The sequence below is a fragment of the Trichocoleus sp. DQ-A3 genome, from assembly GCF_039961975.1.
Lineage (GTDB): Bacteria > Cyanobacteriota > Cyanobacteriia > Cyanobacteriales > FACHB-T130 > FACHB-T130.
The window spans coordinates 230,687-285,667 of sequence record NZ_JAMPKC010000002.1; the positions used below are offsets into that span (position 1 = coordinate 230,687).

A 54,981-nucleotide genomic window follows, 5' to 3' on the forward strand; every position below is an offset into this window, starting at 1 on the left:
CAAGGTGGCGCGGGCTTCATTCAGTTGCTGTTGGCGAGAATTCCGAGTGCGATCGCGGGCGGCTTGCGCTTCTTGCAGTTGCTTTTGGGCAGTTGTCAGTGTCAGTCGCTTACTATCGCGTTGGGATGCCGAAACCGCTCCGTTCTGGTAAAGCAATGCGTAGCGCTGGTACTCCACCTGTGCATTTTGCACTTCCGCTTCCAGACGGGCAACGGTAGCGGCTTGCGCGTTCAAGTCCCCAACCCGTTCAGCTTCTAGTTGGGCTATCTGGGAGCGTTGCGCCTGGATTTCGCCCGTCTTCGCCCCTGCACGCACCTGATCCAGTTTGGCTTGGGCAACTCGCACCTGTTCTTGTGCCTGCATCACAGATGCCTGGAGGCGATCGCGACTGTTGAGTACCGCAATTGCTTGTCCCTTGCGAACGCGATCGCCTTCTTTGACTAACAGTTGATCCACTCGATTCCCCTCCGCAGATGTGGGTGCAGAAAGCGCGATCGCTTCCCCTTCTGGCTCTAGCCGTCCCAACGCCGTCACGGTTTTGATTTGGGGCGTACTGATCGCTGTGGATGGGGTCGTACTGGATTGCTGGATACGCCCCGCCCAAACGGTATATGCCATCACTCCACCTGTTGCCAAGGTTGCAGCGATCGCCAGCAGAGTCAGTGGTCGAGAAAGACGTTTAGAGGATGGATTACCTGCTGCCACTTCTTGCATCATCTGTCAGATTCCCCAGTTCTAGGAAGGGACTAAACTAAACGGTTTAGTTTTCATACAACTAAACTAAACGGTTTAGTACAATAACGTCAAGGGAGTCCTGAAAATTCTCTAGAACTCCTCAAAGCGAATACCCCTAGAATGACTGTGACAATCAGATCAGGAATGAATGAGACGGACGAAGATGACGGAACCGAAGCAGGATGGGTTAGCAGAGAAAGCCGAACAGATATTGACAGGCGCAATGCAAGAGTTTCTGGTGCATGGCTATGCCGCGACTAGCATGGATCGGGTGGCGAAGACGGCTGGCGTATCCAAACCAACGGTTTACACCTACTTTCAAGATAAAGAAGGACTGTTCACTGCCCTCGTCCAACGGTTTGCTCAAAGAAAGTTTTCCATCATCCAACGTTTTCTGCCGTCGGAAGGAGATGCTTTCGTGGTGCTGCGGCAGCTATTAACGAAGGCACTGAATGAGATCATTTGCGATGGTGAAGAAATTGCCCTGTTGCGGCTAATTATTGGCGAGTCTGGACGCTTTCCCGAACTGGCGCAAATCTTTGTTCGCACGTTGGTAAAACCGGGCGTTGAAACATTGAGCCAGTATCTGGCATCGAGTCCAAACTTAAAGATTGCCGATCCCGAAGCAACCGCACGTATTTTTTTAGGTGCATTAGTTCATTTCATGATGGTACAGAAAATGCTTCACGGTCAGGATATTCTGCCGATGGAGAGCGATCGCCTGATCGATAGCTTAATGAATCTTCTCAAGGAATCCGAAGCTTGAGCGGAGTTGATATTAGCAACGGTTTGCACATCCTTGTCACCCCGAACAGTTGATGACAGTTCGGGGACTACCGATTGAGTTGTGGGCAAATATCTAGATATGCGATCGCCACAAATTTACCAAATGGAAAATCGGGCATTGCAATCTGCCTTAGCGATCGTTCAACCCGAAATTACTTTCACTACCACAACGATCGACCCTTGAATGGCATTCCTCTGATTCCATTTTCAACCTTGATTTATTGCACTAGGTTCCATGTAGACAAGTTCCCAAATGTGGCTATCTAAATCTTGAAACCCATGTGCGTACATAAAACCGTGGTCTTGTGGTTCATTGTAAGTTGATCCACCAGCGGCGACTGCCTTGCGAACCATTTCATCGACTTTTTCTCGGCTGTCAGAAGATAAGCAAACCAGGACTTCTGTGCTTTTGGTTGCATCACAAATTTCTTTCGGAGTAAACGTCTTAAATTTGTCGTGAGTTAATAGCATCACGAAGATGTCATCGCTGACAATCATGCAAGTCGCCGTTTCATCAGTAAATTGAGCGTTAAAACTGAAGCCAAGTTTCGTAAAAAACTCAACAGACTGATTCAGGTCTTTTACGGGCAGATTCACGAAAATTTTAGTAGTCATCTTTTCTCCTTTTGAGAGTTCATTGCATATATGGAAGTATCGGCAAGGCGACACTAATGTTCCGCTTGAGTCGTTTCACAAAAGACCACCAGTTGACCGTCTCATGGGTGGTAAAGGAGACTCAAGCCGTCGCCAAGAACTCATCAAGGCAGTCAAAGCTGGAGTTCCACCCACCAATAACCCCCATCTCCTCATGCTTCCGGCGGTCTTCGGCAGACTCATGCACAATGCGGAGTGTGAGCTTGGTCTTGCCGTCCAAATCCTCGAAAAGCACCGTCATCACCATTCCTTTTGGCAGATCGGCGTTCACGACCTTTTCAAAGCCTTCATCAAATTCATCAGTGGTAACAATCCGTTCAAGAGGCACAACTTCGCGGAAGACACCTTTGCCTGGGTACTCTGTGCCGTCTGGGCCAATCATGACGTAGCGCGATTTACCGCCTGGACGCAGATCCAGCTCAGTCACCTTGGTCGTGAAACCTTTCGGCCCCCACCACTGCGCTACGTGTTCCGGGTCAGTCCACGCCTTGAATACGAGTTCGCGCGGCGCGTTGAAGACGCGGGTGATGACGATCTCGCGTTGACCGGAGGTCGGTCGTAGACCCTCGCTTTGAGCATCAATGGAATCATTTTTATTGCCCATCTTGTTTCTCCTGGGTTTGTAACTCGTGCAGGTAATCATCCAGCCGATCAAGTCTCTCTTCCCAAAATTGGCGATATTGCTCGATCCAATCCATTGCGTCCTTGAGTGGCTCCGCTTTGATCTGGCAGGGTCGCCATTGAGCCTCTCGACCCCGCGCGATCAGTCCCGCACGCTCCAGCACCTTGAGATGCTTGGAGATGGCAGGAAGGCTCATCTCAAAGGGTTCTGCTAACTCCGTGACCGATGCCTCACCCTTGGCTAGGTGAGCTAGGATTGCACGCCGGGTAGGATCGGCAAGGGCGGCAAAGGTGACGCTCAGTTGATCGGAAGACACTTGTATTTAACCGTAAAGTTAATTAACTATAAAGTTAAATAAACTATCCAAGAATGTCAAGTGCTGATTTAAGCGATCGCTTGTTGTGTCGTGTTAGGTGTACTGTGCCAGATATTTAAGAACAATTCTCTGGATCTTCATAGGGTCCAAGAAATCTCTCCCCGTTGAAATGAATCATGTGATCTGGTTGATCTGCTACCCAAACTTCTGTTTCCCAAGAAATCTCAGCAAGATACCGAGTCATTTCCTTACGGCTTGGGAAAGCCGTAACAAAAACCAATCCTTTACGACTCGACTGAAAGAGCCGCTTTAATTCATTGTGACGTTTCAAGTTGACTGGACCATGACTAATCACAGCCTCTATCAATACAAGCCAATCTTGCTGCTCATAGTGAACTACAATGTCTGGCATTTTACCGTGAGGATCTAATTCAATCCCTATTTCTCGGAATTTCTGAGTTTCATTGATGATGAACTTATTTCCGGCATCGCCAACATACAGAACTAAACCTCCAGGTGTAAATCTAGGACAGAAGCTTTCCAAAATATCTTTTATCAAAATATTTTGTCCACCTGATGATAGCTGAATGGCTTGACCATTAGGCAAACTTACGGGAATTGTCGGGATATTTCGCTTCCTAGACTGCAATAGATTTGTGACTGAAACAGCATAATTTCGACGGGCTTCTTCCCATTGCTCAGATCCATAGGCTTTAAGAAGTGACAATGCTTGTTGATGAAGTTGATAACACCATTTGGGGCTGTTAATTGGTCGATCAGGTCGATCTGGATTCTCAACAACTATCCCCATCTGCACAAACTGGTGCATTGTCTGCCGTCGAACTGTTTCGCGTGTATTTGGTGCATATTGTTTTCCGTAGTAATCACGGAACCAATCCATCATTTCTGTAATTCCGCGTCTTGGTGTTGTCGCTTGATTCCAAGATGTTTCAGGCCGAATGTCTGCTAATGCAAGTAAGCAAAGTGCTGATCGTTCGTTCTGCTGCTCTCTGGGAGCAGAAATATCTTTGAGAATTGCAAGTGCTTCCTCAATGCGTTTGCCAGCCTGAACTGCATTTATTGCTTCGCTCATAATTGACAGAGTTTTGTGTACAACCGTATCAAGTTGCTCTTGATCAAAGTGAGAATCACTAATTTGTTTTCCAAGTCGCATTAGATCATCTTTGCAAGGATATTTAATTTTACGCAAATCCGTTGCGTTGACTTGTGTGTGTCCACTGAACTGCCGGAAGTAACTGTCAAATAAAGTTGAATTGAGGAATGCAGATAATCCTCGTGCAAGGTCGGGATTCATTCCCTTACCTCTAGCATGGTAGTAATTAAGATGATTCTCTATGCCTAGTGCTGGCGCATTTACGGGAGGACACACAGCAGCAACAATACGACGCTTTTCCTCTTTAGCAGAAAAACGCTTTGTTAAAACGTACCAACCCGATTGAACTAACCATTTTCCTGTTTCTTGGTTTTGTTCAATTGCGATCGACTTGCGAGGATTGTTGGGTGGAAATAAAACTTTCCCTGCTTTCATAGCTTCTGGGTAAAGTAGTGGAACACTTTGCTCATCCAAGTAATTTCTCAAAGCTGAGCTGAGACGAAAATCAACAACTGGGCCTGTTGAAATTTCCAACCCAATTTCATCCAAAGTGGATGGAAATTTATCCATTTGCACTTTTAAAGCATCTTCAAGAGGGTTTGTGACAATATGAATAAAGCTTTCCGAGTCATTTGTTTCAACAACTTGGTTATAAGGAATGACTCGTAATTCTAAAAAATCATTTGCATTGGTTCCAGAACTACTACTTATTTCTACATGATTAGGCTTTTCTCCGGACTTTAAAGCATGAAAGATGATATTTTCTTGCAATACGCCATCCTCGCAAAAGGCGGTCGAGCGGCTCTCAAAAACATGAACTTTTTTAAGTTTGATTTTTTCAAGAAAAGCTTTACGGAAAGGACGATAATAAGCACCATTACAGAAACTTCTAGGCGTAATTGCAACTATCTCTCCGTTCTCGGCAAGCTGTAATACAGTAAGCCAAACAAACGCACTATATAAATTTACAGTTTCAATCCCAAAGTTTGAAAGAGTTTTATTTTCAATTGATTGCTTGTTAATTTTCTTATAAGGTGGATTCAGAATCGCGTGAGTAAAACGAATAGAGGACTTACTAAAAAGCGGCAAATTTATTTCAGTAAAGGACTTTATAAAGCTTTCTTCATGTAAACAGTAATTTGCTTGAATCCCTCTGCTTTCTAAAGCTACACAACACTTTATGAGGCATTCTTTCAAAGATGATAAAAAAGTTGATTCAACTTCATATGCTGTTATGAAACAGCTCTCAACCTTGTTAGGATTTGCCAATAGTCGCTCTACAAAGGCAGCCGTTAATGCCCCAACTCCGGCTCCGGGATCTAGAAGGTTGACGTGACCGGATAGACTGCTAAATTGTCTCGCCATAAAACGAGCAACCGGAGCAGGAGTCATAAACTGTCCCAATTCACTACGCTGCTTCAAATTCAGCTTTGAAGAGAAATGAATCCTGGCGATGTCAGCTGAGTCTGTAAGGAACGTCGTCATGCTCTCAATTTAGGGATCGATATGAAGACATACCATATATTTATCTTGTAGTACACCTAACTCGTGATTTGGCAGCTCCTGTCTAATTCTCCAAATTGGGATGTTGTATAGATTCTGGCCATATAGCATTCCAACCGCCTGGACAGTATATGTGTGTTGTTACAAATTTTGAGTCTTATTCAACTCGTAAAAAAGACAATCTCTTCTGGTATGCCTACAATAGGCTACAGACGTATTTGCAAGCCTTTTCCTTGCCCTTCGCCTTTATGATTTTTCCTCCCTGGTAAGCTTCTAGAACTCAATCCAACGCGCGATTCGCCTTACAACTAAGGCGGAGAGTCTGTTCGTGGATTCCCCCTCCCCTCGCCAACGCCCTTGAAGATGTTGCGCTGGTGTTCAAATTTTGAGGATGGGAGAATTTCACGATGTCATTGGATGGTAAAAACAAAACGACCAGGACTGTGATTCTATTAACGATTATCTTCCTGGTGATTGAATTATTAGACGAGCTGGTGGATGGAGTGCGGGGTGCTGCTTATCCGTTGATTCGGAATGATCTGCATCTTTCCTATGTGCAAGTGGGGCTGTTGCTGACGATACCCAACACGGTCAGCAGCCTGATAGAGCCAATTTTGGGAATCTGGGGAGATATTGGTCAACGACGGCAATTGATTTTGGGGGGAGGTGTTGGGTTTGCGATCGCATTACTCCTCATCTCTCTTAGCGATAACTTTTCGTGGTTATTAGTCGCCTTTGTGCTGTTTTATCCGGCATCTGGGGCCTTTGTCAGTCTTTCCCAGGCGACACTGATGGACATGGAACCGACGCGCCACGAACAAAACATGGCACGGTGGGCATTGGCGGGTTCGCTTGGCAATGTCCTTGGACCTTTGGCTTTAGCGGGTGCGATCGCATTCCATCAAAGTTGGCGGAGTGTATTTTTAATATTGGCGCTACTGACGGTATTACTTGTAGGAATGTTGTGGCAGTATCCAATCGCAACTCCAACGGCATCCTCTGATATTGATCAACCCACGCACAGCTTCAAAGATGGCATCCGTTATGCCATCCAAAGCTTAAAACGAGGTAACGTGTTGCGTTGGTTAACGTTGTTGCAATTTTCCGATTTAATGCTGGATATTTTGAGTGGCTTTTTGGCACTATATTTCGTTGATGTCGTGGGTGTAAACAACACGCAGGCGAGTTTCGCTCTCACAGCCTGGTTGGGGTTTGGCTTATTGGGAGATTTTCTCCTGATTCCCTTACTCGAACGAGTGCAAGGACTTGCTTATTTGAAGGTTAGCGCTATCCTTGTTTTGTGTCTTTATCCAGCTTTTTTGCTTGTACCCAATATCAATCTCAAGCTGGTCATTCTTTGCTTTCTGGGCCTCCTTAATTCCGGATGGTACTCTATTCTCCAGGGGCAATTGTACACAGCGATGCCGGGGCAGAGCGGAACCGTCATGACGCTCAACAACCTGGCAGGTTTTGTGGGGGGGTTAGCTCCGTTTGCACTGGGTTTGGTTGCTCAACAGTATGGTTTGCAGCCGACGATGTGGATATTACTTGCAGCACCCATTGCCTTACTAATTGCGCTTTTTTAAATCCTTTACCACTGGCAGGCGTTGCATCCATTTCGCACTCTTGCCACTGGTAAAGAATAGGATTGTACCAACGGGCGTGTATTTGCAATTTAGGGGATGTTCCCGTTACCCACAGCTCAACTGGTTAACACGATCGTTGATCGGGCGATCGCTATCCAAGAACTACAAGCTGCTCTCAAAATTATTGCCACCTTACAGCAGCAGTTTCACTAATAATTTTACAGTCAAAACTAGAGCTGATTGAGGGATTGATTCATCTAATCTAGTTTTAAAGACTAGATTACACAATCGGAAGCGTTACCACAAACTCTGTGCCTCGTCCCCATTCAGAATTGACTTCGAGCGTTCCTCCGTGCTTTTCAACAATAATTTGATGAGCAATCGTTAATCCTAAACCTGTTCCTTTTCCAACAGGTTTAGTCGTGAATAGATGGTCAAAAATGCGTTGCTTGATATCTTTCGTCATCCCCATGCCATTATCTGCAATTCGGACTGCAACCTGATGTTCATCTTTCATTTCGGTTTGAACAATAATATGGTTGGGATTTTCTTTAATCGCTTCATAGGTGTGACCCAAGTTCGCTTCTTCCACTGCGTCGATTGCATTTGCCAAAATATTCATAAATACCTGATTGAGTTGTCCTAAATAACACTCAACTTTAGGAATTTCACCATAATTTTTAATGATTTGAATTGCTGGACGATAATTCTGAGCTTTCAAACGATGTTGCAGAATCATCAAGGTACTCTCAAGTCCCTCATGGATGTCAACTGATACCTTGTAATCTACATCAGCACGGGAGAATGTTCTAAGGGATGTACTAATATTGCGAATTCTATCGATTCCTGTATGCATAGATAAGAACATTTTTGGTAAATCTTCTAGAAGATATTCAAGATCAATCTCTTCCGCTTTTTGTTCAATTTCTATGCCAGGATTTGGAAACTTGGCTTGATAAAGACGTATATAATCAACCGCATCTTTAACAGCAAGACTCGCTTGCTCTAAATTGCCATAAATACAACCAACTGGATTATTAATCTCATGAGCAATGCCAGAAACCAACTGACCAATTGTAGACAGTTTTTCATTTTGAATTAATTGCAATTGTGTTTTTTTTAGTTCTTGTAGCGTGCAGGTTAGTTCGGCTGTGCGTTTTTGAACAATTTCCTCAAGTTCTTGTTTTTGTTGTTCAAGTTCTAAGCTCAAGCGGCGAATTTTTAAATGGGTTTGAATCCGAGCAAGTGCTTCTTCATGACGGAAGGGTTTTGTAATATAATCTACTGCTCCTAAGTGTAATCCCTTCACTTTGTCTGTGGTATCTGTTAGCGCCGTCATAAAAATTACTGGAATGTTTTTTGTAGACGGATCAAGCTGCAATTTACGGCAGGTTTCAAACCCATCAATTCCTGGCATCTGGACATCTAGCAAAATCAAGTCTGGCGGATAGTTCTTAGCTTGCTCAATTCCACTAAAACCATCCATTTCTACCAAAACTTCATAGCCAGATGAACCCAAAGCGTTATATAATAATTCTAGATTAGTTGGATTATCATCAACTACTAAAATGATTTCGCGATCGAAATTAAATAACATTTTATGACTGCTCCTTTGTTGACTATTGGTTTATTCATGAAGATGAAATATGGGGCAATTAACCCACAGTTTCTTGAAAAAATTTGCGAATTTTGTGAATATTAAATTCTTTCACTAACAAACTTAATTTGTTGGCAAACGGCTGATAACTTTCATCTAGTTGGGCAAGTCTTTCCAGTTCTTGTTGGATGCCTTTGATTTGTCCTCGCTTGGCATATTCCAGCAGGCTCGACAGTTCAGATAGGGGTGGCACAGCGAGTTCGGTTGGGGTTGCATTTGCGAAGGGCGTTGCGATCGCACGTTCAATAGGTTTTGCATCGGCATAGATCCAGTCCAGGTGCAGATGTTTTGCCAAGAGGCGATATAGTTCCTCGACTTGCACGGGTTTAGCCAGAAAATCGTTGCCGCCTGCTGCAAGGCTTTTACGGCGATCGGCATCATACACGCTTGCCGATGACACAAGGACTGGCAAATCTTTTAACGTTTCTGACTGGCGCAGCAGCGCGAGCAAATCCCAACCATTCAGGGTAGGCATGATTAGGTCAGTAATGATTAAATCTGGTTGAACTTGATGCGCCTTCTCCAACCCTTCCCGTCCGTTGCTGGCTTCAATGACGGTGAATCCCAACGGTTGCAGCAAGTTAACCATGACCGAGCGATTTTCCCATCGATCGTCCACAATCAAAATGCTTTTGCGATCGCCCGAATAACCAGAAATTCGCCCCCTGGAAATGTTGCTTACTATTGAGTTCGTCGAGAAAGCACACTCGATCTCAAACTCAAAGGTACTACCGACCTTCGGTAAGCTCTTAACGTAGATGTCCCCTCCCATGAGTTCGACAATTTTTTTGGCGATCGCAAGTCCCAATCCAGTCCCCTCCGCTTGTCGCTTGATATCGCCAACCTGCTCGAAGGGGAGAAAAATTTGCTCTAGTTGTTCGGGTAACATCCCAATACCCGTGTCTTCAACCGCAAAGCGAAGCTTCGCGAACGCTGGTTGCTGCGGATTTTCAGTCACCTCCACTCGGAATGTCACGCTACCGGCATCGGTGAATTTAATCGCATTGCCCAAGAGGTTCAGCAACACTTGCCGCAAGCGTTTCTCGTCAGTTGCGATCGCTGTGGGCAAATTATCGGGTGGCTGATAAATGAACTCAATGCCTTTTTGCTCGGCGCGGATGCGGCAAATTTCCTCGACTCCTTGCAGAAAGCCAGGTAGATGTAAATCGCTCAAATGCAGTTCCATCTTACGCGCTTCGATTTTGGAGAGATCGAGTACGTCTTCGATCAGCGTTAACAAATGAGAGCCGCAATTATAGATAATGTCGATGCCGTGTTGTTGCTGTTCGGTAAGATTGGGGGCAGCAGAAAGAACTTGAGCATATCCCAGGACACCGTTGAGGGGGGTGCGTAGTTCGTGGCTCATGTTGGCAAGAAATTCACTTTTAGCTTGGTTGGCAACTTCGGCAGAATTCTTCGCCTCATTGAGTTCAGTCGTCCGTTCTTCAACTCTTTGCTCTAATTCATCATTCGCTTGCCGAAGTTTTCTTTCTGCCTTGCGGTTTTCATTCGTCACCGCAGAGATGACAAATGTGGTGATAGCAATGACACAAATAAACGATTGCAGCAGGATCAGCGATTCGTTGGGAGTGGCTTGTTTGGCGAACGAGCCGAAGCCGCGAACGGTTCCAAAAACTGCAATCGCTGACACAATTAGCACGAGTAGCGTTGATACCCGCGCTTCAAACCGAAATGCCGCCCAAATCAGGGGGGGAATTACCATGTATTCGATTGGGTATCCTCCCGAAAAGGCAATATGATCGAGCGCGATTACCCAGACCAATACAAATACAAATTCGAGAATCTGTTGCTTGTCAAATTTTCTGAAACGTTCAGATTTTTGCAACCATGCTAGTAATAGAGGTGTGACAACCAAAATTCCCGTGGTGTCTGATGCCAACCAGGTTCGACACACTTCTGCAAATGCTGTCCAGGGCGCAATCCCACTGGTGCAAAGCGTGACGGCAGCCAAGAGGGAACTAATCAGGGGGGTGGGGATGGTCAGGATGATAAATTTAAAAACATCTTGCGATCGCTCTAAAAAATTGTGGCGTTTGATATAACGATTAATTAAAAAAGTCCCGCTGAATGGAGTAATCAGGTTGACAGCGGGAATAATCAGACTGATTAAAAGATTGTTTGGGAAAAAAAGAATATGACTAACAATGAAATCACTCACAAATAAAATAGGCCAGACGCGATAGCCTAGTAGCAGCATCGCTGCCAAAAAGACACCGAGTGAAGGCCAAAATACGGAGGCACCATTTACAAAGGTCGTGGATAATCCTACGTATCCTAAATAGAGGTGAACAATCGGAATTACCAGCGCTGCTATCAAAAAAGTGCGATCGAGTTTAACCGGGAATTTCTGCGTTATCGCCATCGGCTGCATTTCCTGTCTCCGCGCACAGAGCATAAAAGCAGCAAACTTCTAGGAAGGCTGCTACCCTTATAGTTCCCAAATTGAATTTGAAGTTAACAGCGGGTGAGATTGAGTTGGTGCCCGTGCGATCGCAAATTAACTGGCGTTATGGTGACAAAGTATGTCCATCTGAATATTGACCCCTGCAAGGTCTAGGGCTAGTATATCCATAGTTTATTGTCTCAATCTCATGCTTCCACAGCAGCAATCTCTACACCACTCCACTAGCCGACTACTAGGGCTAGGGCTGCTGCTGCGCCTTGGGCGCAACTAATTTTTTACCACTTAAACCAAGTTTTTCCCTTTCAAGCCTCAACCTCCTTGCCTACGCGGGCAAGTGCGGCATTGCCATTCATTCACCAATTTTTTGGAGATTTTTATGCGACTTCATACAGCACTTGAGATGTTACTGCGACTGTTGGTGGGTTGTCAGGATTGGTCTGCGTCGCAACCTGGCAACTCTTGGTTTAATTCGATTGCGATCGCCACAGCATCTCACAAACACCAAAAATATAGGAAACATCGATCGTGTTGAAGCATCCCGGAACCAAATATCGTTCATTTGCCCCCATTAACTTACCCGACCGCACTTGGCCCTCGAAAACAATTACCAATCCTCCCATCTGGCTCAGTACCGATTTGCGCGATGGCAACCAGGCACTAATCGAGCCGATGCACGTTGAACGCAAGTTACGTCTGTTCAAGCTTTTAGTCGAAATTGGGTTTCAAGAAATCGAAGTTGCATTTCCCTCCGCTTCACAAACTGACTTTGATTTCGTCCGCCGCCTGATCGAGCAGCAATTAATACCCGATAACGTCACAATTCAGGTTTTAACCCCTGCCCGCGAACATCTAATTCGTCGTACCTTTGAAGCATTGCAAGGTGCAAAACGAGCGATCGTGCATCTTTACAACGCCACCTCTCCAGTCTTCCGCCGCACCGTTTTTAATCTCGATTGCGCGGGCACTATCGAGATGGCAACATCCGCAGCGCAACTGATGAACGAACTTGCCGCAGCGCAACCGGAGACTGATTGGTATTTCCAATATTCGCCGGAAACCTTTACCGCAACGGAACTGGATTTTGCTAAAGATATTTGCGATGCCGTTCTGGATGTTTGGCAACCCACACCGCAGCACAAAGCCATTATCAATTTGCCAGCAACTGTTGAAGTTGCAACGCCTAATGTATTCGCAGATCAAGTCGAGTGGATGCATCGTAACTTGGCGCGACGGGATAGCGTAATTTTGTGCGTCCATCCCCATAACGATCGCGGTTGTGGGGTTGCAGCAGCAGAACTGGCGCAGATGGCAGGTGCGGATCGAGTTGAAGGCTGTCTATTTGGCAATGGCGAACGCACGGGAAATGTGGATCTGGTGACGCTGGCGCTGAACCTCTACACCCAAGGCATCCATCCCGGTTTGGATTTTTCTGACATCAACATGGTGGCGAGAACGGTGGAGGATTGCACGCAATTGCCAATTCATCCCCGCCATCCGTATGTTGGGGATTTGGTATTTACTGCCTTTTCTGGTTCTCACCAAGATGCGATCAAGAAAGGCTTGGCGGTACAGGAATCGGATGGAATCTGGGAAGTTCCCTATCTGCCACTCGATCCAACCGATGTGGGACGCAGCTACGAATCTGTGATTCGGGTGAATAGCCAATCGGGTAAGGGTGGCATTACCTTCTTGCTGGAACGTGATTACAGCCTGGTATTGCCTCGGAGGTTGCAAATCGAGTTTAGCCAAGTGGTGCAAAGGGCAATGGATGCTTCCGGGCAGGAAATGTCTGCAACGGATCTGTGGCAACTATTCGAGCAAGAGTATTTGCAGGCAGTATCGCCGTTTAAGTACCTCTCTCACGACTTGTCGGAAACAGACGGCGATGAACAAGCGATCGCAGTATCGCTAGAGATGAACGGGAAACGTATTTCGCTTGCTGGAAAAGGCAACGGCCCTATTGATGCATTTCTGAAGGCGCTAAATCTTGGCATTCGCATCGATCGTTATGACGAACACTCACTCAGCCAGGGTAGCAATGCGTCTGCGATCGCTTATGTTGAGGTGGCTGGCGATCGCTTCCCAGGTTCTTTCTACGGCGTTGGTATCCATTCCAATATTGTCACGGCATCCTTACTCGCTGTTCTGAGTGCGGTTAACCGTGCTTGGCAGCAATTTGATTCAGAAACTCAAACTCAGGTATTACAAGGCTTTGAATCGGTTTAAGCCTGATTCTTGAGTAAGAGCGATCGCCGATCCACTTCAATATATGTCAGAAGGTGTATAGCAAAATTATGTCCTTAGCAACATGATGTAAGTGTGAGGAGTGAAAGTTATAGCGAAAAGCCCTTGGAGTCGAAACACGGAAAGACGCCCTTGGGCTTTTTAGCGTTTTTTGGCTAAAACTTGCCCCGCACGGCTACGAATTACACATCGTATTATCGAAAACTGGGTATAAAGTCCCGCCCCGATCGGGCGGCTTTTTGTATGATGCTGTATGCGATCGCAATGATACGATGAAGGCGACTGCCTACGGCAGGCTACGCGATCGCACTCTACTCGGATATGTATCGAACCTTCATCCCTGGCATTGCTCCACCTCCAGTACAATCTGAACCTGCGTGGTGGTTCGCTTTTGTCGGGAATCAGCTGTTGGTTCGACGGGAAGGGCCGCTCACCACAATTCCCATCTTTATCAGTTTGGCAGAGATTGGCTTGGTGCCCGTGCGATCGCAATTTCTCGGCACGTTGGACGATAGACCTTGTTACTCGGCGGAACTGTCGAAAGATGCGGTGATAGCCGATGGCATGACTTTGCAAGGACTGCGCGAATTGTATGGCACTTTAGATGAAGACTTGTATGCGCTCAGCAGTCGTGCGATTCAGATTATGGAATGGGATCGCACCCATCAGTATTGCGGACAGTGTGCAGCACCCACAACCCAATTACCCAACGAACGTGCCAAGCGTTGTCCTAAGTGTGGGTTAGTCAATTATCCTCGCCTCTCGCCTGCGGTGATTGTACTCATCTCCCGTGGTGAAGAGATATTGTTAGCTCGCGCTTCTCGGTTTCCAGCCGGAATGTACGGTTTGATCGCTGGATTTGTCGAACCGGGAGAATCACTCGAAGAAACAATCGTGCGCGAAGTCCGAGAGGAAGTTGGGATAGAAGTCAAGGATATTCGCTATTTTGGTTCGCAACCTTGGCCTTTTCCCAACTCGCTGATGATTGGATTCACCGCTATCTATGCCAGTGGCGACATTATCATCGACCCGCAAGAATTGGAGGATGCTGCTTGGTTTAGGAAAGACAGTCTACCGTTGATTCCTCCTAAACTGAGCATCGCCCGAAAACTTCTCGACTGGTTTGTTTCTACTGATTAAGCAATTCGAGTCTGTAATAAAAGAAGCGCTCTCACTGTTCATTCTCTACATCCAGAGCGTGCGATCGCTATTTTTAAAAATAAAACATTGAAATAAGTTTAGCAATAATTAACTTCAGGTGCTTACTTCTCCTGACTCAAACTCAACCTTGTCATATATATCTGCAAGCGTTATTTGGAATGAAAGGGAATTTAGAGATACTATTTCATTGGCATCGTCATACTCAGTAAATGTCCAGCGTTTTTGCTCCGTTTTGAAGTATTGCTCAATGTGCATAGTGTATTGGTCAATTAAGATATATTCTTGAAAACTAGGAATGGTACGATAGGCGGTAAATTTTGCGTCTTTGTCATAACTTCTAGTAGATGCTGACAACACTTCAGCAATCATCAAAGGGTTAGTAATGGTGTCTCGCCGTCCTTCTTGTAATTGCAATTCACCCTGAACTACCATGACATCTGGATAAGTATAGATACGTTTTCTAGGAATCCAGAGACGCTGATCGGTGACGAATACTCGATAAGTTTGACGCTTGAGTGCAAAATTGAGCGCGCCACTTAGGTTAAGCGCAATTTGATTGTGATTAGGGGTTCCGCCAGTCATCAGGGCAATTTCACCATTGATATATTCATGCCGTTCTTCTGAGTTAACCTCAAACTCAAGATATTCTTCAACTGTGTAAACTTTTTTATCTTCAGCTTGCATAATCATTGTTTCTAGGTTCGCAAATTACACTATTGGGATAGACCTTTTGGCTAAGTCGGTAAATAAATTATGACAAACTGAATGTTTGGTTATTGTCCCAGTTTCAATCTTGAGCGATCGCACTGTTCATCCTCTACATCTAGAGTGTGCGATCGCATTGAGCATGATTCTTGGTCAAAGCAGCGATCGCATCCTGTGTCAGCATATCTAGTGGTAGTTGCATCATCTTGTTCTCCCTGTTCTGGGGATAAATGGGAGGCGATCGCTCTTACGTTAAGATGTGAGAAATCGGTAGCCAATCATGGTTGTTATGAGCCAACTACAAGCGAAACTACCAACCGATACCTGGGTGAATGCAACTTGGGACGAATACCTTCTGGCAATTAGCGATCCTAGCTACGAAAAAGCTAGAGGCTACTACTATGACGGACGCATGAGGTTGGAGATGTCTGCGCTTGGTAATCCTCATTCCCGCGACCATTTCATTGTTATTGCTGCGATTGCTCTCTTCGCGGGTGTTCAAGACATTGACTTCGATGGTCATGACAACTGCACCTACCGCAAAAGGGACTGTGCAGAAGCGCAACCCGATGTTTCGTTTTATCTGGGTGCGAATGCGGAAATAGTGCCTTGGGAAGCAACTATCATCGACCTCGATACCTACCCACCACCTGACCTGGTGATCGAAGTTGCCTATTCAAGTCTTGCAGATGACAAAGGTGAGAAACGTCTACTCTACGAATCACTTGGAGTTCGCGAGTATTGGATTATTGATGTTCAAAATGCTCAAATAATTGCCTTTGAGATCCAGAATCGAGGTAGTCGCAGAATTTACCAGTCCCAGGTACTTCCAGGTTTGGACATGGCGCTACTAGAAGAAGCATTACGGCGTAGTCGGCAAATGAATCATGGTAAGGTAAGTGCCTGGTTATTGTCCCAGTTTCAAGGTTGAGAGAGATCGCACCAACGAATGTAGAGGATGAACGTGCGATCGCTTTCACGTCCCCAGCCCTGATAAACTATGGAGCGGTTTACTCAGATGGAGTCTAATGATTCTCATCATCCGCGATCGCGTTATTCAGGCGCAAATTGATGAAATGCTGGAGGCTCATGGTTTCTATATTAAACTAGCAGTAGATATCGAGCATGGCATTCTTGCAGGTGGTGGGGAGCTTCATGCAGATTGTGAAGCGGTGTTGCTGGAAGATGGGAGCAGGCAGGAAAATATATAGGGAGCGAGTTGGAACCCACTGACGCAGGAAGTGTTCTATGAATCGCTGATTAATATTCGCCCTCGTCAAAATAATCGCTCGATGGAGATTCTTGACTCAGCACTTCGAGAGCAAGTTGCCCAAATTACTCAGGAGTTATTAGGAGGCTTATGAAAGATTGGACGACAAAGCAAGAGCGTTATTTGCGTGAATCTGTACCCACTCGCTTAGGAGAACTCGCTGCAAATTTAGCTCGAATTCGGTCATTTTCTAATAACGACCTGAACCGCGATGCAGTTGCCCATTTAATAGAGGAAAGCAAGTTTTTCATCGAGTGGACAGCAATCGATGCTGGAATAGACATTGCAGCAGAGTTAGTTGAATTACAAGTGCAATTGGCTCGTTGGCAACTAGGTTGGGCAAACATTTGGGCAGATGATGCACAACGAACGAAAGTTGCCCAACAAGCTAAAGTTTTGTCAGACCGTGTATTAGAAATGTCAGGATTGCTGTCTGAGCCAGTGACATCAGCGAGTCAAAGCTGAAATTTCATGTGATGAGTATTAAACTACCTTAGAAAATCTGCGATCGCACCGTTCATCCTCTACATTTGTTAGTGCAATCCCATTGAACATGGTTCTTGGTCAAAGCCGCGATCGCATCCTGTGCCAGCATATCCAGTGGTAGTTGCGTCATTTTGTTATCCCTGTTCTGGGGATAACGGGAGGCGAGCGCTCTGTTTGTAAATACTCGAAACATTGATTTAGGCAGTGGCGACAACAGCACTTACCGCAAAACAAGCTGTGAGAAAGTGCAACCGGATGTCTCGTTTTATTTAGGTTTCATGTACAAATCCTAAGAGTGGTAAACCCGCCATGTCTTGAAAGCTTATATAATTGTGATTGCAGCTAATTTTCTATTTACACAAAGCTAATCATATGTGGGTTTCTGAGGTCGAGTTAAGCAACTTTAGAAGTTTTGCTAGTGCAGGTATTGGATTATCTAAAGGAATTAATTTAGTCATTGGTCCTAATAATTCTGGTAAGTCAACATTACTAAAATCTGTAGCATGGGTGCAACAAGGCTCACTCTTATCTCGTACTGACCTACGGTTATCTCAGAGAGATGGATTTGTTCAAATAAAGCTGAATGACACTAAACGATTTCTCAATCAAAATTCTGCTCTAGATAAGGAACTTAAAATTTATCTTTCGTCACTCAATCATATTAAAGTAGAACTTTATGATTGTCCTATTCCCATTCAAGAGTCACTGCCTAATAAATCGCTCATTTGGGCAATTAGCGCTGGCAATGATTACTCCTACTCAATTCCAAATCAGGAACCTGATAATTTCATTTATCCCTATCTCTCAAGAAGAAAGGTTGCCTCTTATGGAGAAACGGTTAATTTAGCCCAGACTTCTGCTGTGACTGGAAATTTTTCAAACTTGTATGCCAAAATCGATCGTCTTTCTAATCCTGAAATGCCAGCGAATAAACAATACGTTCAGGCATGTAGAGACATACTAGGATTTCCAATAACAGCAATACCTTCAGCAAACGGCAAAAAGGCCGCTTACGTTGTGAGTAATTTTGGTAGCATACCTTTGGAAGCGATGGGAGAAGGTATTGCTAATTTACTTGGGCTTATTGTAGATTTGTGCATTGCTAACAACCAACTCTTCATAATTGAGGAGCCAGAAAATGATGTCCATCCGAAGGCACTAAAAAAACTCCTTAAGCTTATTGCTGAGAAAGCCGAAACTAATCAGTTCATAATTACAACACACTCAAACATAGTTGTAAAGTACCTGGGATCTCAATCCGAGAGTAAACTGTTTCGAGTAACAATGGAATTTGAGGAGCGGCTTCCCACCTCAAGGATTGAAGAAGTCGGTAATTCATCAGAGGCTCGTTTACATGTTCTTGAGGAACTAGGCTATGAATTTTTCGATTTTGACATATGGTCTGCTTGGTTAATCCTTGAAGAGTCAACAGCAGAAAAAATTATTAGAGAGTTTTTGATTCCTTGGTTTACTCCGGAGTTGAAAGACAGACTCAGGACATTCTCAGCTCGTTCGGTGAATGAAGTTGAGACCAAATTTGAGGATTTTAATAAGCTATTCGTTTTTTTACATTTGCAGCCAATTTATAAGAATTTAGCCTGGGTTATCATAGATGGAGGTGATGAGGAAAAGAAAGTAATCGAAAGATTAAAGAGGACTTATACCAGTAGTGGATGGGGAGAGGATCATTTTTTACAGTTCAGTGAGCATGATTTTGAACGATACTATCCTAAAGAATTTCAATCAAAGATAGATTCTGTTTTGCAGATGCCAAATAGTAAATCTAGACAAGATAGCAAAAAGGCTCTTCTTCACGAAGTAGAAGCCTGGATTAAAGAGAATCCGGAGTTGGCTAAAACTGCTTTCAAAGAATCAGCTTCAGAGGTTGTTCAAATGCTTCACAAAATAGAGTCTACGTTAGCCTCTTATAAGGAGTGAATTTAGTAAAATAGGCAGTGCCACCAAAAGCTTACTGATTATCCCAATTTTTCGTCCTAAGTGGTTTTCTAGTGCTGAGTGAAGTGCAAACACTCCCTCCAGAACAAGATAGCCTTGTCGAGGCTGAATTGAAAGTAGCCACAGCCCGAACCGCAGCTTTGGTGTAGCTATCATCAGAGTTTGAGTTTAAACAGTTGCAGCAGTTTGCTTTTCAGGGAAAAATGCCAGAACAATTCGCTCTGGAGGGATACCTGCGGCGATTAAGTCTTTAGTAATTCCCTGTTCCATCCCGTCATATTCCACCCAAACCTTACCCTCACTTAGAGTCACATAAATCAAATTTCCCCTCACTCGTCGTCCTCTATCCCAACCCACCTGCATCAGCGCATAGCGGTTTTGCGTGTCGTCAAATACCGTGTCGAGCCGAATATCTCCGTGAGAAGGTTTGAACTGGGCGTATCGTTGAATTACTTGCTTTACAATGTCCCGTTCTTGAGTGGTGGTATCCATTGCTTCACCTCTTGCGCCGCTACATCTACAATAAGCAATTTCATCGGTAACTCACGCCTCACCAACTCACCAATCGGTTCGCTGAAAATCCCGTCGAAGGTTGTGTCTGCAATAGCGAGATACAATTCACGATCTGGATCGACCTGTTCAAGTAGAAGTCGATAAAGAACGTATTGACCAATCGCTTGCTCCAAATCAGCAATTGCCGAATTGCCTCGAAATTCCTTTATTTCAACTGCAATTCGACTACTGCCGCGTCTAGCACCGATAAAGCGTCCTGCAATACTACTAACGGCATCTAATCTTGCTGCTAAGTCGATAAACAGAAATCTCTCACCATAAGATATGACATAGGGAGCGTCTGTGATTTCCCAACCCTCTTTGATGAGAGCTTGCCTAATGATGTTATGGATCGCATCTCGTTGAGGCATGACTTAATCGGTCATAAGCCGCATGACTAGCCTATAGTACGCTATGCAAAGTGACTTGTCAGCGCAACGCGATCGCATCCTTGCTAAATTTTGGCTGCACGTAGAAGCGCGATCGCATCCTCAAACAATCTTGCGCGATCGCTATTCGGGGAAAATTTCCTGTCTTATCTTACGCTCACCTGACGCTTGAATACTGTCTCACTTAACCAACCACTATTCGGGTATTCGTGGATTACTTCAACCTGGTACTTGCCAGGGGTAAGCTTGTTAAGATTAGCTTCATAGCGGAAATTGCCGACCATGAGGATACATCCACCAGTCTCACGTGGACGGATGGTAACACGCACTGTTACTTTCTTTCCTTTGCGTTCCGCCGCACCGCTGAGCTTCTGGCAAGGAGTTGAGGCAGATAGGTCTGTACGAACTGTAATATTTCCCGCACCACCTCTTGCACTCACCAAAGGACGTTGTAACACTTGCCCAGGCGTACCCGGTTGAACGATGAAACGAAACCAGTCTGCTTGAGAAGGAGTGTTCGTTGAGGATACGTTCAAGGGATTGGACGCCAAAAAAGAAGCGAATACACTGGCGAGTAGCAGAGTCTTCATGGTCGGTTGCTATTAATAAAAGGAAAAAAGATTGGAGCGTGCCATGCTTTAACCTTTATGACACTCAGCATGACTTCTCAGTTCCCTTCAACAGCGAGCGCATTCATCACCCGCACTTGCGATCGCAACCTCAAACAAACTTGCGCGAACTGACTTGTCAGCGCAACGCGATCGCTCTTGGTAGAAGATTTCCTGTCTTATCTTACGCTCACCTTACGCTTGAATACTGTTCCACTTGGCCAACCATTATTCACATAATCGTGGATTACTTCAACCTGGTACTTGCCAGGGGTAAGCTTGTTAAGAGTAGCTTCATAGCGAAAATTGCCGATTGTAGCGATACATCCACCCTCAGGTTGACGGATAGTAACACGCACTGTTACTTTCTTGCCTTTGCGTTCCGCCGCACCGCTGAGCTTTTGGCAAGGATCTGATGCAGATAGGTCTGCACGAATTACAATACTTCCCGCGCCACCTTTTGCACTCACCAAAGGACGTTCTAACGCTTGCCCTGACGTACGTGGTTGAGCAATGAAACGAAACCAGTCTGCTTGAGAAGGCGTGTTCGTTGAGGACACATTCAAGGGATTAGACGCCAAAATAGAAGCGAATACACTGGCGAGTAGCAGAGTCTTCATGGTCAAGTTGCTATTAATAAAAGGAAAAAGATGGGAGCGTGCGATGCTTTAACCTGTATGACACTCAGCATGACTTCTCAGTTCCCTTCAACAGCGATCGCATTCATCACCCGCACTTGCGATCGCAACCTACAAATAAACTTGCGCGAACTGACTTGTCAGCGCAACGCGATCGCTCCATCACGGTGCCATCAATTTCATGCAACCATACCAAATAGATTTCGAGTAGTTGAGCCGCATGAAATACAACTGGATCAAAATTCTGCGCTGGTTTGCGATTGGAGTTCTCATTACTTTAGCAATCTGGCTGCTCAACAAATATGGGATTGAGCAAGTTCGAGAACAGGTGGATCGGTTTGGCATCTGGGCACCCGCGATCGTGTTTGGGCTGCGCTTTACCAGTATCATCGTGCCAGTGCTTCCAGGTACTGCTTACGCGATTTTAGCAGGAGGTCTGTTTGGGTTCGCCCAAGGATTGCTAGTCGTTGCGTTGGCAGATTTAGCCTCCTGTACGTTCAATTTCTATATTGCTCGTCGTTACGGACGGGGTTTAGTAGAGCGATTTGTCGGTCAGCAATTTATGGAAAAAGTCGATCGCCTCGCTCAACAACATTTAGAAGGCAACTTTTTCCTGATGACGGGTCTTTTGATGACCGGACTGTTTGATTTTGTTGCTTATGCTGCCGGAATGACCACAATGCGTTGGCAAAGCTATTTCTTAGCCCTTATCGTCAGCATTCTGATTGCCAAACCGCTTTGGGTCGCTGCTGGCGCTGGAATCTTTGAAGGTAGTCAGTTACTATTAGGCTTTGCAATTCTGGGAGCATTGGGCATCGGCATTGTGACTGCTATTGTTCAACGCCAGTCGAAGCAATGACAATCGGCTAGGTGCTGAATGGCAGCGATCCGATAAACGCAATCGCATCCTCGAACAAACTTGCGCGAACTGACTCTTTCAGCGCTAGGCTAACGCCTCGCTTCGCTGTTTTCATGCCCAAAGGGCTGTACGCGATCGCATCTTTGCTAAATTTTGGTTACACGTAGAAGCGCGATCGCCTGTCGTTATAGTTTGAGTTTAGGCAGTTGCGGTAATCTTGCTCCAACTATAATTGGACAAAAGGCTCTCAGGTAAAGACATGACTACAGTCGCTATCTTGCCAGTATCTGATGCCAATGGCGAGAGGCTTTATCGAGCGATCGCAGGTGATAAGCAATCAACAGGTAAAACCGCAGGTGAAGCGCTCGATGCGTTAACTGCTCAGTTAGAAGGTAGCGAATCGGGTACATTACTGCTTATCCAGAGTTTTCGTCCTGACTGGTTTTTTAGTGCTGGGGAGCAACAGCGTTTATCAGAGTTGATGAGTTTGTGGCGAACAGCACGCGATCGCGGACAGGCGCTACCTCCAGAACAACAAGCAGAGTTAGATAGACTTGTTGAGGCTGAATTAAAAGCAGCCACAGCCCGAACAGCAGCTTTGGTGCAACAACTGAGTCAATGAACCCTTTCTATACTCTAGTCGCTGACCGTGCTGCTCATCGATGTGAATATTGTCATGCTCCAGAGCTAGTTTTCAACTTCCCCTTTGAAGTCGAACATATTGTCCCTCTTTACCGAGGCGGCGCTGATGCTGAATTCAATTTAGCTCTCGCTTGTCGCTCCTGCAATCTTCGGAAAGGAACTCGCATCAGTGGAATCGATCCTGAATCCGGTACGGAAGTTCGTCTGTTTAATCCAAGACAAGACCAATGGAACGACCATTTCCAAGTAGACAGCGATTCTGGAACGCTTGTGGGAAAAACGCCTATTGGAAGAGTAACGATTGCTTGTTTAGAGATAAATAGTCAAGCACAAGTAACGGCGCGGCAGCTATGGATTCGTCTAAGTTTATTTCCTTAACACTACCTATATCGTCATGGGTGATAAGCTGAACGACTAGCTTATAGTAAGCTATGCGAATTGACAAGTCAGGGCAACGCGATCGCATATTAACCCTAAGATCGCTTGAGAAACGTACTCGCAACTTTCCCATAGAGAAAACACATTCAAATAGTAGTGGGGCAGCGATTATAAATAATCGCTGCCCCACACAGAGTATTCACTATTTCTTGCGTTACTTACGCAGGAAGCAATACTGTGTCAATGACGTGGATGACACCATTATCAGCAGCAACATCCGCTGTTGCAACTGTTGCATCATTCACTTTGACGCCACCATTGGAAGCATCAATTTTCACATCTGAACCCTGAACTGTAGTAGCTGACTTCAGCTTAACTACGTCAGATGCCATCACTTTGCCGGAAACGACATGATAGGTCAGGATTTGCTTAAGCTTCGGAATATCTTGAAGCAAAGAATCTACTGTACCTGCGGGAAGTTTAGCGAAAGCTTCATCAGTAGGCGCAAACACAGTGAAGGGACCCGCGCCTTGTAGTGTATCAACCAAACCAGCAGCTTTGACGGCAGCAACTAGGGTGTTAAATGAACCAGCCTGAACGGCGGTATCTACGATATTAGCCAAGTTTTTTACCTAGTTTTTTGTCTCTTGTTAACAACTATAAAGGGTATTCTAATAATTTGTCTGTACCTTTAGGCATACACTCGCTTGGTTGAGCGGAGAGCCGCATAAATACTGGATATCCTTTATACTAATAAAGCTATAAGCTCAATTTAGGTTAAGTAGAGTTTATGTATAAAGTTATAAGATAAACTTTGATTTTATTTAAGAAAATTACTTAGCATTTTTATAACAATAAATACTGGAATAGCTAGCATTAGTGCAAATCTAGCCGAGGCAGCACTTTTTCATATTTTTAATATAAATTCATGTAGTTTTATCCTAATCTTGTAGATTAACCTGCTTAACTGAATTTGGCAAATGCGGAGCAGTGGAAACTTGAAGCAGCGATTCAGCGAAAGCAGATTTTCTGTTTTGTATTTTCTGTTCTGTAACGGTAAGTGCGATTGGGCAAAGCCCAGCGCCTGTCTGAATGGATGTCGGAAGCTGCTTAAGCGATCGCTCTCTTGTCTGGTGATCTAGCTCGTTGCTTGCACTAAAAGACTCTCAAAGATGTCTGCACTAATAGAAAAGCACCGCGAGTTACTTCGCGGTGCTTTTCCTTCATGTCACCTTATTTATCAGATGCAAGAAGCTCTGATACCGCTGCGTGTGCCAACACAACACCTGGTTCGCGTTGGAAAGCATTGTAGTATTTCCGGGCAAATTCATTGCCTAGCTCTGACGGCGTCAGCAGCGTGCGGGCATTGGTCATCAGATTTTGGATATCATCCAGCGATACAGGTTCATCGCTAGAGAGCATTTCATCAATTTGCACAACCAGCTCAGAAAGGCGATGTAGCCACGCAAATTGTTCGTGCTCAATCACGAGTTTCAGGAGTTCTGTGTTGGATACCCGTCCGCGCACCTGTTCGTAAGTGATGCGTTCTGTGTCAAGCAACACCCGGTGGAGGTGCAGCAATTTGTTCCGCAGATCGCGCAGATATTGATGTTGATGTATTCGTTGTAGCAGTGTGTTAGAAGTCAATGGAACCCATCCTCCCGTTACGATAATCTTCAATTGCTTGAACAATTTCTGCTTGGGTATTCATTACGAATGGCCCGTAGCGGACAACTGGCTCGTTTAGCGGTACGCCAGCAATGAGCAACACGTCCAATGGCGATCGCGCATCCGATGGATTGGCGATCGCTACTTCCCCACCATCTTGTGCAAACAACACCATCTGCCCATCTCCTGCACGTTCCTTGTCTGCACCAAACAAACCTTCTCCATCTAGCACGTATGTAAAGGCATTGTATTCTTTTGGCACCGGCTGAACCACTGTTCCGCCTGGTTGGAGCGTGAAGTGCAGGTACATTATCGGAGTCTGCGTTGCGATCGCTGCTTTCACTCCCAGCGCTTCTCCAGCGATCGCTTTTACCCTTACCAAGCCATCATCAGTCTGAGCAGTGGGAATTTGCTCCACCGAGATTTCCTGATAACGAGGTTTCATCATCTTGTCCCGCCGAGGCAGATTGACCCAAAGTTGCAGTCCGTGAAGCCGTCCGCCAGTCCGAGCAAATTCTCGCTCTGGCATTTCTGAATGGACAACACCCGCTCCTGCTGTCATCCACTGCACATCACCAGCACCCAACTGTCCTGCATGACCCTGTGAATCTTTGTGTTCCAAGCGCCCTTCAAGGACATAGGAAACCGTCTCAAAGCCCCGATGGGGATGATCCGGCGCTCCTTTTGCTTGACCTGGCTCAAAATTAACCGGCCCTAATTCATCAAGGAGGAGGAAGGGGTCGAAGTGGGAAAAGGCACTTTTAGGGAATGGGCGGCGCACAAGCATCCCTTCACCTTCCAGCGTTTCGACACTGTTAATGATGCCTGCAACCGTTCGCATCGTTCGTATTTGAGTCGTCATCAACTGTCTCCTTGATGCCTTAGTTATCAGTTTAATCAGAACCCTGGCAAAGAATATGCGGATAACCAGCACTTGCAGAGTATGAAAGTCTATCTAAATTGGGTCATAAACCCCAGTCGGCAAGAAGCTGGTGCCTGGTTCAACTCAAGACCAAGCCGTTAGGTTCTTTATCAGAACCAACATCGGAGCAAACCATCATTCGTCTCATTTACTTTGATTGCTCCTATATGTGATTAGTCATATACTAACATAAGATTGTAAGTGACCAATAGAGCTTCCACTACTTTATTCTTCGGAAAACCGTCTATGTCTCTGGCACACGCAATTCTGGGTTTACTTCAGCAAGAAGAGAGGACGGGTTACGACCTGAAAACGAGCTGCTTCGATCGATGTATTGCTCACTTGTGGCCCGCAGACCAAGCACAAATCTACAGAACCCTCGATAAACTGGTTGGGCAAGGTTGGATTACCTGTACGGTAGAAATTCAGAGCGATCGCCCAAATCGCAAAGTTTACAGCGTGACGGAGGCAGGACAAGCCGAATTAATCCGATGGCTGCAATGCCCTCAGCCCTTGCCAACCGTGCGAGATCCCTTGCTCGTGCAGTTGCATTTTGCGGCGCAGTTACCGGATGAAGCTATCCTTCAACTGTTAGAACAGCAACTAACTGGACGCCGCCAAAAGCTAGCTGAGTGTGAAAGTATTGACTTGCCAACCCTGAGCGATCGCTCTGCGAGCCGCGAGCAGATTCTGCAACGGCTCGGACTAGAATTAGCGATCCGCAGAGAACAAACTTACATTGATTGGCTCAAGACTGCTATAGAAGCGATCGGGAACGCATAATGAATCAACTAGAGGTAAAAACCAACGCCTCTATCTCGTCTTCCACTTCGCTAATCAGATCCTGCAATTGCCACCAATCGCAAGATTCCCTCGGTATCTGCTTTTGTTGTTCCAAAAGCTCGGAAAGCTGTGCATTTAACCGCTTGAATTCAGCAGTAATCCATTGAATCTTCATTTGACGGGCATCGGTCATAACTCTGAATTCCCTTTACTGTGATTCTTCTTACAGGTTTGAATCAGTTAAACGGGAAAAATTACTCTAGTAACTAGACTATCTAAACAAGTCCACCCAAAATTGCTAATTTTCTTGATCAAAGGCAGACTCTAATCCTTTCCGGATAAGGTACGAGCTTGCCTAAACTCCCTTGAAAGAGGGAGAAAATATCCTTCTTTTTAAAAACGGTAGTGAGAATCCTGATTTCTCCCCGATACTCCTTGCAAAGAGAAAAGATAGCTTCTTTTTTCAAGCGATCGCATAGGCGGCTGCGCTCAGTCATTCCTGTGCGATGCGATCGCGCCCTTGGCAGAGTTTGGGGGTATCTGTATGTGTAGCCTCACCAAAATGGAAGGGGATTAGCCAAAAAACAGCAAATATCGGTTTCCTTTTTCCGAACTAAAATCCTTGCTCTATAAGGATTTTAGAACTTATCGGGAAAGCATAGGCTTTCTAGCGCTTCGGGAAACACAGTAATTTGAAGTGAAGATACCTATTACTGACCCAAAAGCGTAGTTATCAAGAATGCACTCACTCAATTTTGGAAAAAACTCAAACATGAAAAATTTGACCAAGACAATTGCATTCACGATTTGCTCTCTCTGGCTTGTGAGTTGTGGTAACTCGCTTCCCAATGCTTCTCAGCAAAATCAACCAAATAACGCCCCAGAAACGAAGGCGGATTCTTCTAATAAAACTCAAACAGATACCGAAGTTCAAGCTAATTCTTCTAATAAGACTCAAACAAATACCGAGATTAGCACTAATTCTTCTAATAAAACTCAAACGAATACCCAAGTTAAACGCGATAAAAATAAGCCAATTTCAACCAAGCAGCCAACCATTGGTACCGTCACAAGTATGGTACAAGGCGACCTCAAATGCTACGTCACCCTAGTAGATGAAAACAGAATCGAGAGGAATGTGGGCGCATCATTTGAAGTCTGCGAACAAGAAAAAACTTTCTTAAATAAGAAAGTGCGTAACTCTTATGAAATACTCTCTGTTAATGATTGCGAAAGCATCGAACCTTGCGGCAAAAGCAAAAAAGAATCCCTCATCACTAAAATGGAGATTGTCGAGGATGGAAACTCTCAAGCTCCAACTGACTCACAAACTCTCAGTAATGGTGAGTGGACAATAACGGTTGGTAATGCAAAATCTTGGTCAGGAGTCAATGGAACGGGAAATCTTAGCTACCGTGGTTGTGATGCTAATGGAAAATGCATCAATTTAACTGGAGGTAAAATCACTTGTCGGGATGGAAGTTGCACCACAGGCTGGGCGAATGGGGATTATTTTTACATTCTTGAGACACCAATCAGCAATCCCGATCAGCCAGAAGAATCTGACTCTTCAACAACCTTAACAGTAAAGAAAGGATCTACGGTCATCCTGACAGCTACAGGATTGAAAGCCGTATCTCCCTGAGAATGCCAACACAAAGTCGAGTTACAAAGTATGATTTCTAGCTTGACTTTCAGGGAAAAGAACGAAAGGTAAAAATGCTAGTATGCCAAAGATGTGCCAAAGGCACTCTTGGCATACCAGCATGCCTTGCAGAAGAACAGGATTGTGGGGGCGATTCTTAAATAATCGCGCTGATGATGAGCGCTACTACAAGTGCGTAACAAAAAATAGCTGTAGCGCGATCGCCAATTCTACGTCTAATGAGGAGTGTCTTTCGGGTTTGCCAAAACCAACTAGGTTTTGTGTAGGTGACAAAGACGAGAAAAATGGCTGTAACTAAGTAAATTGGGTTCATCTCAAGCCACACTCCGTTAGCCGTGACATATAGACGCGATCGCTCTTTAAAAAAAACCATCTCAAAGACTTCAACCGTAAAATCCCAAATTCCGGAGTTCTTGTGCAATCGCCCAGAAACCGCGTTCAGCCTTCAATAGCGTGTAGTCGCAATCCTAGCATTTGAGTGGTGAGCTAACCCTTCAGATACCCGACTCCGTAAGAGTTTTCGGGTATCTCGCCTTCAGGAATCATTTAGGGGCGCTAGAGTACAAATAAATTGTTGTTAGTGGCTACTGGCAAGGACGCGAACTGACTCTTTCAGCGCTAGGCTAACGCCTCGCTTCGCTATTTTCATGCCCAAAGAGCTGTACGCGATCGCTGCCAGTCTTCTACCATCCAAAATTTGAAATCTAAAATCTAAAATGGTATAAGCAGGCTGAGTTTTAACAAAAATGTAGTTTATTGTGACAACAATTTGCTACACTCCAACTTCTGAAGTTCAAATAAACACAGATTGAGCGAATGCGGAAGGGGGTCGTGAAGTGGCTGATGATGAACGCACACTAAACGCAGAACAGATTCATCTGAGGGACTTTTCCTGGTCTTTCTGGTTCACTTTGCCTCTCTATCCTTTTGGCAGTCGGCGGACTATTCGCAAAGAAGTTGTTCAGGATACAGTCTGGACTTTTGACCAGCTTCAGGGCATCTTCTACGTTGTCGTGCCGATTCGCATGACAGTCGTTAAGCTAGATGAAGGGGGTTTGCTCGTCTATGCGCCTGTTGCGCCGACTCCTGAGTGTATCCGGCTTGTCAAAGAATTGGTAGCAGAACACGGAGATGTCAAGTACATCATCCTACCCACGATTTCTGGACTAGAACACAAAGTCTTCGTGGGTCCCTTTGCGAGATGTTTTCCGCTTGCACAGGTTTTTGTGGCTCCTTCTCAGTGGAGTTTCCCCCTCAATCTCCCCCTCAGTTGGCTGGGTTTGCCTTCCAAACGCACTCAGGTACTTCCACAAGACAGCAGCACTACCCCCTTTGCCAACCAGTTTGACTACGCGATACTAGGTCCCATCTACCTGGGACCGGGTAAGTTCGCGGAAGTTGCATTTTTTCATGCGCGATCGCGCACGCTACTTGTAACCGACTCGGTAATTTCCATACCAGAAGATCCGCCGGCAATTGTCCAATTAGACCCCTATCCTTTGCTGTTCCATGCCAAGGAGCAAGCGTCTGATATCGTTGCCAACACTCAGGCAAATCGCCGGAAGGGATGGCAGCGCATCTCCCTATTTACTTTGTATTTCCAACCAGGCGTGCTAGAAGTACCGAAATGGGGTGAAGTGTTTCGCAATGCTCTCAAAGCACCGGAACGTTCTAAGAAAGCTTATTTCGGTTTGTTTCCCTTTAGATGGAAGCCAGATTGGAAGCGGTCGTTCGATGCGCTGCGAGGAGATGGTCGTCTGTTTGTGGCACCAATTCTACAAACTTTGATTCTCAACCGCGCACCGAAAGAAACTATCGAATGGGCAGATAAGGTAGCAAGTTGGGACTTTCAGCGAATTATTCCCTGCCATTTTGACTCGCCAATTCAAGCAGAACCGCATCAGTTTCGACAAGCATTCTCCTTCCTAGAAAAGCGCCCTTCTCAAAGTGCAGGATTGTTCACCAGTAGCACTTATCCCTTGCCAGAGCAAGATTTTCAGTTACTAAAGGTACTGGATAAAGGTTTGAATAAGCTTGGCATCGTACCACCAGCAAAGGAAAAGGTATAGGAAAAAGAGCAATGCGTAAAGTTATCCTGTTCATTGCATCCAGTTTAGACGGTTATATTGCGCGGCAGTCTGGCGACATTGATTGGTTATTTACAGACCAAGATTACGGCTATTCAGAATTCTTCGCCAGTGTTGATACTCTTCTGATGGGTAGGAAAACTTACGAGCAAGTGCTGACTTTCGGTGAGTATCCTTACAAAGGTGTAAAAAGCTATGTGTTTACAAAAAATCCTCTCTTTCCAGCAGATAGCAATGCTGAAGTTATCAGGGAAGACATCACGGAATTTGTAGAGCAATTGCGTCAGGTAGATGGAAAGAATATTTGGTTAGTTGGCGGATCTCAACTGACTCATGCCTTGATGAGTCAGAACCTAGTAGATGAGCTAATTCTTTCAATACATCCAACGATATTGGGTGAAGGAATTCCATTATTTGATAATGGAACAATTTCTCAATCTTTGAATCTTACTAAATGTCAAACTTATGATTCTGGTCTTGTGCAACTGTCTTATGATGTAGTGCATTAAAGTGAGTAAATGGCAATCGCGATCGATGCGCTGTTTCAATTCTTGCTGCAATGCAAATTGGCACAGGTTTTCTCAATGCTTGATTCCTTTAAATCGTTCTTGCGCTGTTTTAAACGCTTCTTGCATCACAGACTGAATTTTCTGCGGATCGGGCTTTTTACCTCCCATTAAGTCACCGAAATAGACGCAGGCACCTTCGCCCAATGACCAGGTGTAGGCAGCTGCCCAGGAAGCAGCGATCGCGCTCCCAAAACCCGGTAAGAATTTAATTAACTCCCGTCCGATTGCCCTTGCTAGGAAACCGCTGGCGATCGCGCTAACGACCCCCCCCGCCTGCGATGGACTCAGGGTTTGCCCGTACAATTTTCCTAACAGACCGACCATTGAGACTTGCAAGGCAGTTAGGACAGGCATGGTGGCAAATGGCAACGGTACCGCCTCGATCGCGGCTGCCATGATAGAAAATGCCAACATATAACGGCGTCCAACATCTCGGTAGAGGTTGCCAATTTGTTCGCTAGCGCCCTTATCTAATAATTGATAAATCGCCCGCGCTTCCGCTTCTGGTAGGAGGTCTGCCAAGGTATCTCGCAGCGCCTCTAAGCCATAAAATACCGGCGTGTAACCATCTTCTTCCAGGGTGAAGTCAATCATAACGGAGCGATCGCACACTCCGGCAAACGCTTGTTGAATGGCACCGAAAGCTCGGTTAACCTCCTCATAATCGGGTGGATAAGCGGGATGATCGTTAGTACCGGGAGGATAAACCTCATGCAAGCAGGTGACAGCTAGCAGACAGGGAATATCTGGATACTGCTGACGCAGCTGAGTCGTAATCTGTCGCAGTGTGTCGGTTGCAAAATCATTGATTTTGACTGTCAGAATAAGAATTCGGGCAGAACGACTCTCCTGTTCCAAATCGCCAACCAATTCTTTAACGATCGCCTGAGTGTCCTGATTTACATCTCCTAGCCCGACCGTATCTGTAAAAATGAGTAACGGCACATCGCTCGAAGGATAAGCATACCGTTCCGTGTGTTGCGTGTGAGGGCGAAATCCCTGACCGACAATCTCAGCAGAAACGCCTGTCAGCCCCCGCACAATCGAACTTTTCCCCGCTTGAGGTTTCCCAATCAAAAGGGCTTCTGTCGTGGGGAGTTCAGCTCGAACCGTCTCCAAAATCTCTGCAACCCGGTCTTCGCTGACACTAAACCACCCAACAGTCTTTTGTGCCACTTGTTCTACAGGTAGCAGTTGCCTCAAGCGTGCGGTTGCGTCGTTCCAAACACCCGCAATGCGGTTTTTGGGAGAATCATTGACCGACTCAGTCGTCACAGCATCCTTTGGTTCGCTAGGTTGCTGAGAATCCATTGACGACGAATCAGCATCACGTTGCTCAGTCATAGAGATTAAAACGGCGGATAGATTCAGATTACATCGTGTCTATCTTCTAGACTACAAGCAAGCTACTCGTCGCTCTCGCCGATCGGAAAACTAATATAAACCGATAGAAGCCTTCTGCGGACGCAGGCAGGTACAATCAGCATGCAGTGGGACGAGCAACGAGGGCACAGAGAAATCTGGGAGTAAAGCAGCTATGCAATTTGTATCCGATCCACCGATCTCGGTCAAAATCCGTAAGATGAACGAACGAGTGCGATGGCTTGCACCGAGTCTTGTGGAACGAGGAATCGATCAAACCCGGATGGTTTTAGACGATGGCGCTTCTGACACTCCGGAGTTCTCATTTTTAGTCGTGGGGGATAGTGGCTCCGGCTCCTATCGAGGATACAACCCCCAACGACAAATCGCAGAACTCATGCTTGCCCACCGCGAACAGAGCCGTTTCGTGTTGCACACCGGCGACGTGATCTATCTGGTTGGCTCCAGCGAATACTACCTAAAAAACTTTATTTCTCCCTACCGAGAGTTTTTGGTAGGAGGCGATCGCCCGGAACGCATTGCCTACGATCAAATGGTCTTCAATATGCCGTTCTTGCCGGTGCCAGGGAACCACGATTACTATGACCTACCCTTTATCTATGGTTTAATCGCCCAGGCTTCGCTGCCCTTACGCCGCCTGCTGCGCTCTCAGTTAGACTTGGACATTGGCTGGCACGGTTCGGGTCAAGGGAATGCCTATGCACGAGCGTTTCTTGACTACCTCAAAGCGTTCAATAGCGAGAGCGAATTGGCTCGTCATCTAGATCGTCATTACACTGCCAAGACGGATACAGGTCGCTGTCTTTCTTATCAACCGGGACGCTTCACCCGCTTACCTAACCGCTATTACACGTTTCGCAGCGGTGGAATTGATTTCTTTGCACTCGATTCAAATACTTTCAATGCGCCAATCCCCCTGCCAACGACTCAAGAGGGGGACGACTACCGTAGCGAATTAGAAAATCGTCGGTCTGACTTGGAACGGCAGAAACTTCAAATCATGGAAGCCTCAGCTCTACTGAGTTCCGGGCGACCTGAAGAGGCTGAACAGCTGGATGACAATCAAGCCAAGCTAGAGCAAATCGACGAACTGTTGATTGACATCAACAAGCAACTGGCAGCGGACGAAACAACAGTCACTGACGTTGAGCAGCTGGACTGGCTGCGGCAAAGGCTGATCGAATCTTGGAATACTGCCGAGGTGCGCGGGCGGGTCATTTATTTCCACCATCCCCCCTACGTCACGGAGGCGACGAAGTGGCACCAGGCGCAAACTTTAGCGGTTCGCCACCGCCTCCGCCGGGTGTTGGATGCGGTGAAGCAAGCAGTCGGAAACCAGGCGGAGGGGCGTCCGCTGGTCGATCTGATTCTAAACGGTCACGCTCACTGCCTGGAATATCTCCAAACTGGCGATACCGGATACGGGGACTCCAATATCAATTGGATTGTTTGTGGTGGCAGCGGTCACAGTCTCCGCCGTCAGCGGTCTGAGGGAGCGGAATTGACGGAGAATTTTGGGGGTATCAAGGGCGATGATACTCGGTTGGTGGCAAAATCGCTGCTTTTTGTCGGTCGTCACGGTCAGGGGTTGCAGAAGCGACGACCTTACTCATTTTTGCGAATTGATGTCTTTGACGGTTGCCCCCCGAAGTTCAAAGTCCGACCGTTTATCGCAGAGCGATCGCGGCGAGAGTGGAGTAATAGCGAGATTGAAGCGTTTTCAATCTAAGTTTTTGTAGGATAAGCGATCGCTCTAGGGTCAGTGACCCTCGATTTTGTCTTGCGTCAGTGCTATCTGCCAGGGAACCATCCACCAGGGGATGAGCGATCGCACATCCCATACTACAGCCTGCAATTCCTTATATATATAGATGGCTTGGCAAAATGTCAGGCATAAAACTTAAGCTCAGTCAGGAGTTTGGGTAGGTTTCCTGCATCCTTGCAAAATTCCCAAAATATTTTTCCCCAACCCCTTGACACTCTTTGTAGTATTTATGTAGTATAAATATATTGAAAGAGGGGAAGAGACAAAAACCTCTAACCCAAAAAAGTCATGATGTTACTTTACATCCAACGAATCAATAAAGGCTGGCATCCGCCAGAATCCTTTGAGGTGCAGCATCAGCCTACTTCCCAAAAATCTGAAGTAGATACTGAACAAGCGGATAATACACACCTCACTCAAACCAAAACTGCTGAATCTAGGCGTAATACCCAACAGGTTTATTACCTAGAAAGGCGATTATTTCTGTAAATATTTTCCATCTTTTTCTGAACCTTGAAAACTGAATAAGAAATCACCTATTTAACGATTGATACTGTGCATTTTTAATTAAGCACAGACATCTCAAGTGGGGGAATAGCCTAGCAAGCAATGCCCCCCACAGCCCGGAGATGTAACACGTTTGTAGCAAGATTGCTGAATTGATGAGGCTGTAACTCAGTTGCGTAGAGTGCTTGTCTGTCGAACAAGATGTCGCGGGTTCAAGTCCCGTCAGCCTCGTTCAGCAAATAGAGATAAAAATCCTTAATCTCATCTCGCTACAAGGTCCCATCGTCTAAGCGGCTAGGACACAGTGCTTTCAATACTGGAATACGGGTTCAAACCCCGTTGGGACTATGGGGCGATTTAGTATCTGTTTCTTCTTGCAGATTATAAATTGCCCAAATCGTCGAGGTCGAGTAGCCAAGTGGCTTAAGGCGTCTCTCTGCAAAAGAGAAATTCGTGGGTTCAAATCCCACCTCGACCTCTCAAAGGGAGTATAGCTCAATTGGCAGAGCAGGCGGCTCTTAACCGTATGGTTGCAGGTTCGAGTCCTGCTACTCCCACTGCCCTCAAGACTGCAATCGAGGGAGTATAGCTCAGGTGGTAGAGCAGCCTTCTCATAAGAGGCTCGTCGTAGGTTCAAGTCCTACTACTCCTACTCAAGCTCAAAGCCTCATCGTTTAGCGGTTTAGGACATCGCCCCCTCAAGGCAAGTACAAGGGTACCCTTCGAGAAGGCTTCGCCTACAAATCCCTTTGGGGCTATCTGGAGAGGTGGCTGAATGGTAAAAGCGCTTTTCTGCTAAAGAAGTTTGGGGCAACCCATTGCAGGTTCGAGTCCTGTCCTCTCCGCCTTTTTCATTTGGGTCGGCTCGCCTATTAGCGTGGGCAGTGGTCTGTAAAACCGCCGCTTTTATGCATTGCAGGTGCGAATCCTGCCCGACTCATTGGACTTTAGATTCAAAGTTCAAATCGTATGTGGGGATGGTGTAATTGGCAACATCTCGGTCTCCAAAACCGATGATCTGAGTTCAAATCTCAGTCCCCTCGCCTTTCATAGTGCTGTAGGCAAATGGCTTAAGCCACTTGAATTTCAATCAAGCGAATTGCGGGTTCAAATCTCGTCAGCACTACTTAATGAGAGCGTAGTTTAACTGGATAAAACCTCGGTCTACGAAACCGATGACGTGGGGGTTCGATTCCCTCCGCTCTCGTCAACTTGGAGAGGTGGTCGAGTGGCTTAAGGCGCAGACTTGGAAAGTCTGATTAGGTTTTACCTAACGCAGGTTCAAATCCTGTCCTCTCCGTTGAAACTTCCCCCGGTAGCTCAGTTGGTAGTTAGCGCCTGTTTGAAGCACAGGAGGTCGTCAGTTCGATTCTGACCTGGGGGGCTGTCATTGCCTTGTAGCTCAGTGGAAGAGCAGTCGCCTGTTAAGCGAACGGTCGTAGGTTCAATCCCTACTAGGGCAGCCTTTCATTGCCGAGTGGACGAATAGCAAGTCGCATAACTCTGAATTATGAAGTTGTAGGTGCGAATCCTACCTCGGCATTTATTGGGGAGTCGCCTAATGGCATGGCACCGCTCTTTGAAAGCGGAAAAATGCAGGTTCAAGCCCTGCCTCCCCAGTTCTGCCCCTGAGAGGGCAGCTTTCATCACGCTCCTGTAGCCCAATTGGAAGTAGGCGGCTGTCTCAAAAACAGTCTATGTGTGAGTTCGAGTCTCACCGGGAGCATCAAAACTCGCTCCTGTAGCCCAATTGGAAGTAGGCGGCTGTCTTAAAAACAGTCTATGTGTGGGTTCAAATCCCACCAGGAGCATTAACGGGGTGTGGCGCAGCTTGGCTAGCGCGGCAGCTTTGGGAGCTGAAGGTCGCAGGTTCAAATCCTGCCACCCCGATTTACCCCTGTGATGCAACAGGTAGACATACTTTGTTGAGTGCAAAGTTTATGCTGGTTCGATCCCAGCCAGGGGTATTGGGTGTTAAAGCCCGAATACGAATAGACCAATCATTTTGCCCCTGTAGCCCAATTGGCACGAGGCGCTTCGCTTAGAACGAAGAGGTTGCTGGTTCAAGTCCAGTCAGGGGCATTGGTGCGATGCGGGTGAAGTAGCCAGGGTAGGCTTGGAGGTCTCATAAGCCTCTTATCAGCAGGTTCAACTCCTGCCCCCGCCACCAAATTGCAGGCGTGGTGCAATGGCAAGCATAGAAGTTTCGTAATCTTCTGATGCGAGTTCGACTCTCGCCGCCTGCTTCAAGCAGATGTGGCGTAACCGGAAACATAAGGGCATGGTAAGCCCTTGATGTGTGTACCCTAGCCTTCGGTAACGGCTAACGCCGAACGGGAACGCTGACGCGAACAACCCCCGCCGTCTGCTTTCTGATTGCAGGTGTGGTGTTAATGGCAACACAGCAGCCTTGTAAACTGCCTATGCGAGTTCGAGTCTCGCCATCTGCTTGGGTGTGGCTATGCTAACAGTCTATTTTTTGAGTTTAAAGAGGAGGGAAATATGACAACGATGACGGTTACAGATGCTTTAGCTCACTTCTTCTCTATATCTTGTTGAACTGAATGGCATGGCTAAAATGCAGAGGCTAATCGTCTGTTAATTTTGTGCTAACGAATTAGAGCAGAAATCATGAGGCGGATTGCGATCGCTCAAGACACGCTAGAAATTCTCGAAGCAGGCTACTACTACTCCCCTGAAGGTAAACAGGTCGATATTGGTCAAGGATTGGTATCCTGTCTTGCTCAGACAAAATACTACGAACCCGATACCCTCTCAACTATCAAACAAGACGTTCTCTCTAGCTCTCCTCAATTCTCAAATATAGAATTTGAGGTTAGGAATGAGACAACTCTTATGGGAGCAGAACGCATAACGCGATCGCAAAACTTTCAAAAAATTGCCGTTCTCAATTTTGCTTCTGCCAAAAACCCTGGAGGTGGGTTTCTCAAAGGCGCTCAAGCCCAAGAAGAGAGTCTGGCGCGTAGTTCGGCACTTTATAAAAGCCTGTCAAAATGCCCCGAATACTACGATTTCCATCGTTCTCAGCGATCGCTCCTATACTCCGATCGCATCATCTACTCACCCGGTTGTCCAATCTTCCGAAAAGATGATGGAACTCTTTTAGAGAAACCTTTTCTGGTTGATTTCATAACAAGTCCAGCTCCTAATGCTGGTGCCATTTGGAGAAACCAACCCAAGGATGCTGAAAAAATACCCGAAGTTCTGTATAGTCGCGGTGCAAAATTGTTGAGCTTAGCTGTTTACTATGGATGCGATGCTCTAGTTTTAGGGGCTTGGGGATGTGGAGTATTTAAAAATGACCCGTCAATGGTTGCCCAAATGTTTGCAGATTTCTTATTACCCAAGGGTCAATTTTGGGGGAGATTCAAAAGCGTTCTATTTTCTGTACTTGACTCTTCTAAAGAAAGCAGAATATTTGGAGAATTTCAAAGTCGATTTTCATCAGAAAAATAGGATTCCCTCACAACTAGAATCAACGCCTCAAGCAGTTTCAGATTTTAGATATGCGGATATGGTGCAATGGCTAGCACATTAGCCTTCCAAGCTTATGATACGGGTTCGAGTCCCGTTGTCCGCTCTGTTAAATATGCGGGTGTGATGTAGCGGCTAGCATCTGAGTGCGCCACACTCAGCGCATGGGTTCGAGTCCCATCACTCGCTTTCGTAGTCCTGTAGCTCAATGGTGGAGCGTTTGCCTTACAAGCAAGGGGTTGCGGGTTCAAATCCTGCCAGGACTACCAATTTAGATTGCCTCCATAGCTCAGGGGAAAGAGCAGCACTCTTCTAAAGTGATTGTCCTAGGTTCAAATCCTAGTGGAGGCGCTGGTTTAACGCTTCTTAATTTAAGGAGGTGAATTAAGTTGGTTTGTTGATATTTTGCAATTACGGCGATCGCATCTTGCGTGACCCAATTTTTAGAGCCTACATACTTTAGTACGAGAGGAAAAGTAACGCTGTTCAAACACAGCGGGCGTTTGAGAACGAGGAGTGCGAAGAACCCGGCAGGTTTGCTTCAAGGTAGCCATCCTTTAAAGAGTGTGTAACAACTCATCGGCGGAGTCCCTCTAGTAACTGAGAAAACGCAAAATGCTCTGATAACTTGCACGCGAGAATGCGATCGCATTCAACAACACAAAACACGGGTCTGTAGCTCAATTGGTAGAGCATCTACCTTGCAAGTAGAAAGATGTCAGTTCGATTCTGACCAGTATCCACCAAATTTAGGGGTCATAGCTCAAAAGGCACGAGCGCTTGCTTTGCACGCAAGAGGTTAGGAGTTCGATTCTCCTTGACTCCATCATGGTGTCTGAAGCCAAAGCGGTAGCGGCGCTGGTTTGTGGAACCAGTCATAGCGGGTTCGATTCCCGTCAGACACCCCTGAATGGAAGCTGCTGCCGAGAGGACGGCAACCTGTCTCGAACACAGGAGTGCAGTGAATAACTGTAGGGGTTCGACTCCTCCAGCTTCCGTTATTCAACTCGGAAGATGCCGCCGAATGGACGGCAAGCGGCCTTGAAAACCGTGGTACGGCAGTGATGTCGTAGGGGTTCGATTCCTCCATCTTCCTTTGTCCACTGGAGGCTGAAAAGCGAAGCACCGTGCTGATAACGCGGCTATAGAAGGGGCAGTACCTTCCCAGTGGATTTCCCTCTGCCAACGGAATAGGATCTGGTGCTACGAACGCCGGACTTGATGGTTCGACTCCATCCAGAGGGGTTTCCCTTGCCTGCGGGATGCAGACCTAGCCCTCCGAAGGCTGGCGACCAAGTTCGACTCTTGGGCGAGGGGTTATTCCGGGATAGCTCAATAGCAGAGTTCGCGGCTGTTAACCGCGTTGTTGTAGGTACTCTCCCTTGAAGGCTGTGCCTACAAGTCCTACTCCCGGAGCCAATTTTCACCCGTGTCCTAACAGACAAAGCATACACACTCGGCTGTTAACCGACAAAACCAAATGCTTTTTCGACTTGCACGGGATAAAACTTCCCTTACCTGCTGGATGCAGACTTATTCCTCCTAAGAATGGTAGCCAAGTTCGACTCTTGGGTAAGGGGTTAATGCCAGATAGCTCAATGGCGGAGCAAGCGGCTGTTAACCGCAAGGTTGTGGGTTCGACCCCCACTCTGGCAGTTTCATTTGTGCGGGTGGTTGGCATATCGGCTGTGCAGCTGGCTTTTAACCAGCACCAGATAGGTTCAACTCCTATACCACCCATTATTTCCACTGGAGACCGAAAAGCGAGGTGCAATGCTTACAACATTGCTGTAGGAGGGGCAGTACCTCCCCGGTGGACTGATTAATGAAATTTTGACTGTTGAGTTTTAGGTTCAAGACGGCTGACACAGGTTTCTCAAGACTGCTAATTATCCATTAGTTACGCTACTACTCTAGTCAGGGTATCCTTTGGGGAGGGCAACTTACAGATAAGTGTGTTAAACCGTTCGATGCGGTTCAATAGATAATTAGCGTATCAAAAAAAAATCAGAAAAATTATTAAGTAATGCTGAAACTGAATTTGCTGCAAAATGGCTATCACAGCCTTTATCACGCAGTTGAACATTTAGAGTTAGCGGAGCAATCTGTTGATTTTGGCAAAGAATATGACGAAGATGGTTTTGTCTCATGGAGAGATGAGAAAGGCTGTCTAAAATCTTGGGGAGGAGAGCTTTTTACTAAGCCTCCAAATACTTATCACTACAAGTTTGCAATCTTGCATCTCATACAAGCACTTGAACTGATTATTAAGGGATACATATATCAGCAGAATCCTAATGATGTCTTCCGAAATAAATCCAGAACCTACACTATTGGGCTGCCAGATGCCCTAAACAAGCTCATAGCTCTCGAACCATCACTTCTTTCACCACAACAAGTAGCTCTAATCCAGCAGGCAAAAGATATACGTAATGCAATTGAGCATTATATGTTTAGCTTTAGATTGGAGGAAGCGCGTGCTGTTTCTCTAGATTTCCTATCCCTGTGTAATTACTTAACCTATCGACTTTTTGGTGTGACGCTCACCGAAGAATGGAGTTGGGAACCTTGGACAAATGATTTTGATCCAATTGTGGAGACTTTAGGTGGTTTACTTGCTGAACTTGGTTCAGCAGGCACAGAGTCAAAGGAGGAAGTTGCTAAACTTTGGTCTTCCCGCAATGCAAAAGACACTATTTACCTATGTATGAATTGTGGAACCCGTAGTGCATCGATTTTACAAGGTACCTGTGTTGTCTGTGGCGAAGTCACTGATGAAGAAGTGGGTAACTTAATAGATGAGCTGGAAGAAATTTCCACTCATATAAACCAACTGCGTGAAATAAGTATTAAACTCCGAGAAAAAGGTATTGAGCTGCCTTCTGAGATGAGTCAATTATTAGATGGTAATGGTGAAGCATTCTTAAACGAAGATGAAGATGAGGAGGAGTACACCTAACACTTTGCTGTATTGGACAGCTAGTGTCGTCCTAGTTTCCATTACTAGATGATAAGGAGGTTAGGTTTTGGATGTTACACAAATGCTGAAAAATGCAGAAAATTCATTATGGGACTTCATAAATAATGTGCTGCAACAGAAGTGCGATCGCTCATCGTCATAGCTTGAGTTAATGCAAGGAAACCCAACCTATACTTCTGCTTTGCATATACGCCAAGATGAATTTTGCTCTTAGCATTCCAAGGATGCGATCGCTATCAGCTTGTCATGTGGGATAGAAAGATGGCAGTAATCGTATTTATGGATATGTGCTGAGGACGCTACTTCATTACATGAAGCACTGGAAGCCAAGAAGTGAGGCACTGTGCTGATAAGGCAGAGGTAGGAGGGGCAGTACCTCCCCGGTGGCTTGCTTATAATTAGAAATTGCCTGCTAGCATTTAAAGACTTTGTAACTGATGCCAACTCTGATTTTGACTCCACGCTACACTGACGATTCTCAGGCTTTATGGCGTGCAGCTAATCGTCTGGGTTGGCGAGTCGAGCGACTAATGAACTGGTGGCTACCTGATGAATTAAAACTTGTACCCGAACCAGTCTTGTATGTGGAAGCATTGATGACAGAGATGATAGCGGAGCAACTTGGACTTCACTTACTTGACGCACCAGATGATTGGCTACCCAATTTACCTGAAGAATATCGGAAGCGTTGGGTTTATCTCAGTACCCTCGGTGAAGCACGGAGCATAGAAAAAGCAGCTTTTATCAAACCGCCAAACGACAAAAGTTTCCCTGCCCGCGTTTATCAAGGTAAGGAATTGCCAAGCGATTATCCCGATGAGATGCCAGTGCTAATAGCGGAAATTGTGGAGTGGAAAAAGGAGTTTCGTTGTTTTATTTTGAATCGCTCTCTGAAAACATTCTCAGTCTATCTCCGCGATGGAGAGTTACAGCGAGAGAATGATTTTGTACATACTGAAGAGGAAGAGTGCGAGGTTCGGGAGTTCATCGAAACTCTACTATCAGATGAACAGGTAGAGATTATTCAGGCATCAGTAATTGACGTAGGTATGATTCAAGGAAGAGGATGGGCAGTTGTTGAACAAAATGCAGCCTGGGGAGCAGGTTTGTATGGTTGCGATCCCATTGAGGTTTTAGAAGTGCTACGGTATGCTGTTGTTGCTGCATAACATATAGTTAGGCTGCAAGTATCACGGTATTTGTACGATGAGCAGTCAGGAAATCAACTAATAAGTTAGGTAGCGGAGCGAAGGAAGGTTCACTTAGAAAATCGAATGCTCTAAAGACGTTCATCGGTTCCGGTTTCCCTTCCCCATAAGCGTGTTAAACCTCTTCGTGCAGTTGAATAAATAGTTATACCGTTAAGCTATTGGTGAGGATAATACTTGAGAATCCTATACCAGAACACAGCATCAGGCTATTCCCTTATTTATGGATAGCATCGCCACTCTCCTTTTAGTGCAATCAAGTCACCTCGTAGACTAGATTGAGTTATAAAACCAGCAATCCCCGGCTTTTGAATGCCTAACAAACGCTTAGACTAGATGGACGTGGGATATCTGATGCTCTTTGAGTTGCGAGAAGCGACAACAGTTTCTCAACAAACACGCGATCGCGCCCACATGATTCAATCTTTATGATGACTGTTTTCTGACACCTCAGCGGCGTTACCGTTTGGACACTTCATTTCGGAAAAGGGGCGGACAGGTTAATTGTTCCATTTTGCTCAGGAAAGCATTCCTTTTTGAGCAACACCTATAATCAATCATGAGTAAAAAAATGATGTTGCAACCTTTTGTAAGTTTTCTAAAACTGAGTCTTGTCTGCTTAGTTAGCTCCGCTGTCTTAGAGCCAGCGCAATCCTACGCCCAGTCAGCAGGTTCACTGTCAACCCCTGATGCTACTTTTAAAGGTGTTTTGCAGCAATCAGATGCAGTTCCTTCACAAACAAATGCACCGCTGAAAGCTCAGGTCAATCCCGAACCAGAATCTCGTCCCCGACGCAGCTATATCGGTCTTGGAGGTGCTATCGGACTAGCGGGTGATACGACTGCCCTAGGAACGGGAGGTCTAGCGATTCTGACCAAGGTCGGATTTACGGAGAACCTGTCTTTGCACGATGCCACAATCATATTTGGCGATCGCACTGCAACTTCGATGATTGCCCTGACTGGTGAGTTTCCCATTCGCGGTGCATCTGGACAAACTATTATCTCCCCTTTCCTTGGTGGAGGAGTCATGCTCAGGATTGCCGATGGTCTGAATATCAGTCCACTTATTTCTGGCGGCGTTGATGTTCCGTTATCAAGAGACTTAACGGGCACGGTACGGGCAAATGCAGGCTTCCCCGCTAATCGCAATGCTGATGTCGGACTTTTAATTGGAGTTGGTTATAATTTTTGAGTAACTGGCGTTAATTAGAATGAATTGATTAATTGGTGTTGAATAATTTTAGAATAAAAGATAGTTGTTTCTATTAACAAATCTTCGTCATTTTAAAAGGTACAGGCAGGAACCATTACCTATTGAAATGACATCTTTTTAAAGCTAAAATAATAAGTCGCTGTATGGGACGATCTGAAAAGGATGATTATCTAAATCCAAGTTGGGATTCTACAAGCTTTCAAGCTTTTTAGTCCGAGTGACAAGAAGTTTGTCAAACGCAACAAATAATTTTTTATCCAACATCAACCGACCGCGCAAATGTCACAATCCGCTCTCCTTCCTCCTCCTATGTATCCGGGACTGAAATTAACGGCGCTTGCTCCCATGCAGGATGTGACGGATCTGCTGTTCATGAGCGCGATCGCGAACTATGGCAGTCCTGATTATTTCTTTACTGAGTATTTTCGCGTCCACACGAGTTCGGGTTTAGATAAAAATATCCTCAGATCAATTACAGAGAACTCCACCGGACGTCCCATCTTTGCTCAGCTCATTGGTGAGAGCGTTTCCGATCTGGTACGCATTGCGAAAGAACTCAGCCGCTATCCAGTCGCGGGTATCGACCTGAATATGGGATGTCCTGCACCAAGAATTTATCGCAAAAACGTGGGTGGAGGATTGTTACGCGATCCCGAAAAGATTAGCCAAATCCTTGGCGAGTTGAGGGGGGCAGTCGATGGGCTTTTGACGGTCAAAATGCGAATTGGCTTTGAAGATACCGCTAATTTCGATCGTATCCTCGACTTGATTAATTTGCACAAAATTGATTTGCTGAGCTTGCACGGTCGTACTGTTAAGGAGATGTATTATGGCAACGTGCATTACGATCTGATTGCCCATGCCGTACAACGGGTTAATTGCCCAGTTTTAGCCAACGGGAACGTGACATCTGCGGTAACAGCAGCAGCGGTTCTGGAGACGACAGGAGCCGCCGGGGTGATGGTTGGTCGCGCTGCGATCCGAAACCCCTGGATTTTTAAGCAAATTCGCCAATACCTGAGCGGTCAACCTGTTTCTATCGTAACGCTGGGTGAAGTTCGCGGTTACATTGAGCTACTGCGCCGAACGATGACAGCATGGACGGTACCGGAGAAAGCGCGGGTTAGTTATATGAAGATGTATCTAAATTACATCGGTCAGAGTGTGGATGCCGCCGGATCTTTTTTAAAAGATATGCGCTTATCCCAGACTGAAGCGGAACTATTTGGAGTGTGCGATCGCTATTTATTAAGCAACCCCGACCAAGAATTTGCTTCGGAGCCATATCCTAGACTTCTGGCTCGTCCTAGCTGCGAGAGTGCCCGTGAATTGATCGCAAACTGAAAATAGAGAATGCAGTGCGATCGCAATCCTAAATGATTCTTGAAGGCGAGATACCCAACAACTCTTACGAAGTCGGGTATCTGAAGGGTTGGCTCACAACTACAATCGGATTGCGATCGCTGTAGCGTGTTTATTTTGCTGACTGAGCAGCGGTGCAACCAGTAAGAACTGAGGCAGGAACGGGTACATCAGAATTTGCCAAACCTTGTAATTGCTGTCGATAGGCTACTAACTGACTTTGAGTGTTTGGATCGCGGACAACTTTTCTCATTCGATCGATTACTTTGATCGCTTGCGTCCAATTTTGAGCGCAGACTGCCTTTTGTAAAGAGGCGTTGAGGTTTTCCTTGGGGACCTTTCGGGCTGCCGATGGATTTTTAATAAGCTTGAAAGAAGTCAAAAAACCATCGATACTTTTAACTAAGTCTTGTTCTCTATCTGTTACTACGAAAACCTGATAAAACCGTCTCCGATCTACCAAATAAAATCTACTTTTAATGATTACTCCTTGGGATAGTTGTACTTTGAATTCCCTTCCCGGAGAATTTGCTAAAGTAATATTCCGTTGGCTTAAAAGCTTCCCTTTTGAACTATTTGTAAATCCATAAATTGCCCCAGCTAAGAAATCGTTGACATCACGCTGAGTCTTGATCAGATTAGCCGGAAGCTCGGAATAACCAACTACATAACCGGCTTGATTTGGTCGGAAAGCCTGGAAGAGTTGCACTTTAATTGGCCCACCTTTAGTCTGAAGCGTTTGCTGACTTTGGTTGGGTGTACTGGGCATCAACACGGTGAAGCCGCCTGCGCGTGAAGCGAAGGGCTTCCATACTGACTGAGCAAGTAAAATCGGTTGCTCAGCTTGCACTGCATTAATGATGGGAGCGCCACCCACCAGGCAGGTGGTTAGGAAAAGAGAACAAAGAAGTGGATTTTTCATTTCAGGTAGAGTGCAATCAAGCGATCGCAATGAGATATCGAGCGAAAATGGATCTGTAGCTTCTTCTAATCTAGCCTTGAGCCATCCTCAATTATCCCAAACCAATGCCGCTGCTGGGGGTCACACATCCTCTGCACGCAGCACTCTGCAAGAAACTCACTTCAATCGCGCTCGTGCCAGTCTGCGGCAAGCGCTGTCTTGGTATTCCCACACTCGCAGCCAACGGCACTCTTCAAAATTAGAAGCAACCGCAGCGCTGCAAACTGAACTGGATTTTTTGAAGTCTACGCTGGATAAGTTAGACCAGGGTGTGATTCGGATAGCCGCTTTTGGTTTGGTCAGTCGCGGCAAATCAGCGGTGTTAAATGCCTTAGTAGGGCAGAAAATTCTGCAAACTGGGCCGCTGAATGGGGTGACTCAGTGGCCCCGTTCTGTGCGGTGGACGCCTAACGCGGCGGGTAAGGTGCAGGTGGAATTGATTGATACGCCTGGATTGGATGAAATTCAGGGGCAAGCGCGAGCAGAAATGGCGCGGGAAGTGGCACGTCAATCTGACCTGATTTTGTTTGTGGTGGCGGGTGATATCACGCGAACCGAGTATCAAGCGCTGTGCGAATTGCGCCTGAGCCAGAAGCCTTTAATTTTAGTCTTTAATAAGATTGACCTGTATCCAGAGCAAGACCGACAAGCAATTTATCAACAGTTGCAGATTCTGGGTGCTGGCAGTCGGGAGACGCGATCGCTCTCCGCTTTACAAGAGGATGAAATTGTAATGGTAGCGGCGGAACCGGCACCCCTGGAGGTGCGAGTAGAGTGGCCCGATGGTCGCGTCACGCAGGAATGGGAGACGCCGCCGCCGCAGGTGGATGAGTTGAAGCAGAAGATTTTGGGGATTCTCAATCGAGAAGGGCGATCGCTTTTAGCGCTCAATGCCTTAGTTCAGGCGCGAGAAGCTGAAGAAAGCATTGCTCAGAAGGTGGTGGCGGCTCGTGAAACTGAGGCGGAGCAGCTAATTTGGAGCTATGTGAGATACAAAGCGATCGCAGTTGCGCTCAATCCGATTGCTGTTTTGGATGTCTTGGCAGGAACGGTAGCGGATTTGGCGCTAATTCGCTCCTTGTCGCGGCTGTATGGGTTGCCGATGACGGGTTATGAAGTTGGAAAGCTTTGGAAAACCATTGTGTTTAGTTCGGGCGGCTTGCTACTGGGTGAATTCGGCAGTAGTTTAGTTTTCGGGTTGGGCAAGAGTGCGGCGGCGATTGGCGCTGGGGAGAGTCCAACGAATATTACGGCTTATGGCGGTGCAGCGATCGCCCAAGCTGGTATCGCTGGATATGGAGCTTATGCAGTCGGTCGGGCGGCGCAGGTGTATCTAGAGCAAGGCTGCACCTGGGGACAGTTGGGAGCGAATACCGTCATTCAAGAGATTCTCAATCAGGTAGAACCGAATACAATTCTTTATCGCTTGCGGCAGGAATTGTTGCAATTCGGCGGGTCATCTCAAAGCAAATCTCCAAGCAAATAGATGAACGCAAAACCTAACCCCCAACCCCTTCCCTCACAGGGAAGGGGTGCAAGAGAAGTTCTCAGTCTGATTCGACTTTTAAATTCAGATCAAGATTGTACTTGGGAAGAATCAGCAGCACGATCGGTAGCGCCTAATTCTGATTCTGCACGGCTTCGCATGGACTCTTGTAAGTGTTCGTCGTGGTGACGGTGCTGCGACATCAATTCCCGCGCCTGTTCTTGGGTATGGGCGTCAGCAGGGTGGGTTTGATGTACCTCAGCCTCTGCACGGCTTCGCATCGACTCGTGTAAGTGTTCGTCGTGGTGACGGTGCTGTGCCATCAATTCCCGTGCTTGGTCTTGGGTACTCATGCTTTGACCCTCTACTTTTAAGGCTTGCTTCTGTCTCAATTTGACCTGAATAGAGCTAGACGGTATCAAAACTGACAGAAAAATTTACGATTTAAGATTATCCCGAAAGTGAGATGCAGCGGCTTCGGTAATCTGTTTAATGGCTTGCAAACTTGGCGGTGGTGTGGCGCTATCCATATCTAACCACAACAGATACTCGATATTACCAGCAGGCCCAGTCACTGGCGACCAACTTAAGCCGCGATATTGCCATCCCAACGGTTGCGCGGCTTGTAACACTTGGAAAATAGCATCTCCCTGATCGTCAGGATCTCGCACCACACCTTTTTTACCAACACGCGATCGCCCGACTTCAAACTGCGGCTTTACTAGCAATACCGCTTCTCTAGGAGGCTGTGTCAATTTCCACAAAGCATCGAGAATTTTGGTTAGGGAAATAAACGAAACATCTACAACTGTTAAATCTGCTGGCTGTTCATCACCGTACAATTCCTCTGATGTGAGATAGCGCAGATTAGTCCGTTCTTTCAACACTACCCGCGCATCATTGCGTAATTTCCAGTCGGCTTGTCCGTAACCGACATCAACGCCATAAACTTTTTTTGCCCCAGCTTGCAGCAAACAATCGGTGAATCCGCCAGTAGAAATTCCGCCATCTAAGCAAATTCGATCTTGTACGGAAATGCCAAATTCTTCAAGTGCTTTGGAGAGTTTTTCACCGCCTCTGGAAACAAAACGCGATCGCTCTTTAATTTTAATTTGCGCCTCGGTTTCTACCTCCGTTCCCGGCTTATCAATGACTTGCTGATTGACCATTACTTCCCCAGCCCGAATTAGCCGTTGTGCTAACTGCCGGGAGGCGCATAAATCAAGTTCTACTAATAAGGTGTCAAGTCGTTGTTTCGCCATTAATTATATATATTAAGGATTGCTTGCGTGCAAGTTAATAGAGCAAAGCGATCGCAATCGAAAAGGAACTCCGCTGGTTAGTTATTACACACTATTTAAAGGATAGCTACTTAATCGCTTACCTCCCAGGTTCTTCGCCCCTTCCTCCCACGTTCGCTGCTTCGATCGAGTCGAAGCCACGGATACTTATCCTCTCGTAAACAGTATGTATGCTCTAAAAGTTAGGGCACGCAAGCATTACCTAGACAATTAATGCATCCAAAAAACCACGCTTTCCAAGTCGTGCGATCGCAGATGCAACTTGCAGTCTTGGACAAGCGAGAGTTTCAGCAGTAGCGCTGATATCTAGAGAACCAAGACGCTGTACCGTATCTAATACTTTACCGTCAAATTCCAAGTTACGGAATTCGCTAGTTAGCATAGCTACCATCTGACTGATAACATCTTTAGCATCGCGGACAGAGGCACATTGTCCACTCGTGCCAGTTGCGATCGCGGTAAACGACTGCAACGTAGCGCGATCGCTTCCCATGCACAGCGCATGAACCGTTACTCGCTGATTTTCCGCCGCCGCCGTTACCGACTGCACCGTTAAACCATTAGGATATCGCGCCGGATCGGTATGCGTGAAGCCCTCAGCGTCACGATCTGCGTGGAAACCGTGCGGCGGTGCATCACCCACCAACAGAATAAAGCGACAACTGTTGCGTCTCCACTTCATCTGGTTAGCCGCATCCTGAACACCATCATAAACAGCTTCCGGATGATCTCCACCCCCATTCGCTTCTAGTTTGTTGATGTTCTTCTGCATCTCCTGCAACTTTGCAGTCAGCGGATAGATGCGAGTTACAAAAGTCGTGTCTTGTGGAGGGTGATCGCGGTATTCTACTAAACCGACTTGCAAATCGATATCACTGTCAGCGGACAGCAAGCGAATTGTATCCAACAATTGTTGTTTTGCTTCTTGGATGAAACCACCCATACTGCCAGTTGTATCAATTACAAAGCAAACATCAACATGATTGAGAGCTTTTGTCATAATTAGTCTCGCTTTTCCTAGTTAAAAAATTACCTTGCGAATGGAATTCGCGGCTACACATACGAAGAATACCTGGCGAATATAATTCGCGGCTACACATACGAAGTCCGCCTTCGCGGACTAAATGCGATAATCGTGATTGAAAAATTTGCCCATTTAGGTTGAGAAGAGATGAGGTCAAATTTCACGCAGTTATATCTCCATTGTGTTTGGGCTACTTGGGATAGATTGCCTCTAATTACACCTGATATCCAGAAGGTAATTTATGCAGCTATCATTAGACAGTGCGAACAACTTGGATGCACAGCAATCGCTGTTGGCGGTATTGAAAATCATGTCCATCTTTTGACAAGTTTCCCATCTACTCTGGCTGTATCTGATTTAGTTAAACAAGTTAAAGGTAGTTCTTCTCATCTAGTTACTCACGAAATTAAGCCTAGTGAATTTTTTAAATGGCAAGGCAGCTACGGCGCTTTTACTGTCAGCCATGATGCTATCGACAAAGTGGCTGATTATATCCGCAACCAGGCGATTCACCACCGACATAAATCAACTATTTCTACTTGGGAATTGAATCTAAAATAATTTATTTTGGTTTGGGCGGTTGAAACCGCGGTTGATTGGGCAGTTGAAACTAAACCCGCCTCCGCGGGTTTCAATTTTCCGATAGTCCGCGCCGGCGGACTTGGTTTGTGTAGCCGCGAATTCTATTCGCCAAGGCTAGTTGAGTGGGCGGGTTTTAATATCTCAATTTTCCGATAATTGAGTGGGCGGTTGAAACCGCAGCTACACAGACTAAACCCGCCTTCGCGGGTTTCAATATCTCAATTTTCCGATAGTCCGCGCCGGCGGACTTGGTTTGTGTAGCCGCGAATTCTATTCGCCAAGGCTGGGTGGTTGAAACCACAGCTACACAGAATTAACCGCGAATTCTATTCACTAAGGTTGGCAGACTCAAAAATAATCAATATACCCATGCGTTTGATTTTCCCAGTTGTCTTTCAGTGCTTTATAAATCTGGTTAACCCAATCTTCGTCTTTTGCAGCCTCTAAGCCAACATAACCTGTTCCCGCTGAAAGAGTTTCAAATCTAAATAGTATTCCTTCTATCTCTTTATTTCCTGTAATATAGGATAAATACGCAATCCCGTCTTTTGTTACTCTAATTTGTGAATGCCGAGATTGATCCCCTGATTTAATTAATAATCGAACGCTTTCAATATTAAAAGCTTTTGAATCGTTCAAGTTTATTTCCATAATATGAAACCCAATTTATGAACATTGCATTCTAATTATATTCTGATTCGGCAAGCAAGAAAAAAACTACGAATAGCAGACTGTCTTACGCTGGCTTATCTTACGAAAATTCCCCATCAAATTTATAAGCAAATAGAGTGGGCGGTTGAAACCGCAGCTACACAGGCTAAACCCGCCTTCGCGGGTTTCAATATTCTCAATTTTCCGATAGTCCGCGCAGGCGGACTTTGTTTGTGTAGCCGCGAATTCTATTCGCCAAGCCTTTATTCCCTGCCGCCCATTTGTGCAGCGACTTCTTCGGCAAAGTTGCTTTCAGGCTTTTCAATGCCTTCGCCTAATTTAAAGCGGACAAAACGACGCACTTGGATATTTTCACGCAGTTGAGCTACGCTTTGCTTCACCAGTTCTTCCACCACGATACTTTGGTCGCGAATGTAAGGCTGATCCATCAAAGACATTTCTTTCAGGCGCTTTTCAATTCGTCCCTGAACAATTTTTTCTTTGATATTTGCTGGTTTGTTAGCTAAGTCATCCCGCCCCATTTCGATTTCTGTTTCTTTCTCGACAATTTCAGCCGGAATATCTGCTACTTTCACGTATTCTACATTCGGACAAGCGGCAATTTGCATGGCGATGTTCCGCACCAGGGTTTGAAATACTTCACTGCGACTTACAAAATCAGTTTCGCAGTTCACTTCTACTAGCACGCCAACTTTACTGCCAGTATGAATGTAGCTGTCAATAATTCCTTCTGCCGAAATACGACGGCTTCCGCCGCATGTTCTACTCATACTTTTTTGGCGCAACCATGCGATCGCTTTGGTCATATCGCCATTGGTTTTATCCAGCGCCCTTTTACAATCCATCATGCCTGCGCCTGTTTTCACGCGCAGTTCGTGGACAGTTTTTGCAGTTATTGCCACCATGTTTTATTCCTCGTTGACTAATAATTTTGTTGACCTCTCCCCAACCCCTCGCATTGCAGGAGAGGGGCTTTTTTCTTCCCCTTTTTTCCAATGGAAAGAGGCTAGAGGTTAGGCTTTCTATGTTTCGATTGAGCTACAAGTTAGCCTATCTAGTTATCAACTCGCACTGGTAACGGTGTCTCTAGAATTTCCATCAACAATTCAAGTCGAGATGGACGAGACAATAATGGCACCAAGTTTGGCAGTGAATAGTAATCACCTGCGAAGGTGAATGTCTCCAGCGATACTTGAGACTGTTGCAATTGCTTTTCTAAGTAGTTGCCGTGATTGCCGACTCTGACGATAATTACATTAGGCACTACCTTCAATTCTTCGCAGTATCGGGGATAAACTGTGTTGAAGTAAGGAGCGTTGTTTTCGCCTTCATCGGTAACGATGATGATTTGTTCTGCCGACTGTTTGTTTTGCCGCATCTTTTCTAGCGATGCGCCGATGCTAGTGCAACCATCCGGAAACAGCTTCTGGAAAGCTTTCTCCCAATCTGACAGTGCTTTACCTTGTGCTTTTACTTCAACAGCTTTGGTGTCGAAGGCATAAACAAATAAGTTACCTTCGCTGATGCCAGAAATCAAAGCTGCAATTTGCTTTCCGACTTCCAGCGCTTCAGTCATGCTGCTGCTTTTGTCTACAAACAAGGCGGTAGACTTGGTAATCTTACCCCGCTTTTTAACCTGTTCGTTGACAACTTGCTCTAGCTGCCCCACAGTTGCATCATCGACATTGGCAACACCTGCGGCTTTCATCGCCTTGAATGCAGAGACGCGATCACTTGTTACTGCTTCTGCCAGTTTTGCATCAATCAACACTTTCACCTCAGCGTTTTCCATCGCACCTCGCGCTTGGAGTGACTTGAGGTTGTTAATGACCTCCTGCGGTGACATGGCGTTAACCAGCGCCATCAGCACTTCTGGCGTTACTTCCTTCACCGCACCAATGGCGACAGTGTAGGGAATTTTGCGTTCTGCAATTAGTTGTGCTTGTGCTTCTGGTGTTTCTGCTTTTGCAAGCTGCTTGAGTGCAAACGCAAGGCTATCTTCAGGCGGTGCATCTTTGAATAGTACGGCGTTAGCGCGATCGCTAGGGCGTATGTGCAAACTTGCATAAAGATGCTTCATCGCCTTGCGTCCCCGCACCGCTGCGCGATCGAAAAACGCTGCATTCTTTTCCCGTTCCTGCAAATAACGCCGCACCGCAGTCCGCGCCGAACGCGGTAACTTTTGCTGATGCTGCTTCATAAAGTCTACAATTCGCGCCACCTGGTAAGGCGGAAACTCTTGTAGCATCATGAAACCTGCACCCCGATGTTCGTTCAAGCTGCTGGTCAGCAAATTGCCGACAAAAACTTCCTTGTGGTCGCGCACATCACCCTGACGCTGATACCATACAGCCAGGTGTCCGTAAAAGATGGGGTCAAGTTCGACCATCATCTTATGCACTTCTGCTACCTTACCCAATTCCCGGTGTGGCGTAGTCAGCAGACTGTTGAGCATTTCCAAACGCAAGTCGCGTTCTAGTGTATTCATTGCAACTACCTCCATTTCATTTGAAGCGTTGAGGAGGCAGGTGTCGCACGCAAGTTAATTGCTGCCGCGCAAGTCGAGAAAGCTGTTTTTTTACCTTAAAAGGGTATGTAAGCTTTTTCTGTTGGGGCGCGGCGACAACTGCCATTATAATTTGCCAAGCAAGAGACTGTCATCCCTGCTAATCTAAAGGTTTCAAATCCGGTTCAGTCCAACTTATCCGAGCTTGCCAAGACATTAAGCGATCGCGGTTGTAGTATGTCAGAGGAAGATTTTTATCTGCGTAACTATCGATAAGTTCGTTGGCAAGATATACGATAGAGCGAGTTCGATCTGCAACCGATAGATAGTGACTAACAATCCGAATCCAAAACAGTGTCATCGTTTCGTGATAGCCACTGTTTTTAGTAGTTTTAATCCCATTAGCCAAGTTGTAACGCTGGATGCGATCGCGTATGCAATTCGTCGCTTCTGCCTCTGAGTAACGAGTGAGATACCATACTGCAACCGTTAAGTGTGCATGATGATTCCACTCGTCTCGTGGCAATGTGCAATTCTTGAATGCTGCGATTAGATTTTCTATTTCATCGACTGTCTGGTATTTCACAACGGCCATTACTTGAGAGATACTTTCGCACCTGCTACTTCTAGCTGTTGCTTGATGTCGTTGGCATCTGCGAGAGCGATCGCTTCTTTCACCACTTTCGGCGCTGACTCAACAAAATCTTTTGCTGACTTCAGATCCAAATTAGTCAAAGTCCGTACAACTTTGAGGATTGCAATCTTCTTATCAGCAGGAACTTCCTCCAGAACTACATCAAACTCAGTTTTTACAGAAAGCTCTTCACCTTTTTCCTCGATTATTTCAATAATACTTGTCCGCTGGCGAGGCGAAGCATCAACTCGAAAAGTATCTTCAACTTGCTTAACTAATTCTGCCGCTTCGGTTAGTGTTAAAGATTTTAATTGCTCTAGAATCTCAATTGTTTTTACAGACATCTTTATACTCCTCCTCATCATAAAAAATGAAATATTATCATTCCACGCAAGTCGAGAAAGCTGTTGTTTCATACGCAGGGGTTGAACCTGCATAATCTTGAGCTTAAATCAAGCGCCTGTACCAATTCGGCTAGTATGTAAGCTTTTTCTATCAGGGCGCGGAATGAAAAGTTTAACTATTTGCAAGCTGCTGCATAATGAACTTTATTTCCTTCTTGTTACACTGACGTTTATCGACAGCGTAACTTTTTCTGTAGATTCTTCTACCTTGCTTCTCCCGTACACTCCAACCGTCAGCAATTTCTTTTAAGACAATATCTGTTACTGGCTTTGCTGGTGGTGTATTTTGAAGCTTTATTGCATACCACAAATTGTTAATTTTATGATATTCTAGGCAGTCATTAACAACTACTAGATTGTCTGGCTTTTCGGGAGGTTTATTGGGTGCTTTCTTAGCTAGGCAGAGAACTTTAGTATCGGGATGTATATAAAGTTGCTCTCTCCAATAATTCAGCGGGTTTCTGGGTAAATACTTGCACGATTTAGTAGAATAAGGAACTCCATCAATTAGTTC

Annotated in this window: 55 protein-coding genes, 33 tRNA genes and 1 pseudogene (2 of these 89 only partly in view); 59 read left to right on the forward strand and 30 right to left on the reverse strand. The window is 45.9% G+C overall.

Annotated elements, in window-relative coordinates:
* Positions 1-717, reverse strand: the 5' portion of a protein-coding gene (locus NDI44_RS04095) for an ABC exporter membrane fusion protein (protein WP_190412489.1). It extends 480 nt beyond the left edge of the window; 717 of the gene's 1,197 nt are visible here — the first part of the coding sequence; its start codon is at positions 715-717; its stop codon lies off the left edge, out of view.
* A 166-nt stretch (positions 718-883) separates the two neighbouring features.
* Here NDI44_RS04095 and NDI44_RS04100 point away from each other — a divergent pair, with 166 nt between their 5' ends.
* Positions 884-1,501, forward strand: coding sequence for a TetR/AcrR family transcriptional regulator (locus NDI44_RS04100; RefSeq protein WP_190412490.1), 618 nt, complete (start codon positions 884-886; stop codon positions 1,499-1,501).
* 81 nt (positions 1,502-1,582) lie between these two features.
* On the forward strand, positions 1,583-1,705 hold the full coding sequence (locus NDI44_RS04105) for a hypothetical protein (RefSeq protein ID WP_277877555.1): 123 nt from the start codon (positions 1,583-1,585) through the stop codon (positions 1,703-1,705).
* Positions 1,706-1,728: 23 nt separating this feature from the next.
* Here the strand turns inward: NDI44_RS04105 and NDI44_RS04110 are convergent, their stop codons facing one another.
* The 4 genes from NDI44_RS04110 to NDI44_RS04125 form a co-directional block, all read right to left on the reverse strand.
* Positions 1,729-2,136 carry a VOC family protein gene (locus tag NDI44_RS04110; RefSeq protein ID WP_190412491.1) on the reverse strand — a complete coding sequence of 136 codons (408 nt, stop codon included), beginning with the start codon at positions 2,134-2,136 and terminating at the stop codon, positions 1,729-1,731.
* A gap of 121 nt (positions 2,137-2,257) precedes the next feature.
* On the reverse strand, positions 2,258-2,779 hold the full coding sequence (locus tag NDI44_RS04115) for an SRPBCC domain-containing protein (RefSeq protein ID WP_199304830.1): 522 nt from the start codon (positions 2,777-2,779) through the stop codon (positions 2,258-2,260).
* Positions 2,769-3,113, reverse strand: a complete 345-nt coding sequence (locus NDI44_RS04120) for a metalloregulator ArsR/SmtB family transcription factor (protein WP_190412492.1) — start codon at positions 3,111-3,113, stop codon at positions 2,769-2,771. The genes NDI44_RS04115 and NDI44_RS04120 overlap by 11 nt, the downstream gene beginning before the upstream one ends.
* A gap of 115 nt (positions 3,114-3,228) precedes the next feature.
* Positions 3,229-5,712 (reverse strand): BsuBI/PstI family type II restriction endonuclease, encoded by a 2,484-nt coding sequence (locus tag NDI44_RS04125; protein ID WP_190412493.1) that lies wholly within the window; start codon positions 5,710-5,712, stop codon positions 3,229-3,231.
* A 425-nt stretch (positions 5,713-6,137) separates the two neighbouring features.
* On the opposite strand from NDI44_RS04125, the gene NDI44_RS04130 reads away from it, so the two are divergent.
* The gene (locus NDI44_RS04130; protein ID WP_190412494.1) at positions 6,138-7,316 is read left to right on the forward strand and encodes an MFS transporter; all 1,179 of its coding nucleotides are present in this window, start codon (positions 6,138-6,140) and stop codon (positions 7,314-7,316) included.
* Positions 7,317-7,596: 280 nt separating this feature from the next.
* Here the strand turns inward: NDI44_RS04130 and NDI44_RS04135 are convergent, their stop codons facing one another.
* Together NDI44_RS04135 and NDI44_RS04140 are read right to left on the reverse strand one after the other, a co-directional pair.
* Positions 7,597-8,913, reverse strand: a complete 1,317-nt coding sequence (locus tag NDI44_RS04135) for a response regulator (RefSeq protein WP_190412495.1) — start codon at positions 8,911-8,913, stop codon at positions 7,597-7,599.
* A gap of 58 nt (positions 8,914-8,971) precedes the next feature.
* A complete protein-coding gene (locus tag NDI44_RS04140; protein ID WP_242037051.1) occupies positions 8,972-11,356 on the reverse strand; it encodes an MASE1 domain-containing protein in 2,385 nt (794 codons plus the stop codon).
* A gap of 567 nt (positions 11,357-11,923) precedes the next feature.
* On the opposite strand from NDI44_RS04140, the gene leuA reads away from it, so the two are divergent.
* The gene (gene leuA / locus NDI44_RS04145) at positions 11,924-13,624 is read left to right on the forward strand and encodes a 2-isopropylmalate synthase (RefSeq protein WP_190412497.1); all 1,701 of its coding nucleotides are present in this window, start codon (positions 11,924-11,926) and stop codon (positions 13,622-13,624) included.
* Positions 13,625-13,963: 339 nt separating this feature from the next.
* A complete protein-coding gene (gene nudC / locus NDI44_RS04150) occupies positions 13,964-14,782 on the forward strand; it encodes an NAD(+) diphosphatase (protein ID WP_190412498.1) in 819 nt (272 codons plus the stop codon).
* A gap of 114 nt (positions 14,783-14,896) precedes the next feature.
* On the opposite strand, the gene NDI44_RS04155 is transcribed toward nudC, so the two are convergent.
* Complete coding sequence (locus tag NDI44_RS04155) at positions 14,897-15,493, reverse strand: Uma2 family endonuclease (RefSeq protein WP_190412499.1); 597 nt, start codon at positions 15,491-15,493, stop codon at positions 14,897-14,899.
* A gap of 83 nt (positions 15,494-15,576) precedes the next feature.
* Complete coding sequence (locus tag NDI44_RS04160) at positions 15,577-15,786, reverse strand: hypothetical protein (protein ID WP_190412500.1); 210 nt, start codon at positions 15,784-15,786, stop codon at positions 15,577-15,579.
* An 11-nt stretch (positions 15,787-15,797) separates the two neighbouring features.
* Between NDI44_RS04160 and NDI44_RS04165 the strand changes: the two genes are divergently transcribed.
* The 4 genes and pseudogenes from NDI44_RS04165 (at position 15,798) to NDI44_RS04180 (ending at position 19,202) form a co-directional block, all read left to right on the forward strand.
* Positions 15,798-16,439 carry a Uma2 family endonuclease gene (locus NDI44_RS04165; protein WP_190412868.1) on the forward strand — a complete coding sequence of 214 codons (642 nt, stop codon included), beginning with the start codon at positions 15,798-15,800 and terminating at the stop codon, positions 16,437-16,439.
* Positions 16,440-16,536: 97 nt separating this feature from the next.
* Positions 16,537-16,872 (forward strand): annotated as a pseudogene (locus NDI44_RS04170) (DUF5674 family protein).
* Positions 16,869-17,243, forward strand: coding sequence for a hypothetical protein (locus NDI44_RS04175; protein WP_190412501.1), 375 nt, complete (start codon positions 16,869-16,871; stop codon positions 17,241-17,243). Before NDI44_RS04170 ends, NDI44_RS04175 begins: the two are co-directional and overlap by 4 nt.
* A gap of 393 nt (positions 17,244-17,636) precedes the next feature.
* A complete protein-coding gene (locus tag NDI44_RS04180) occupies positions 17,637-19,202 on the forward strand; it encodes an AAA family ATPase (protein WP_339380649.1) in 1,566 nt (521 codons plus the stop codon).
* 186 nt (positions 19,203-19,388) lie between these two features.
* Here NDI44_RS04180 and NDI44_RS04185 read toward each other — a convergent pair whose 3' ends face one another.
* Complete coding sequence (locus tag NDI44_RS04185; RefSeq protein ID WP_190412503.1) at positions 19,389-19,712, reverse strand: XisI protein; 324 nt, start codon at positions 19,710-19,712, stop codon at positions 19,389-19,391.
* Positions 19,679-20,143, reverse strand: coding sequence for a XisH family protein (locus NDI44_RS04190; RefSeq protein WP_190412504.1), 465 nt, complete (start codon positions 20,141-20,143; stop codon positions 19,679-19,681). Before NDI44_RS04190 ends, NDI44_RS04185 begins: the two co-directional genes overlap by 34 nt.
* Positions 20,144-20,186: 43 nt before the next feature.
* Here NDI44_RS04190 and NDI44_RS04195 point away from each other — a divergent pair, with 43 nt between their 5' ends.
* Positions 20,187-20,333, forward strand: a complete 147-nt coding sequence (locus tag NDI44_RS04195) for a hypothetical protein (protein ID WP_190412505.1) — start codon at positions 20,187-20,189, stop codon at positions 20,331-20,333.
* Here the strand turns inward: NDI44_RS04195 and NDI44_RS04200 are convergent.
* Entirely contained in the window at positions 20,308-20,751 is a 444-nt protein-coding gene (locus tag NDI44_RS04200) for a hypothetical protein (RefSeq protein WP_190412506.1), read from the reverse strand. The genes NDI44_RS04195 and NDI44_RS04200 overlap by 26 nt on opposite strands.
* A 197-nt stretch (positions 20,752-20,948) precedes the next feature.
* Positions 20,949-21,389, reverse strand: a complete 441-nt coding sequence (locus NDI44_RS04205; RefSeq protein WP_190412507.1) for a hypothetical protein — start codon at positions 21,387-21,389, stop codon at positions 20,949-20,951.
* 38 nt (positions 21,390-21,427) lie between these two features.
* Here NDI44_RS04205 and NDI44_RS04210 point away from each other — a divergent pair, with 38 nt between their 5' ends.
* The 4 genes from NDI44_RS04210 to NDI44_RS04225 all read left to right on the forward strand — a co-directional run bounded on the left by NDI44_RS04210 (position 21,428) and on the right by NDI44_RS04225 (position 23,286).
* The gene (locus tag NDI44_RS04210) at positions 21,428-21,607 is read left to right on the forward strand and encodes a hypothetical protein (RefSeq protein ID WP_190412508.1); all 180 of its coding nucleotides are present in this window, start codon (positions 21,428-21,430) and stop codon (positions 21,605-21,607) included.
* 20 nt (positions 21,608-21,627) lie between these two features.
* Positions 21,628-22,266, forward strand: a complete 639-nt coding sequence (locus NDI44_RS04215) for a VTT domain-containing protein (RefSeq protein WP_190412509.1) — start codon at positions 21,628-21,630, stop codon at positions 22,264-22,266.
* Between the two features lie 259 nt (positions 22,267-22,525).
* Entirely contained in the window at positions 22,526-22,888 is a 363-nt protein-coding gene (locus NDI44_RS04220) for a hypothetical protein (RefSeq protein ID WP_190412510.1), read from the forward strand.
* Positions 22,885-23,286 carry an HNH endonuclease signature motif containing protein gene (locus tag NDI44_RS04225; RefSeq protein ID WP_190412511.1) on the forward strand — a complete coding sequence of 134 codons (402 nt, stop codon included), beginning with the start codon at positions 22,885-22,887 and terminating at the stop codon, positions 23,284-23,286. Before NDI44_RS04220 ends, NDI44_RS04225 begins: the two co-directional genes overlap by 4 nt.
* A 218-nt stretch (positions 23,287-23,504) precedes the next feature.
* Here NDI44_RS04225 and NDI44_RS04230 read toward each other — a convergent pair whose 3' ends face one another.
* The 3 genes from NDI44_RS04230 to NDI44_RS04240 all read right to left on the reverse strand — a co-directional run bounded on the left by NDI44_RS04230 (position 23,505) and on the right by NDI44_RS04240 (position 25,816).
* On the reverse strand, positions 23,505-23,909 hold the full coding sequence (locus NDI44_RS04230) for a fasciclin domain-containing protein (RefSeq protein ID WP_190412512.1): 405 nt from the start codon (positions 23,907-23,909) through the stop codon (positions 23,505-23,507).
* 610 nt (positions 23,910-24,519) lie between these two features.
* The gene (locus NDI44_RS04235) at positions 24,520-24,933 is read right to left on the reverse strand and encodes a hypothetical protein (protein WP_190412513.1); all 414 of its coding nucleotides are present in this window, start codon (positions 24,931-24,933) and stop codon (positions 24,520-24,522) included.
* On the reverse strand, positions 24,923-25,816 hold the full coding sequence (locus tag NDI44_RS04240; protein WP_190412514.1) for a pirin family protein: 894 nt from the start codon (positions 25,814-25,816) through the stop codon (positions 24,923-24,925). Before NDI44_RS04240 ends, NDI44_RS04235 begins: the two co-directional genes overlap by 11 nt.
* A gap of 306 nt (positions 25,817-26,122) precedes the next feature.
* On the opposite strand from NDI44_RS04240, the gene NDI44_RS04245 reads away from it, so the two are divergent.
* Positions 26,123-26,659: a PadR family transcriptional regulator gene (locus NDI44_RS04245; protein ID WP_190412515.1), complete on the forward strand. Its 537-nt coding sequence runs from the start codon at positions 26,123-26,125 to the stop codon at positions 26,657-26,659.
* 4 nt (positions 26,660-26,663) lie between these two features.
* Here the strand turns inward: NDI44_RS04245 and NDI44_RS04250 are convergent, their stop codons facing one another.
* Entirely contained in the window at positions 26,664-26,852 is a 189-nt protein-coding gene (locus NDI44_RS04250) for a hypothetical protein (protein WP_190412516.1), read from the reverse strand.
* Positions 26,853-27,431: 579 nt separating this feature from the next.
* On the opposite strand from NDI44_RS04250, the gene NDI44_RS04255 reads away from it, so the two are divergent.
* Entirely contained in the window at positions 27,432-28,304 is an 873-nt protein-coding gene (locus NDI44_RS04255; protein WP_190412517.1) for a hypothetical protein, read from the forward strand.
* A 157-nt stretch (positions 28,305-28,461) separates the two neighbouring features.
* Here the strand turns inward: NDI44_RS04255 and NDI44_RS04260 are convergent, their stop codons facing one another.
* Positions 28,462-28,698 carry a hypothetical protein gene (locus NDI44_RS04260; protein ID WP_190412518.1) on the reverse strand — a complete coding sequence of 79 codons (237 nt, stop codon included), beginning with the start codon at positions 28,696-28,698 and terminating at the stop codon, positions 28,462-28,464.
* Between the two features lie 463 nt (positions 28,699-29,161).
* On the opposite strand from NDI44_RS04260, the gene NDI44_RS04265 reads away from it, so the two are divergent.
* Positions 29,162-30,394 carry a DUF4336 domain-containing protein gene (locus NDI44_RS04265; protein ID WP_190412519.1) on the forward strand — a complete coding sequence of 411 codons (1,233 nt, stop codon included), beginning with the start codon at positions 29,162-29,164 and terminating at the stop codon, positions 30,392-30,394.
* Positions 30,395-30,405: 11 nt separating this feature from the next.
* Positions 30,406-30,921 (forward strand): dihydrofolate reductase family protein, encoded by a 516-nt coding sequence (locus tag NDI44_RS04270; RefSeq protein WP_190412520.1) that lies wholly within the window; start codon positions 30,406-30,408, stop codon positions 30,919-30,921.
* A gap of 72 nt (positions 30,922-30,993) precedes the next feature.
* On the opposite strand, the gene NDI44_RS04275 is transcribed toward NDI44_RS04270, so the two are convergent.
* Positions 30,994-32,325 (reverse strand): GTPase, encoded by a 1,332-nt coding sequence (locus tag NDI44_RS04275; RefSeq protein WP_190412521.1) that lies wholly within the window; start codon positions 32,323-32,325, stop codon positions 30,994-30,996.
* Positions 32,326-32,518: 193 nt separating this feature from the next.
* Between NDI44_RS04275 and NDI44_RS04280 the strand changes: the two genes are divergently transcribed.
* From NDI44_RS04280 to NDI44_RS04470, 39 genes are all read left to right on the forward strand, one after another.
* Positions 32,519-34,093 carry a metallophosphoesterase gene (locus tag NDI44_RS04280; RefSeq protein ID WP_190412522.1) on the forward strand — a complete coding sequence of 525 codons (1,575 nt, stop codon included), beginning with the start codon at positions 32,519-32,521 and terminating at the stop codon, positions 34,091-34,093.
* Positions 34,094-34,417: 324 nt separating this feature from the next.
* On the forward strand, positions 34,418-34,618 hold the full coding sequence (locus NDI44_RS04285) for a hypothetical protein (RefSeq protein WP_190412523.1): 201 nt from the start codon (positions 34,418-34,420) through the stop codon (positions 34,616-34,618).
* A 175-nt stretch (positions 34,619-34,793) separates the two neighbouring features.
* Positions 34,794-34,867, forward strand: a tRNA-Asp gene (locus NDI44_RS04290).
* A 44-nt stretch (positions 34,868-34,911) separates the two neighbouring features.
* Positions 34,912-34,984 (forward strand) — tRNA-Glu (locus NDI44_RS04295).
* A 56-nt stretch (positions 34,985-35,040) separates the two neighbouring features.
* Positions 35,041-35,114 (forward strand) — tRNA-Cys (locus NDI44_RS04300).
* 6 nt (positions 35,115-35,120) lie between these two features.
* A tRNA-Lys gene (locus NDI44_RS04305) sits at positions 35,121-35,193 on the forward strand.
* A 22-nt stretch (positions 35,194-35,215) separates the two neighbouring features.
* A tRNA-Met gene (locus NDI44_RS04310) sits at positions 35,216-35,288 on the forward strand.
* A gap of 109 nt (positions 35,289-35,397) precedes the next feature.
* Positions 35,398-35,481: transfer RNA gene (locus NDI44_RS04315), tRNA-Ser, on the forward strand.
* Between the two features lie 12 nt (positions 35,482-35,493).
* Positions 35,494-35,576: transfer RNA gene (locus NDI44_RS04320), tRNA-Tyr, on the forward strand.
* 31 nt (positions 35,577-35,607) lie between these two features.
* Positions 35,608-35,679: transfer RNA gene (locus NDI44_RS04325), tRNA-Trp, on the forward strand.
* 8 nt (positions 35,680-35,687) lie between these two features.
* Positions 35,688-35,762, forward strand: a tRNA-Glu gene (locus NDI44_RS04330).
* Positions 35,763-35,768: 6 nt separating this feature from the next.
* Positions 35,769-35,843, forward strand: a tRNA-Arg gene (locus tag NDI44_RS04335).
* A 7-nt stretch (positions 35,844-35,850) separates the two neighbouring features.
* Positions 35,851-35,936, forward strand: a tRNA-Ser gene (locus tag NDI44_RS04340).
* Positions 35,937-35,945: 9 nt separating this feature from the next.
* Positions 35,946-36,020 (forward strand) — tRNA-Phe (locus NDI44_RS04345).
* A 7-nt stretch (positions 36,021-36,027) separates the two neighbouring features.
* A tRNA-Asn gene (locus NDI44_RS04350) sits at positions 36,028-36,099 on the forward strand.
* A gap of 8 nt (positions 36,100-36,107) precedes the next feature.
* Positions 36,108-36,179, forward strand: a tRNA-Gln gene (locus NDI44_RS04355).
* A 4-nt stretch (positions 36,180-36,183) separates the two neighbouring features.
* A tRNA-Gln gene (locus NDI44_RS04360) sits at positions 36,184-36,256 on the forward strand.
* Positions 36,257-36,286: 30 nt separating this feature from the next.
* Positions 36,287-36,362 (forward strand) — tRNA-Leu (locus NDI44_RS04365).
* Positions 36,363-36,371: 9 nt separating this feature from the next.
* Positions 36,372-36,447: transfer RNA gene (locus NDI44_RS04370), tRNA-Leu, on the forward strand.
* Positions 36,448-36,451: 4 nt separating this feature from the next.
* Positions 36,452-36,526: transfer RNA gene (locus tag NDI44_RS04375), tRNA-Pro, on the forward strand.
* Positions 36,527-36,643: 117 nt separating this feature from the next.
* Positions 36,644-36,718, forward strand: a tRNA-Leu gene (locus NDI44_RS04380).
* 92 nt (positions 36,719-36,810) lie between these two features.
* Positions 36,811-36,882 (forward strand) — tRNA-Thr (locus tag NDI44_RS04385).
* 132 nt (positions 36,883-37,014) lie between these two features.
* Positions 37,015-37,086: transfer RNA gene (locus NDI44_RS04390), tRNA-Thr, on the forward strand.
* 181 nt (positions 37,087-37,267) lie between these two features.
* Positions 37,268-38,113 (forward strand): TIGR02452 family protein, encoded by an 846-nt coding sequence (locus NDI44_RS04395; RefSeq protein WP_190412524.1) that lies wholly within the window; start codon positions 37,268-37,270, stop codon positions 38,111-38,113.
* A gap of 52 nt (positions 38,114-38,165) precedes the next feature.
* Positions 38,166-38,237, forward strand: a tRNA-Gly gene (locus NDI44_RS04400).
* Between the two features lie 11 nt (positions 38,238-38,248).
* A tRNA-Gly gene (locus tag NDI44_RS04405) sits at positions 38,249-38,320 on the forward strand.
* Positions 38,321-38,325: 5 nt separating this feature from the next.
* Positions 38,326-38,400: transfer RNA gene (locus tag NDI44_RS04410), tRNA-Val, on the forward strand.
* A gap of 9 nt (positions 38,401-38,409) precedes the next feature.
* A tRNA-Arg gene (locus NDI44_RS04415) sits at positions 38,410-38,482 on the forward strand.
* A 318-nt stretch (positions 38,483-38,800) separates the two neighbouring features.
* A tRNA-Ala gene (locus NDI44_RS04420) sits at positions 38,801-38,877 on the forward strand.
* Positions 38,878-38,883: 6 nt separating this feature from the next.
* Positions 38,884-38,957: transfer RNA gene (locus tag NDI44_RS04425), tRNA-Ala, on the forward strand.
* A gap of 5 nt (positions 38,958-38,962) precedes the next feature.
* Positions 38,963-39,036, forward strand: a tRNA-His gene (locus NDI44_RS04430).
* Between the two features lie 7 nt (positions 39,037-39,043).
* Positions 39,044-39,129: transfer RNA gene (locus NDI44_RS04435), tRNA-Ser, on the forward strand.
* Positions 39,130-39,452: 323 nt separating this feature from the next.
* A tRNA-Asn gene (locus NDI44_RS04440) sits at positions 39,453-39,550 on the forward strand.
* A gap of 165 nt (positions 39,551-39,715) precedes the next feature.
* Positions 39,716-39,787: transfer RNA gene (locus tag NDI44_RS04445), tRNA-Asn, on the forward strand.
* A gap of 12 nt (positions 39,788-39,799) precedes the next feature.
* A tRNA-Lys gene (locus NDI44_RS04450) sits at positions 39,800-39,871 on the forward strand.
* A 286-nt stretch (positions 39,872-40,157) separates the two neighbouring features.
* On the forward strand, positions 40,158-41,090 hold the full coding sequence (locus tag NDI44_RS04455; RefSeq protein ID WP_190412525.1) for a hypothetical protein: 933 nt from the start codon (positions 40,158-40,160) through the stop codon (positions 41,088-41,090).
* A 458-nt stretch (positions 41,091-41,548) separates the two neighbouring features.
* Positions 41,549-42,280, forward strand: a complete 732-nt coding sequence (locus tag NDI44_RS04460) for an ATP-grasp domain-containing protein (RefSeq protein ID WP_190412526.1) — start codon at positions 41,549-41,551, stop codon at positions 42,278-42,280.
* Between the two features lie 610 nt (positions 42,281-42,890).
* Positions 42,891-43,514: a hypothetical protein gene (locus NDI44_RS04465; protein ID WP_190412527.1), complete on the forward strand. Its 624-nt coding sequence runs from the start codon at positions 42,891-42,893 to the stop codon at positions 43,512-43,514.
* Between the two features lie 300 nt (positions 43,515-43,814).
* Positions 43,815-44,879: a tRNA-dihydrouridine synthase family protein gene (locus NDI44_RS04470; protein ID WP_190412528.1), complete on the forward strand. Its 1,065-nt coding sequence runs from the start codon at positions 43,815-43,817 to the stop codon at positions 44,877-44,879.
* Between the two features lie 130 nt (positions 44,880-45,009).
* Here the strand turns inward: NDI44_RS04470 and NDI44_RS04475 are convergent, their stop codons facing one another.
* The gene (locus tag NDI44_RS04475) at positions 45,010-45,819 is read right to left on the reverse strand and encodes a hypothetical protein (protein ID WP_190412907.1); all 810 of its coding nucleotides are present in this window, start codon (positions 45,817-45,819) and stop codon (positions 45,010-45,012) included.
* Between the two features lie 145 nt (positions 45,820-45,964).
* Between NDI44_RS04475 and NDI44_RS04480 the strand changes: the two genes are divergently transcribed.
* The gene (locus tag NDI44_RS04480) at positions 45,965-47,344 is read left to right on the forward strand and encodes a GTP-binding protein (RefSeq protein WP_242037072.1); all 1,380 of its coding nucleotides are present in this window, start codon (positions 45,965-45,967) and stop codon (positions 47,342-47,344) included.
* Between the two features lie 89 nt (positions 47,345-47,433).
* Here NDI44_RS04480 and NDI44_RS04485 read toward each other — a convergent pair whose 3' ends face one another.
* The 3 genes from NDI44_RS04485 to NDI44_RS04495 all read right to left on the reverse strand — a co-directional run bounded on the left by NDI44_RS04485 (position 47,434) and on the right by NDI44_RS04495 (position 49,645).
* Entirely contained in the window at positions 47,434-47,697 is a 264-nt protein-coding gene (locus NDI44_RS04485) for a hypothetical protein (RefSeq protein WP_190412529.1), read from the reverse strand.
* Positions 47,698-47,781: 84 nt separating this feature from the next.
* Positions 47,782-48,606 carry a TlyA family RNA methyltransferase gene (locus NDI44_RS04490; protein WP_190412530.1) on the reverse strand — a complete coding sequence of 275 codons (825 nt, stop codon included), beginning with the start codon at positions 48,604-48,606 and terminating at the stop codon, positions 47,782-47,784.
* Positions 48,607-48,847: 241 nt separating this feature from the next.
* The gene (locus NDI44_RS04495) at positions 48,848-49,645 is read right to left on the reverse strand and encodes a vWA domain-containing protein (protein ID WP_190412531.1); all 798 of its coding nucleotides are present in this window, start codon (positions 49,643-49,645) and stop codon (positions 48,848-48,850) included.
* A gap of 171 nt (positions 49,646-49,816) precedes the next feature.
* Between NDI44_RS04495 and tnpA the strand changes: the two genes are divergently transcribed.
* Positions 49,817-50,230, forward strand: coding sequence for an IS200/IS605 family transposase (tnpA, locus tag NDI44_RS04500; RefSeq protein WP_190412532.1), 414 nt, complete (start codon positions 49,817-49,819; stop codon positions 50,228-50,230).
* Positions 50,231-50,599: 369 nt separating this feature from the next.
* On the opposite strand, the gene NDI44_RS04505 is transcribed toward tnpA, so the two are convergent.
* The 7 genes from NDI44_RS04505 to NDI44_RS04535 all read right to left on the reverse strand — a co-directional run.
* A complete protein-coding gene (locus tag NDI44_RS04505) occupies positions 50,600-50,902 on the reverse strand; it encodes a hypothetical protein (protein ID WP_190412533.1) in 303 nt (100 codons plus the stop codon).
* A gap of 263 nt (positions 50,903-51,165) precedes the next feature.
* On the reverse strand, positions 51,166-51,828 hold the full coding sequence (tsf, locus tag NDI44_RS04510) for a translation elongation factor Ts (RefSeq protein WP_190412534.1): 663 nt from the start codon (positions 51,826-51,828) through the stop codon (positions 51,166-51,168).
* Positions 51,829-51,977: 149 nt separating this feature from the next.
* The gene (locus NDI44_RS04515) at positions 51,978-53,411 is read right to left on the reverse strand and encodes a hypothetical protein (RefSeq protein ID WP_190412535.1); all 1,434 of its coding nucleotides are present in this window, start codon (positions 53,409-53,411) and stop codon (positions 51,978-51,980) included.
* Between the two features lie 178 nt (positions 53,412-53,589).
* Positions 53,590-54,024, reverse strand: a complete 435-nt coding sequence (locus tag NDI44_RS04520; protein ID WP_190412536.1) for a hypothetical protein — start codon at positions 54,022-54,024, stop codon at positions 53,590-53,592.
* Entirely contained in the window at positions 54,024-54,407 is a 384-nt protein-coding gene (gene rplL / locus NDI44_RS04525; RefSeq protein ID WP_190412537.1) for a 50S ribosomal protein L7/L12, read from the reverse strand. The genes NDI44_RS04520 and rplL overlap by 1 nt, the downstream gene beginning before the upstream one ends.
* 66 nt (positions 54,408-54,473) lie before the next feature.
* A tRNA-Leu gene (locus NDI44_RS04530) sits at positions 54,474-54,548 on the reverse strand.
* A gap of 31 nt (positions 54,549-54,579) precedes the next feature.
* Positions 54,580-54,981: the 3' portion of a hypothetical protein gene (locus tag NDI44_RS04535; RefSeq protein WP_190412538.1), read on the reverse strand. 333 nt of this gene lie beyond the right edge of the window; the window shows 402 of its 735 coding nt (coding positions 334-735); its start codon lies off the right edge, out of view — the gene reads right to left on this strand; it ends in the stop codon at positions 54,580-54,582.

Bases quoted from the DNA above. Each gene is read 5' to 3' on its own strand.
- rplL (WP_190412537.1), bottom strand. From the start codon at position 54,407: ATGTCTGTAAAAACAATTGAGATTCTAGAGCAATTAAAATCTTTAACA.
- NDI44_RS04515 (WP_190412535.1), bottom strand. From the start codon at position 53,411: ATGAATACACTAGAACGCGACTTGCGTTTGGAAATGCTCAACAGTCTG.
- NDI44_RS04465 (WP_190412527.1), top strand. From the start codon at position 42,891: ATGATGTTGCAACCTTTTGTAAGTTTTCTAAAACTGAGTCTTGTCTGC.
- NDI44_RS04175 (WP_190412501.1), top strand. From the start codon at position 16,869: ATGAAAGATTGGACGACAAAGCAAGAGCGTTATTTGCGTGAATCTGTA.
- NDI44_RS04125 (WP_190412493.1), bottom strand. From the start codon at position 5,712: ATGACGACGTTCCTTACAGACTCAGCTGACATCGCCAGGATTCATTTC.
- NDI44_RS04455 (WP_190412525.1), top strand. From the start codon at position 40,158: ATGCTGAAACTGAATTTGCTGCAAAATGGCTATCACAGCCTTTATCAC.
- nudC (WP_190412498.1), top strand. From the start codon at position 13,964: ATGTATCGAACCTTCATCCCTGGCATTGCTCCACCTCCAGTACAATCT.
- NDI44_RS04200 (WP_190412506.1), bottom strand. From the start codon at position 20,751: ATGAAGACTCTGCTACTCGCCAGTGTATTCGCTTCTTTTTTGGCGTCC.
- NDI44_RS04470 (WP_190412528.1), top strand. From the start codon at position 43,815: ATGTCACAATCCGCTCTCCTTCCTCCTCCTATGTATCCGGGACTGAAA.
- NDI44_RS04140 (WP_242037051.1), bottom strand. From the start codon at position 11,356: ATGGCGATAACGCAGAAATTCCCGGTTAAACTCGATCGCACTTTTTTG.
- NDI44_RS04505 (WP_190412533.1), bottom strand. From the start codon at position 50,902: ATGGAAATAAACTTGAACGATTCAAAAGCTTTTAATATTGAAAGCGTT.
- NDI44_RS04520 (WP_190412536.1), bottom strand. From the start codon at position 54,024: ATGGCCGTTGTGAAATACCAGACAGTCGATGAAATAGAAAATCTAATC.
- NDI44_RS04490 (WP_190412530.1), bottom strand. From the start codon at position 48,606: ATGGCGAAACAACGACTTGACACCTTATTAGTAGAACTTGATTTATGC.
- NDI44_RS04180 (WP_339380649.1), top strand. From the start codon at position 17,637: ATGTGGGTTTCTGAGGTCGAGTTAAGCAACTTTAGAAGTTTTGCTAGT.
- NDI44_RS04395 (WP_190412524.1), top strand. From the start codon at position 37,268: ATGAGGCGGATTGCGATCGCTCAAGACACGCTAGAAATTCTCGAAGCA.
- NDI44_RS04195 (WP_190412505.1), top strand. From the start codon at position 20,187: ATGCAAAGTGACTTGTCAGCGCAACGCGATCGCATCCTTGCTAAATTT.
- NDI44_RS04245 (WP_190412515.1), top strand. From the start codon at position 26,123: ATGTCTCTGGCACACGCAATTCTGGGTTTACTTCAGCAAGAAGAGAGG.
- NDI44_RS04100 (WP_190412490.1), top strand. From the start codon at position 884: ATGAGACGGACGAAGATGACGGAACCGAAGCAGGATGGGTTAGCAGAG.
- NDI44_RS04205 (WP_190412507.1), bottom strand. From the start codon at position 21,389: ATGAAGACTCTGCTACTCGCCAGTGTATTCGCTTCTATTTTGGCGTCT.
- NDI44_RS04250 (WP_190412516.1), bottom strand. From the start codon at position 26,852: ATGACCGATGCCCGTCAAATGAAGATTCAATGGATTACTGCTGAATTC.
- NDI44_RS04275 (WP_190412521.1), bottom strand. From the start codon at position 32,325: ATGACTGAGCAACGTGATGCTGATTCGTCGTCAATGGATTCTCAGCAA.
- NDI44_RS04260 (WP_190412518.1), bottom strand. From the start codon at position 28,698: ATGGTTTTTTTTAAAGAGCGATCGCGTCTATATGTCACGGCTAACGGA.
- NDI44_RS04255 (WP_190412517.1), top strand. From the start codon at position 27,432: ATGAAAAATTTGACCAAGACAATTGCATTCACGATTTGCTCTCTCTGG.
- NDI44_RS04220 (WP_190412510.1), top strand. From the start codon at position 22,526: ATGACTACAGTCGCTATCTTGCCAGTATCTGATGCCAATGGCGAGAGG.
- NDI44_RS04190 (WP_190412504.1), bottom strand. From the start codon at position 20,143: ATGCCTCAACGAGATGCGATCCATAACATCATTAGGCAAGCTCTCATC.
- NDI44_RS04110 (WP_190412491.1), bottom strand. From the start codon at position 2,136: ATGACTACTAAAATTTTCGTGAATCTGCCCGTAAAAGACCTGAATCAG.
- NDI44_RS04240 (WP_190412514.1), bottom strand. From the start codon at position 25,816: ATGACGACTCAAATACGAACGATGCGAACGGTTGCAGGCATCATTAAC.
- NDI44_RS04225 (WP_190412511.1), top strand. From the start codon at position 22,885: ATGAACCCTTTCTATACTCTAGTCGCTGACCGTGCTGCTCATCGATGT.
- NDI44_RS04155 (WP_190412499.1), bottom strand. From the start codon at position 15,493: ATGATTATGCAAGCTGAAGATAAAAAAGTTTACACAGTTGAAGAATAT.
- NDI44_RS04130 (WP_190412494.1), top strand. From the start codon at position 6,138: ATGTCATTGGATGGTAAAAACAAAACGACCAGGACTGTGATTCTATTA.
- NDI44_RS04135 (WP_190412495.1), bottom strand. From the start codon at position 8,913: ATGTTATTTAATTTCGATCGCGAAATCATTTTAGTAGTTGATGATAAT.
- NDI44_RS04215 (WP_190412509.1), top strand. From the start codon at position 21,628: ATGAAATACAACTGGATCAAAATTCTGCGCTGGTTTGCGATTGGAGTT.
- NDI44_RS04475 (WP_190412907.1), bottom strand. From the start codon at position 45,819: ATGAAAAATCCACTTCTTTGTTCTCTTTTCCTAACCACCTGCCTGGTG.
- NDI44_RS04270 (WP_190412520.1), top strand. From the start codon at position 30,406: ATGCGTAAAGTTATCCTGTTCATTGCATCCAGTTTAGACGGTTATATT.
- NDI44_RS04280 (WP_190412522.1), top strand. From the start codon at position 32,519: ATGCAATTTGTATCCGATCCACCGATCTCGGTCAAAATCCGTAAGATG.
- NDI44_RS04115 (WP_199304830.1), bottom strand. From the start codon at position 2,779: ATGGGCAATAAAAATGATTCCATTGATGCTCAAAGCGAGGGTCTACGA.
- NDI44_RS04485 (WP_190412529.1), bottom strand. From the start codon at position 47,697: ATGAGTACCCAAGACCAAGCACGGGAATTGATGGCACAGCACCGTCAC.
- tnpA (WP_190412532.1), top strand. From the start codon at position 49,817: ATGAGGTCAAATTTCACGCAGTTATATCTCCATTGTGTTTGGGCTACT.
- NDI44_RS04285 (WP_190412523.1), top strand. From the start codon at position 34,418: ATGATGTTACTTTACATCCAACGAATCAATAAAGGCTGGCATCCGCCA.
- NDI44_RS04495 (WP_190412531.1), bottom strand. From the start codon at position 49,645: ATGACAAAAGCTCTCAATCATGTTGATGTTTGCTTTGTAATTGATACA.
- NDI44_RS04460 (WP_190412526.1), top strand. From the start codon at position 41,549: ATGCCAACTCTGATTTTGACTCCACGCTACACTGACGATTCTCAGGCT.
- tsf (WP_190412534.1), bottom strand. From the start codon at position 51,828: ATGGTGGCAATAACTGCAAAAACTGTCCACGAACTGCGCGTGAAAACA.
- NDI44_RS04165 (WP_190412868.1), top strand. From the start codon at position 15,798: ATGAGCCAACTACAAGCGAAACTACCAACCGATACCTGGGTGAATGCA.
- NDI44_RS04185 (WP_190412503.1), bottom strand. From the start codon at position 19,712: ATGGATACCACCACTCAAGAACGGGACATTGTAAAGCAAGTAATTCAA.